This window comes from Hyphomicrobiales bacterium (assembly GCA_002869065.1).
Lineage (GTDB): Bacteria > Pseudomonadota > Alphaproteobacteria > Rhizobiales > Rhodobiaceae > Rhodobium.
Genome location: PKTR01000001.1, coordinates 114,016 through 171,686 on the forward strand (window position 1 = coordinate 114,016; position 57,671 = coordinate 171,686).

Here is a 57,671-nt window from a genome sequence, read left to right on the forward strand (position 1 = left end):
CAAGGATCAGCTCGGCGAGATCGATCGAGACGTCGAACTCGGCACGCTCAATCCGCAGGAGGCGGAAGCCGCACGAAGCGAAGTGGCGCGCCGTCTGCTGCGCGCGTCGCGCGAGGCGGACGAGGGCAGCCCGCGAGGCAGCAGCGGGGGTCGCCGTCTCGCCGTGATTGGGCTGGCGCTCATCGGCGTACCGGTGCTTGCGGGCGGGCTTTACTGGTCGCTTGGCTCGCCGCAGATGCCGGATCAGCCGCTCGCCGGCCGCCTGCAAAACGTGCATGGCGGCAATGATATCGCCGCGCTCGTCAAGCGGATGGAAAACTTCCTCGCGGAAAACCCGGACGACGGCCGTGGTTGGGCCATCGTCGCACCGATCTATCTGCGCATTGGCGCAACCGAAAAGGCCATCACCGCCTTTACCAACGCGCTACGCTTGAACGGCCCGAACGCCGATCTCGAAGCCGGTCTCGGCGAGTCCCACGTCGCCCAGGAAGACGGAACCGTGACCCCCGAGGCCCGCGCAGCGTTCGAACGCGCGGTCAAACTCGATCCGAAGGCCGTTCGTCCGCGCTTTTTCCTCGCCGTTGCGCTCAACCAGCAAGGCAAGCACGCCGAATCCGTTGCTGCCTGGGACGCGTTGCTGAAGGACGCGGATCCGGAGGCGCCGTGGGTGCCGTTTGCCCAACGCCAGCTCGCGTCGGCTCGTCAGGCCGCCGGCATGGCGCCAGTGACGCCGGCAACACCGCCGGCTCAGGCCGCAGCTAAATCGACGGATGGCGCGCGCGGACCGACGCCGAGCGCTGAAGACGTCGCACGTGTTCAGGCGATGGCGCCGGAAGATCGCCAGGCGATGATCCAGAACATGGTCAGCGGACTGGCCGAACGCCTCGAAAGCGATGGTGGTACGGTCGACGAATGGTTGCGTTTGCTCAATGCGTACGGTGTGTTGGGCAAGAAGGACGAAGCAGTGGCCGCGCTCGCCAAGGCGCGCGCCGCATACGCTGACGACGCGGCAGCGCTTGAACGGTTGGCCGCGATCGGCAAACGTCTCGGTTTGCCGGAATAGGTGATGTAATCTGGGGCTGGGGCTCGACACATGACCGTGGGCACCGTCGAACGGGGCTACGGTCGTTAACCGGGAAGAGGGAGCGGTACGGTCCAAAGATCGCCACCGGCTCCGAAACGGAGAAAGAGTAAGAACAATGTCGCGCAAGCAGCGTCGTTTGACCCTGATCGGAATGGCCGGCCTCGTCGTTGCCGTCGCCGTTGGCCTCGTTCTCTTCGCCCTCGAAGACCAGATCGTGTTCTTCCAGAGCCCGACCGATGTCGCGACGAAACAGATCCCGGCCGGACAGCGCATCCGCCTCGGCGGTCTCGTCGAGGAAGGGTCCGTTGTGCGCGGCGAAGGCGAAGTCATCACCTTCAAGATCACCGACACCGCCAACGTCGTCCCGGTCACCTTCAAGGGAATTCTCCCTGATCTGTTCCGCGAGGGGCAGGGCGTCGTCACCGAAGGCGTGATGACGACAGCTGGAACCTTCGAGGCCGACAGCGTGCTCGCCAAGCACGACGAGACCTATATGCCGAAAGAAGTCGCCGACGCGCTTAAGGAACAGGGCGTGTGGCAGGGCAACGAAACCAACTGACGTTGCGAGAAGGGTGGCGCATCCGGCCGGGTGCCGCTATTTCCTTGAACCGGGAATGGCGGCCTGATCCGGTCGCGCCTTAACCGGAATGCACGGGAGGACATCGGACCGATGTTTGTCGAACTTGGCCACTACGCCCTCGTACTTGCCCTGGCGTTGGCGCTGATCCAGTCGATCATTCCGATCTGGGGGGCCGCTACCCGCGACGGGCGGCTGATGGCGATCGCCGGCCCGGTCGCCGGCGTTCAGTTCCTGATGATCGGCGTTGCCTTTGTGGCGCTGACGCAGGCCTACGTCCTGTCGGATTTCTCGCTGCAGAACGTCTGGGCCAACTCCCACTCGACCCAGCCGCTGCTCTACAAATACACCAGCGTATGGGGCAATCACGAAGGCTCCATGCTGCTGTGGGTGCTCATTCTGGCGCTTTTCGGGGCGCTGGTCGCCGCCTTCGGCCACAACATGCCGAAGACATTGAAGGCCAACGTGCTGGCCGTCCAGGCCTGGGTGTGCGTCGCCTTCCTCGCCTTCATCCTGTTCACCTCGAACCCGTTCGAGCGTATCGCGCAGGCGCCCATCGAGGGACGTGACCTCAACCCGATCCTGCAGGATATCGGCCTCGCCATCCATCCGCCGCTTCTCTACATCGGCTATGTCGGCTTCTCGATCGCCTTCTCCTTTGCCGCTGCCGCCCTTCTCGAAGGACGGATCGACGCCGCCTGGGCGCGCTGGGTCCGTCCCTGGGTCCTGATTGCCTGGATTTTCCTCACGCTCGGCATCGCGATGGGCTCCTACTGGGCCTACTACGAGCTCGGCTGGGGCGGTTTTTGGTTCTGGGATCCGGTTGAAAACGCTTCCTTCATGCCGTGGCTTGCCGGCACCGCACTGCTCCATTCGGCAATCGTCATGGAAAAGCGCGACGCGCTGAAGGTCTGGACGATTCTGCTCGCCATTCTGACCTTTTCGCTGTCGCTGCTCGGCACCTTCCTGGTGCGTTCGGGCGTGCTCACCTCGGTGCATTCCTTTGCGACCGACCCGACGCGCGGCGTCTTCATCCTCGGCATTCTCGCGCTTTTCATCGGCGGCGCCTTTGCACTGTTTGCCTGGCGTGCGCCCATGCTGCGGCAGGGCGGCCTGTTCTCGCCGATCAGCCGCGAGGGCGCGCTGGTCTTCAACAATCTGTTCCTGACCGCCTCCTGCGCGGCCGTCCTGTTCGGCACGCTCTATCCGCTCATGCTCGAAGCGACCACCGGCGAAAAGATCTCGGTCGGCGCCCCGTTCTTCGACATGACCTTCGGCTTGCTGATCCTGCCGGTGCTGATCGCCACGCCGTTCGGCCCGCTGCTTGCCTGGAAGCGCGGCGACATCGTCGGCGCGACGCAGCGGCTGTTCGTGGCGTTTGGCCTTGCCATCCTGTCAGCCGCCATCACCGCGTGGCTGGTTGATGGTGGTCCGCTGCTTGCCGTGATCGGCGTCGGCCTTGCCGCCTGGATCATGATCGGCGCCTTTGCCGAAATGGCCAGCCGCATGAAGCTGCTCCGCGTGCCGTTCGGCCAGTCGCTGACGCGTCTTGCCGGCATGCCGCGCACCGTCATTGGCACCGCGCTCGCCCATTTCGGCGTCGGCGTCACCGTTCTCGGCATCGTCGTCACGTCCGCCTGGCAAACCGAGCACATCCTCGTCATGAAGGCCGGCGATACCGCTGACATCGGAGCCTACGAAGTCAAGCTGCTTGGTTCCGAAACCCGCGACGGCCCGAACTTCAAGGAATACGCTGCCCATTTCGAGCTGAGCAAAGGCGGCGAAATGGTCGCCAAGCTCGATCCGTCGAAGCGCGTCTACACCGCGCGCGGCATGCCCACGACCGAGTCGGCGATCTACACCATCGGCTTCTCGCAGGTCTATCTCGCCATCGGCGATCAGCAGGGTGGCGGCGGTCTGGCCGTACGTCTCTACTGGAAACCGTTCGTGACCCTCGTCTGGCTCGGGTCTCTGGTCATGGCGTTCGGCGGCGTGATTTCGATGACGGATCGCCGGCTGCGCATCGGCGCGCCCAAGCGGGCGAAAAAACGCCAGACAGCAGCGGCGGCGGAGTAGAATCATGCGACAGATCCTGTTTGCCGTCTTGATGTGTCTCACCGCATTCGTGGTTCCCGCCCACGCCGTCGAGCCCGACGAGATGCTCGACGACCCCAAGCTCGAGCAACGCGCCCGCGACCTGTCGGCGAAACTGCGCTGCCTCGTCTGCCAGAACCAGTCGATCGACGATTCCAACGCCGATCTCGCCAAGGATTTGCGCGTTCTCGTGCGCGAACGGCTGAAGGAAGGCGACACCGACAGCGAAGTGATTGACTTCCTCGTTGACCGCTACGGTCAGTTCGTGCTGCTGGCGCCGCGCTTCAGCGCCCAGACGGTGCTGCTATATGTCGGCGCCCCGGCGGTTCTGGTGCTTGGCATCATCGCCATCGTCGTTGGCTACCGTCGGCGCAATACGCAAGTGGCAGCCAAGGATACGGCGGCCCTGTCCGACGACGAAGCGGCCGAACTGGCGCGCGTGATGGCTGATAAGGAAGAGAAATAGAGCATCGCGCAGCCAATTGAACCAATTGGCGTCGACAAAGATGCGGCCAAAAAAGCGACGGAGCATTTTGCCGTTTCAACGTGTAGGCAAAATGCTCGGAGGCCCCTCGTCAGGGCCTATGCCACGACGCATCCTTCGCCAGCTCCAACGGACCATCGCCAACGGAGGGTTTCCATGGCGCCTCGCATGCAGTCGCTCAGCTTTCCCGGCAGCCACGGCGCAACCCTTGCCGCCCGTCTCGATCTGCCGGCGGGTCCGGTGCGCGCCTACGCGCTGTTCGCGCACTGCTTCACCTGTTCCAAGGACCTGGCCGCCGCCCGCCGCATCGCCGGTGAGCTGACCCGTCACGGCATTGCCGTGCTGCGCTTCGACTTCACTGGTCTGGGCTCGTCGGAAGGCGAGTTCGCATCGACCGACTTCTCCTCAAATGTGGGTGACCTGCACGCGGCAATCGACTATCTGCGGCAACATTTCGAAGCGCCGAGCCTGCTGATCGGCCATTCGCTCGGCGGCGCGGCGGTGCTGGTTGCCGCCCCCGACGTGCCGGAAGTAAAGGCCGTCGCCGTCATCGGCGCGCCGTCCGACGCCGAGCACGTCATCCAGAATTTCCATTGCCACGTCGAGCGCATCGAGGAAGAGGGCAAGGCCGAGGTAGAACTGGCCGGCCGCACCTTCACCATCCGCAAGGAGTTCCTCGACGATCTGCGCCAGCAGACCGTGCGCGAGCGCATCGGCCACATGCACAAGGCCCTGCTCGTGTTGCATGCGCCGCTCGACAACATCGTCGGCATCGACAACGCGACCGAGATTTTCATCGCTGCTCGACATCCCAAGAGCTTCGTCTCCCTCGACACCGCCGATCACCTGTTGAGCGACGCGGAAGACGGCGCTTACGCGGCCAATGTGATTTCCGCCTGGGCGTCCCGCTTCATCAAGCCCGAGCCGGAGGTCGCCGGCACTGAGCCGCCCGCCGTGCGCGTCGTCGAAACGGGGGAGGGCAAGTTTCAGAACCTCGTCCAGGTCGGCCGCCACCGCCTCTTTGCCGACGAACCGGAAAAGGTCGGCGGCCTCGATACCGGCCCGTCACCCTACGATTATCTGTCCATCGCGCTCGGCGCCTGCACGACGATGACGCTGCGGCTTTACGCCGAGCACAAGGGACTGCCGGTCGAGCGGGTCTCGGTCGATGTGCTGCACGCCAAGGTGCACGCCGAGGATTGCGGCGACTGCGCCGAAAAGGATCGCGAGCGCGGCGGCCGAATCGACCGTTTCGAACGCCGTATCTCGATCGATGGCGACCTCGATGCCGACACCCGCGAACGGATGCGCCAGATTGCAGACCGATGCCCGGTCCACAAGACGCTGACCACGGGGGCGTCGGTCGTCACGGTGCTTGCCGAGGAAGACTGAGTCGCAATCGCGTTCACGGCGTCAGAGAAATGCCAACGGCGCACCCGAAGGGAATCGGATGCGCCGCCGCAGTTGGTGTTGTCCTCTCGAGATCAATCGTCGCTGTCGTGACCGCCGTCGCTGTCGCTGTCGCTGTCGCCGCCGCCATTGCCACCGCCGTTGCCGCCACCATGGCCGCCGCCGTCGCTGTCGTGGCCACCATCGTTTTCCCCGCCGCGACCGCCATCATCACTGCCGCCACGACCACTGTCGTCATTGTCTCCCCGACCGTCGTTGTCGCGGCCGTTGTCATCGTTGGAGCGCTCGCCGCGATCCTCGTTTTGGGCCATGCGGTCGTCGCTGCGGTTCGTCTCGGTGCGCGAACCGTTGTCGTAGCCACTGACGGACACCGGGTTCTCGAGGATATTCGCCGCGGTCGCGCCGGTAACGACGGGAGCGAGCAGGGCGAGAGCGATGGCCGTGGTGGTAAGGAACTTCTGCATTGGTGTTCTCCTTCGGTGCGTTTCCATTTGAACGATGACCGAAGGCGTAAAGGACCCACACTGACGAGGGCCTGAGAGGCCCTATCATAGTTCCGTCAGCTTGCATCAAGTCATTGAAAAGAAATTGGGAAAAAGGAATTTTTGTGCAGTTTCCCGCAGCGCGCGTTGCTCTGCCGGCGATTTTGGCGGCTCGCTCGACCGCAACATTACCAAGATTTAATGCGCCCGACATGCAGCGGTAAGGCGACGCGAACCATATTTCTTCGCAAGTGGAAGCGATGCCCGACCGCTTCCCTGTTTTGACTACGGTCAGACTTCCAGAGGAGATATTCACGCGATGAGTGACAATTTGAACCGCAAATACGGCTGGACCGCCCGCTTGATGCCGCGCACCAAGACGGTGCTGATGGCGAGCGCGCTTGCCATCGGCATGACCGGTGTCATTGCCGGCCAGTCGGTTCTGTTCACCGGCGACAGCGCCCAGGCCGAGCAGATAATTGCCGCGACCGCGCCGGCGAGTTTCGCCGATTTGGTCGAGACGGTCTCTCCCGCCGTCGTATCCATCCGCGTCAAGGCGCAGGCCAAGACCGAACAGTCCTTCTTCGAAGGCATGCCCGACATCCCGCGCGGTCACCCGCTCGAGCGTTTCTTCCGCCGCTTCGGCGAGGAAGGCCCGCGCGGTTTCCAGAATCATCCGCGCCGCAAGCGTCCGTTCACCCAGGCGCAGGGCTCCGGCTTTTTCATCTCTGCCGATGGCTATGCGGTGACCAACAATCACGTCGTCGAAAACGCCGAAGAGGTGACCGTCACCACCAACAGCGGCAAGGAATACACCGCCAAGGTGATCGGCTCCGACGAGAAGACCGACCTCGCGCTGATCAAGGTCGAAGGCAACGGCGACTTCCCGCATGTGAATTTCGCCGATGAGGACATTCGCGTCGGCGACTGGGTCGTTGCCGTCGGCAATCCGTTCGGCCTCGGTGGCACCGTCACCGCCGGCATCGTTTCGGCCCGCGGCCGCGACATCGGCGCCGGCCCGTATGACGACTTCATCCAGCTCGACGCCCCGATCAACCGCGGCAACTCCGGCGGTCCGACCTTCAATCTGAAGGGTAAGGTCGTCGGCGTGAACACCGCGATCTTCTCGCCGTCGGGCGGCTCGGTCGGCATCGGCTTTGCCATTCCCGCTTCGACCGCCAAGCAGATCATCGACGATCTGAAGGACGACGGTAAGGTCGTGCGCGGCTGGCTCGGCGTCCACATTCAGACCGTCACCGACGACATCGCCGAAGGTCTCGGCCTTGACGAGGCAAGCGGCGCGCTGGTCTCCGAACCGCAGGCCGGTGGCCCGGCCCGCAAGGCCGGCATCAAGTCGGGCGACGTCATCGTCTCCGTCGACGGAAAGAAGGTCGACTCGGCCAAGGAACTCGCCCGCCGCATCGCCGGCTACGCCCCTGGCTCCGAAGTCGAGATCGGCCTTCTCCGCGATGGTGGCGATACGACCATCACCGTTACGCTCGGCAAGCTGACCGACGCTGGCAAGGGTGGCACTCCTGCCGAGGAGGTCGATCCGTCCGACCTTGATCAGCTCGGCCTGGTGCTTGCGCCGGCATCGTCCGTCGCCGGCGCCGGCGACGAGGGTGTCGCGGTTACCAATGTCGACCCGTCCGGTCCTGCCGCCGAACGCGGAATCCGCACTGGCGATATCATTCTCGAGGTCGGCGGCAAGCCGGTTTCGACGCCGGACGATGTCCTCGCCGCCCTTGCGGCTTCCGAGAAGAGCGGCCGCAACGCGACCCTCCTTCGGGTGCGCACCGGCGACGCCACGCGCTTCGTCGCGCTTCCGGTTTCGCGCGGTTAACCCGACCCCGAAACCGAAGTACCCAATGACCGGGCCTCTAGCCCCCGACCGGTCAGGGTAGACGGACGGCAGGCCGCCCCCATCCGGCCTGCCGTCTTCGTTTTTTGCTATGGTGGCAATTATGCGAATCCTGGTGATCGAAGACGACCGCGAAGCCTCGGCCTATCTCGTCAAAGCCTTGAAGGAAGCGGGACATATCTGTGAGCAGGCCTTCACTGGCGATGAGGGCTGGCACATGGCGAGCGAGGGCGGTTACGACGTCCTCGTGGTCGACCGGATGTTGCCGGGCCGAGACGGGCTGTCCATCGTCCGCGACCTGCGCGCCAGGAGCGACGATACGCCAGCGCTGATCCTGTCCGCGCTCGGACAGGTCGATGACCGCGTCACTGGGCTGAGAGCCGGCGGTGACGACTATCTCGCCAAACCTTACGCGCTGACCGAGCTGCTCGCCCGCATCGAGGCGCTCGCCCGCCGCCACAAGCCGGGCGAGGGCGAGATGACCTACCGGGTCGGCGATCTCGAACTCGACCGCCTGTCACACACGGTGCGCCGCGCCGGCGACGACATTCCGCTGCAACCGCGCGAGTTCCGCCTGCTCGAGTTCCTCATGAAGAACGCCGGCCAGGTCGTCACCCGCACCATGCTGCTGGAAAACGTCTGGGACTATCATTTCGATCCCCAGACCAACGTTATCGACGTGCACATGTCGCGGCTGCGCGGCAAGATCGACAAGGGTTTCGACACACCGCTCATCCACACGGTGCGCGGCGCAGGGTATGTGATCCGTGACGGCGTTCGGTAAACTGTTCCGCACCACCGCGTTCAAGCTCTCCATCGCCTATCTGGCGGTGTTCTCGGCCTTTGCCGCCTTTCTCATCATCTACATCACCTACAACACCGGCGAGCTTTTGAACCGCAAGCTCCAGGAGAGCATCGATCAGGAGCTGCTGACGATCGCCGAGCAGTACGAACGCGCCGGCATACGCCGCGTGACGCGCATGATCGACCACATGTCGCGTCGTCCCGGCGCCGGGCTCTATCTGCTCACCGACATCGCGGGAAATCCGATCGCCGGCAATGTCGAAAGCCTGCCGACCGCCATGCTCGACGATCTCGGCACCAAGTCGCGCCCGGTGCCATATTCTCGGCTCGATGGCGATGTCGATGATGAGCATTTCGCCATCGCCCGGGTGCTCGTTCTTCCCGGCGGCTGGCGGGTCATGGTCGGTCGCGACGTCGGCGAGCGCGAGGAATTTCGCGAGATCATCGGCCGTGCCTTCCGCATTTCCGTCGGTGTCATGCTGGCGCTCGGTCTGTTGAGCTGGGTATTCGTCAGCCGACGTGTGCTCAAGCGCATCGATTCGATTTCCGACACCAGCCGCCAGATCATGGCCGGCGACCTTTCCGGTCGCTTGCAGATCACCGGCACCGGCGACGAGTTCGACCGGTTGGCCGAGGGCCTCAACGCCATGCTCGCGCGCATCGAGCGGCTGATGGTGGGGCTGAAGGAGGTGTCCGACAATATCGCCCACGATCTGAAGACGCCGCTGACCCGGCTGCGCAACCGGGTCGAGTCGGCGCTGCGTGGCGAGCCGAGCGAACAGAATTACCGTGAGGCGCTGGAGCAGACGATCGAGGAATCCGAGCAACTCATAAAGATCTTCGATGCGCTGCTGAAAATCGCCCGTGTCGAGGCCGATGCCCAGCAGTTGGCGACCGAGCCGCTTGATCTGGGCGCAATCGTCGACGACGTCGCCGAGCTCTACGAGCCTGTCGCTGAAGAGGCCGGTTTCGCGCTTTCGGCCACCGTCGGAAGCGATCTGCCAATGATCCGTGGAAATCGCGAACTGATCGGCCAGGCATTGGCCAATCTCATCGACAACGCCTTGAAATACGGGCAGTCTGCCGCCGACGACGCGCAATCGACCGTTGCGATCGGGCTCATGCGCCAGGGAGATGAGCTCGTGCTGTCCGTTGCCGACAAAGGGGCGGGGATCCCCGAAACCGAACGCGACCGGGTCGCCGAGCGGTTCGTACGGCTTGAGGAAAGCCGCACGCAGCCGGGCTCGGGGCTCGGGCTCAGCCTGGTCAAGGCCGTGGCCCAGATGCATGGCGCCGTTCTTGGTTTTCTCGACAACGGGCCGGGACTTCGGGTCGAGATGCGCTTCAAGGCGACGAACGGGGATGGCGCATGAACACGACTGCCGACAAGGACGCCGGGGACACGGCGCAGGGGCGACCGGACGACCCGCGGCTCTTTACCAGGATCGCGACGCTTCCGCCGCCGTCGGCCAAGGATGACGCCGTCAATCTCCTCACCGACCTGATCGAAAAGGCGCGCAAGAGCGAGGGCGGCGAGGAAGTCGCCCGGCTGATCGAGTCGAAGGCTGAAGTGGCCCGCCTGCTCGGCGGCACCTTCACCAATGCGCCGTTCCTGCGCGACCTTGCCTTCCGCGATCCCGTCACCCTCGGCAAAATTCTGAAGGCCGATCCCACTGACTTCATCGCGCAGCTCTGTGAAGACGCCTATGCGCCCGTCGATGACGAGGCCACGCTGATGACGCAGGTGCGTGTCGTCAAGAACAAGGCGGCGCTGACCATTGCGCTCGCCGATATCGGCGGCGTATGGGGCGTCGACGAGGTCACGCGCGCGCTTTCCGATATCGCCGATGCAACGCTCGGCGCGGCGGTGCGCTTCCTGTTCCGCGATGCCAACCGCCAGGGCAAGCTGACCCGCTTCAACGAGGACGAGCCGGAGAAGGATACCGGCTACATCGTCATCGCCATGGGTAAGCATGGCGCTCGCGAACTGAACTATTCGAGCGACATCGACCTCATCGTTTTCTTCGATCCCGATCTGGCGCCGATCGATGATCCTTACGAGGCGCAGCCTTTCTTCGTGCGCATCACCAAGCGGCTGGTGAAGATCATGCAGGAGCGCACCGGCGACGGTTACGTGTTCCGTACCGATCTGCGCCTGCGGCCCGATCCGGGCGCAACGCCGATTGCTGTATCGGTGCCTGCCGCGCTGACCTATTACGAGTCGCTCGGTCAGAACTGGGAGCGCGCGGCGCTGATCAAGGCGCGCGCCTGTGCCGGCGATATCGCGGCCGGCGAAGCCTTCCTGAAGGAAGTCGCGCCCTTCATCTGGCGCAAGTTCCTCGACTTCGCGGCGATCTCCGACATTCAGTCGATCAAGCGTCAGATTCACGCCCACAAGGGCTTTGCGGCGATCGGCGTTGCCGGTCACAATGTGAAGCTCGGCCATGGCGGCATCCGCGAGGTCGAGTTCTTCGTCCAGACGCAGCAGTTGATCGCCGGCGGGCGCGAGCCCGACCTGCGCGGCCGCCGCACCCTCGACATGCTCGACATGCTCGTCACCCACGGCTGGATCACCGGCGAGGCGCGCGATGAGCTCGCCGAGAGCTACCGCTATCTGCGCGGCATTGAACACCGCATTCAGATGGTCAACGACGAGCAGACCCAAACGCTACCGGAAAACGAAGACGCACTCATGCGGGTTGCCCGGCTTGCAGGCTATGCCGACTACGACGGGTTCGCCACGGCGCTGAAAAGCCGTTTGATGGCCGTCCGGTCCCACTACGCCGAGCTTTTCGAGGCGGAGCCGGAACTCACCGCAACGCTCGGAAACCTCGTTTTCACGGGCACCGAGGACGACCCCGACACCATCGAGACGCTCGCATCGCTCGGCTTCCGCAAGCCCGAAGATGTGACCAAGGCGGTGCGTGCCTGGCATTTCGGGCGCTATCCGGCTGTTCGATCCGCCCGCGCCCGCGAGCAACTGACCGAACTGACGCCGCTGCTCATTCAGGCGATCAGCGAGGCGGAGAACTCGGACGCCGCGTTCCTCGCCTTTGACCGGCTGGTCGCGGGGCTACCCACCGGGGTGCAGTTCTTTTCCATCCTGCGATCCAATCCCGGTCTGCTCGACCTGCTGATCACCATTCTGTCGGCGGCACCGCGGCTCGCCCAGACCATCAGCCGCCGTACGCGGGTGCTTGATGCGCTGCTCGATCCGGCCTTCTTCGGTACGGTCCCCGACGCCGACGAACTTGCTGAACGATTGACGCGCTCGCTCGGTGAGGCGCGCGACTACGAGGACCGCCTCGACCGGGCGCGCATTTTCGGCCAGGAGCAGATGTTCCTGATCGGCGTGCGTATCCTGACCGGAACGCTGTCGGCGAGCCAGGCGGGCGATGCCTACGCCAACCTTGCCCGCGTCATCGTCCGAACACTGCTCGACGAGGCGCGTGCCGAATTCGAGCTGACGCACGGCAAGGTGCCCGGCGCGAAGCTCGCGGTGCTGGCGCTCGGCAAGCTCGGCGGACGCGAGATGACGGCAAGTTCCGATCTCGATCTGATCCTGCTCTACGATTGCGACGACACGGTCACCGCATCGGACGGGCCGCGCGCGATCACGCCGAGCCAGTATTTTATTCGCCTGACCCAGCGTCTCGTCGCGGCCCTTTCCGCCCCGACCGCGGAAGGCACCGTCTATGAGGTCGACTTCCGCCTGCGCCCGTCCGGAAATGCCGGGCCGCTCGCGACCCGCCTCTCGGCCTTCACCCATTACCAGGCGAAGGAAGCGTGGACCTGGGAACACATGGCGCTGACGCGCGCCGAGGTGATCGCCGGCGATGCCGATTTCGTGCCTGCCGTTCAGGAAGTCATCGGGGAAGTGCTATGCCGTGAGCGTGATCTCGAAACCCTGCGCGCCGATGTCAGCCAGATGCGCGGACGGATCGAGAAGGAGAAGGGGACGACAGACCCCTGGGATATCAAGCAGGTCGCCGGCGGCCTCGTCGACATCGAGTTTATCGCACAATATCTGCAGCTTGCGTATGGGCGCAGCCATCCCCAGATATTGAACAGCAACACGGGCGAGATGCTGAACAGAGCTGCCGCCGAGAAACTGCTGGGACCCGAAGAGGTCGACATACTAATCCCGGCGATCCGGCTCTATCACAACATCACCCAGGTCTTGCGGCTCGCGATCGATGGGCCGTTCAACAAGGCCGAAGCGCCAAAAGGGTTGAAGGATGTGCTCGCGCGCGCTGGCGAATTGCCGGACACTGAGCGTCTGGAAGCGCATCTGAAGGAGACACAGGCTGCCGTGCGAAGGATCTTCGAAACGGTGGTCGGTGCGGTCGCGACAGGCGGTGGGCAATAGCCCGGTCGTGACACTCGCGTCGGGGGCAACGATGCGAAGGGAGCAAGATTATGAAGACATTCACAAAGGTCGCACTGCTCGGTGGCGGCATCGCGGTTCTTCTGAGCGGCGCTGCCATGGCATTCGACGGTTATCGCTGCGGCCCGGGAGGTATGGGCCCCGGCTATGGAATGAGCGATTGGGGCGGTCCCGGCATGGGCGCCTCTGGCATGGGCGGTTGGGGCGGTCCGCGAATGGGACGCCATCACCGCTGGCACAAGGGCTGGCATAGGGGCGGCCGGCGTGGCATGGGCCCCGGCGGCATGGCCTATATGTTCGATCGTTTCGATGAGAACGACGACAACGCGGTCAGCCTCGAAGAGTTTCTTGCCGGCACCCCGGGTGCCAAGCGTTTCGCCGCCTTCGATGCCGACAAGGACGGCAAGGTGACGAAGGATGAGATCGACGCGCTGCTCGCCAAACGCATGGCAACGAGGCGCGACCGCATCGTCAGCCGCTTCGACACCGATGGCGACGGCATCATCACCAAGGAAGAGTTCGACAAACCCCGCACCGAGCGCTTCGGCATGCTCGATCGCAACGACGACGGCAAGGTGGAGCGTCAGGAGCTGCCGATGATGGGCGGCCCGCGCGGCGGTTGGGGTGGTCCCGGCATGGGTCGGGGTGGACCTGGCGGCGGCTGGGGCGGACCCGGGGGTGGTTGGGGAGGCCCTGGCATGGGTTGGGGCGGTCCCGGTGGTGGCTGGGGCGGTCCTCCGCCCATGGGCTGGCGTGGCCCCGGCTGGGGTGGTCCTCCGCCGATGGGGTGGGGTGGACCGGGCGCAATGCCTCCGGCAGCCGGCCAGCCTCAACAGGCCCCGCAAGCCCCTGCTCAGTAAGCAGCGAGGCGCGTGAACCTCACGCCTGAAACCAGTAGAGCCGCGCAATCGCGCGGCTCTTTCTTGTTTCTCTCGATGGTGTTGAACCGAAATGCTCAGGCGGCGTCGGATGCATCCTGCTGCCGCGGACCGGCGAGCGGCAGCGTGAAGGAAACGATCGTGCCTTCGCCCTTGGTCGAGCGAATGCGCATCTCGCCCTCATGCAGTTCGACCAGCGAGCGCGAGATCGCAAGACCGAGGCCGGCGCCACGGTGACTTTTGGAGAACTGGTTCTCGACCTGAACGAAAGGCTGGCCGAGGCGGGCGAGATCGGCATCGTCGATGCCGATACCTGTGTCCTCGATTTCAACCGACAGCATGTTGCCGCGCGTCGTGGCGCGCAGCGCGACATAGCCGCCTTCGGGGGTGAACTTCACCGCATTGGACAGCAGGTTGAAAAGGATCTGTTTCATCGCCCGCGGATCCGCCGTCAGCGCGGCGTCGCCGGCTATCTGGCTCTCGATGTCGATTGAGCGGGCCTTGGCCTCGGGCTCCATGATGCGCACGGATTCCGCGACAATCGGCGCGAACTCGATATCTTCCGGTGCGATCGTCAGCCGGCCCGTTTCGATCTTCGACATGTCGAGAATGTCGTTGATGACGGACAGCAGGTGACGCCCGCTTTCGTGGATGTCGACCGCGTATTCCTCGTATTTGACCGAGCCGAGATCGCCGAACATGCCCTGGCGCATGATTTCCGAGAAGCCGATGATGGCGTTGAGCGGCGTGCGCAGCTCATGAGACATGTTGGCGAGGAACTCGGACTTGGTCCGGTTGGCCTCTTCGGCGCGGGTCTTTTCTTCCGAATAGTTCTCGGCGAGCTCGACCAGTTGCTGTGCCTGCACTTCCAGCTTCTGGCGCGAATGGCGCAGATCGGCGACCGTCGCCATGAGCTGGCGTTCGCTCTCCATCAGGTTTTCTTCGTGGTGCTTGATCGGCGTGATGTCGGTGCCGACGGAAACGAATCCGCCGTCCTTGGTGCGCCGTTCGCTGACCTGCAGCCAGCGGCCGCCGTCGAGTTGAGCCTCGTAGGAGCGGGCGCCGCCCCGGTTGGTGCCGTCATCCACCATGCGCGTTGTGATGATCGGTTCCTGCGCCGCCGCCATGATGTCGTCATAGGAGGCGCCGGTCCTCATCAGCGTTTCCGACAGATTGTGGAACTGGCGGTACTTCGAGTTGCTCATCACCAGCCGGTTGTCCGCATCCCACAGCACGAACGCTTCCGAGATCGTCTCGATCGCGTCGCGCAGGCGCAGATCGGCGGTGGCGGTGTTTTCCGCAAGAGTTTTTTGTTCCGTGACGTCGACGGCAATGCCGATCAGGTGCGGCGCGCTGCCGTCGGCCGTTTCGCACAGTTCGGCGCGCGCCTGGATCCACAGCCAGGAGCCATCGGCATGGCGCATGCGGAAGGTGTGGTCGATGCCGCCGCCTTCGCGCAGAAGCATCTCGGCGATGTCGTAGAGATTGCCGTCTTCAGGATGGATCAATGCCTCGACCTCGCCGAAGCCGATCAGATCGCGACGTGGCGGCATACCGAGAATGTCGTACATCGAGGTCGACCAGAACATCCGTCCACGTGCGAGGTCCCAGTCGAGCAGGCCGCAGCGGCCGCGCTGCAGGGCCGCGTCGATGCGGGTCGTCATTTCGGCGTGAATGGCGTCGGCTTCACGCGCGCGTGCGCTTTGCGCGAAATAGGCATAGACGAGGACGATCAGCGTGCCTGCGGTACACACGAACAGCGTCACCGATGCCGACAACAGCGAGCGCCAGCTTGCCAGCGCCGCTTCTTTTGGCTGGGTGATCGCGACCATGCCAAGCTTGCCGTCAAGGTGGTGGACGGTTGCGAATACGGTCTCTTCCGAGGGCAGGGTGAGTTCCATCACGCCGGCGCGCGCGCCGAATGTCGTCAGCGGCTGCGCTGGCCCGAGCAGATCGGACAGTGAGCGGCCCTCAAGCATCGCCTTCATGGGGGCGGTGGCGGTTACGGCGCCGTCCTTGTCGGTGACGAGGATCTGACGATTCCGGCTGGTGGCGCGCGGCGGCAGCACCTCGGCCAGAACGTCCTGCAGGGCGGTCGCCAAACCGGTCTCGGGCAGGGTTGCCTCGCGGCGCTGCATTTCTGCCGACAGGACGGTCGCGATCATCGTCAGATCATCCTGGGCGTCGATGACCATCGCTTCACGATCATAATAGAGGTAGACGCCGCGAACGGTGGCGAGCGTTATGATGAAGAGGACGATAAGAACCGGGATGGAGCGCTGAAATATCGGCTCGGCCAGAAGAAGACGTTCATAGGCCGGCGCTGCAATGAGCTTGATGTGCCCGCCAAGGTCCTTGTGTTCTGCGACGGAGCGAAAGAAGAGTCGCCCAAAACGTCGCGGCGCTTCGGTTGCGCCAGCCATGCCGTGTCCCCCAATATTTAAAATTCGCACTTCACCGTTTCGGGAACGCAGCACATCCGAATCACTGCTATTTGAATCGACTGGAATCGTCTTGTCTACCGGAAATATGCGGAATATTCGCCGGTTTCGGGTTGAGCCCGAGAATGCGTGCAAAATGGCGTGATTCTGCCGTTGCGGAAGCCCGCCGCAGCGGGTTTGGCAAGCGTTATTGCAGGCTGCGGGTGACGATATCCAACACGTCCGGCGAAAGTTCCGGCGCGGTCGCGATCCGCGTCAATTCCTTCTCCGCGGCGGCCTTGCGCGCCGGTTCCAGTGCCCGCCACGAGCGGAACGCCGACAGAAGCCGCGCCGCGACCTGCGGGTTGGTCTTGTCGAGCTTCAGCACCACGTCGGCGACGAAGGCAAAGCCCTTGCCGTCGGAGCGGTTGAACTGGGTCGGGTTGCCGGTCGCGAAGCTGCCGACGAGCGAGCGCACACGGTTCGGATTGGCGAACGAGAAGCGTTCGTGCTCGGTCAATGCCTGCACGCGGGCGAGGGTCTTCGGCGCGGGCGCCATGGCCTGCACGGAAAGCCATTTGTCGTAGACCAGCGCGTCGCCCTCGAAACGGCGGTAGAAGATGTCGAGCGCGGCATCGGCTTCATCCGCTCCGTGCATGACCAACGAAGTCAGCGCTGCCATGCGGTCGGTCATGTTGTCTGCGTCTTCGACGGTCGCCAGCAACATGGGCGCGATAGCCGCTGGATTGGCGATCAGCCGGTAGTCCAGTGCGACATTGCGCAAGCCGCGAACGCCGGCGGCGGTCGCATCCGGGGAATAGGGGCCATCGCTGCCGTTTTCGGCGAGTTGCCCGAACACCTCGACAAGGCCGGTCGCAATATCGCCACGCAGCATCGTGCGCGCCTGTGCGATGGCGTCGGGATCGACATCCTCACCGATCTCGCGCGCGATGTCGTTCTCGCTCGGCATCTGCAGGCAGAGTGCGCGGAAGGCCGGCTCGAGGCTATCGTCACCGGCAATGCTGCCCAACGCATCGATCAGCACCGCATCGGCATGGATCGTCTCGCCGGCGCCGGTCATGGCTGTTGCCGTGACGAGATAGTCCATCGCCAGCGTCTGCATCGCCTGCCAGCGGTTGAACGGATCGCTGTCGTGGCGCGACAGGAAGACGAGGTCGTTGCGGCCCTGATTGCTGAGCAGCTTCACCGGCGCGGAAAAGCCGCGCAGCAGCGAGGCCGCAGGCCGCGCCGCGACACCCTCGAAGGTCACCGTCTGGCGGCCCTCGACGAGATGCAGGACGCCGTCCTTGATCGCCGCCCCCTCGACCGCGTCGAAGGGCAGGTCGGCGCCGTTCGGGCCGACAAGGCCGAAGCGGATCGGAATGTGCATCGCCTTCTTCACCGCCTGACCCGGCGTCGGCAAATGCGCCTGTTCCAGTTCGAGCGTGAAACGCTTCGCCGTTTCGTCATAGCTCGCCGAGGCGGTAACCGCCGGCGTGCCGGACTGCGCGTACCACAGCGCGAACTGGGTGAGGTCGAGGCCGCTTGCCTCGGCAAAGCATGCGAGGAAATCCTCGATGGTGACGGCTTCGCCATCGTGTCGGTCGAAATAGAGATCCATGCCGGCGCGGAAATCGGTGTCGCCGACCACCGTCTTCAGCATGCGCACCACTTCGGCGCCCTTTTCGTAGACGGTCGCGGTATAGAAGTTATTGATTTCATTATAGACGGTCGGTCGCACCGGATGGGCGAGCGGGCCGCCATCCTCGGGGAACTGGTGCGCCTTCAACAGCCGCACATCGCCGATCCGCTTGACCGGCCGCGAGCGCTGGTCGCTGGTGAATTCCTGATCGCGGAACACCGTCAGCCCTTCCTTCAGGCAGAGCTGGAACCAGTCGCGGCAGGTGACCCGGTTGCCCGACCAGTTGTGGAAATACTCGTGCGCGATGATCGCCTCGATATTGGCGTAGTCCTGATCGGTCGCGGTGTCGGGATTGGCGAGGATGTAGCGGTCGTTGAAGACGTTGAGGCCCTTGTTCTCCATCGCCCCCATGTTGAAGTCGCCGACGGCGACGATCATGAAGATGTCGAGGTCGTATTCCCGCCCGAAGGCTTCCTCGTCCCAGCGCATGGAGCGCTTCAGCGCGTCCATCGCATAGCCGCAGCGGTCTTCCTTGCCCTTCTCGACATAGATGCGCAGATCAACGACGCGGCCGTTCATCGTCGTGAAGCTGTCCCGCACCATGGCGAGGTCGCCCGCGACCATGGCGAACAGATAGCTCGGCTTCGGGAACGGGTCGTGCCACAACGCGAAATGGCGCCCGCCATCGAGGTCGCCGGCCTCGATCGGATTGCCGTTGGCCAAGAGCACCGGTGCCTCGGCCTTGTCGGCGGAAATCCGCACCGTATAGACCGACAATACGTCCGGACGGTCGAGGAAATAGGTGATGCGGCGGAAGCCCTCCGCCTCGCACTGGGTGCAGTAATTGCCGCTCGAGCGATAAAGCCCCATCAGCGCGGTGTTTGCTTCGGGCGCGATCCGCGTGACGATTTCGAGTGTGAACGGGCCCGCCGGCGGCGCCTTGATCGTCAGCCGGTCCGGCGTTGCCTCATAGGCGTCCTCGCCGAGCGCAGCACCATCGAGCAAGACCGAAACCAGATCCAGCCCGTCGCCGTCGAGGACGAGCGCCGTGCCCGCCTTGATGCCCGCGCGCCGCTCGAAAACGAGCTTCGCCACCACCGTCGTCTTTGCCGGATCGAGATCGATGTCGAGGTCGACCGTCGCGATCGCGTAAGGTGTCGGCGTGTAGTCTGAAAGGCGGACGGGCTTGGCCGTATCGGTGCGCATTGTTCTTGTTGTCCTGCGGGCTTGGGGAGGCGAGTCATCGCGTCAGGCCCTGTGTACCCTTTGCCGGGAAAGCGGGGAAGGGGGCAGCACCGGTGAACTCGTGCCGCCCGGAAAAGATGCGCATTCAGGCGTCGGGCGCCAGAAGACCGAGGATCCTGACCAGCAATTCACTCTGCCGGCGCGTTCCTGTCTTCGCGTACATCGATTGCAGCCGGTTGCGGACTGTGTTGCGCGAAAGGCCCAAAATGTCGGCGGCGGCGGCGAGTTCGGCCCAGGTCGCGAGCACCTCGGCCAGTCTCTGTTCCGCGTCGGTGAACCCATAAAGGCGACCAAGCACCGGACCGACCGCTTGCGTGCCGTCGAGTGTGCTGCGGACATACATCACTGCCGCGACGCGAGGCGCGGCGAGAACACCGTGCGGGTCGACCGGGAGCACCTGAACGACAAGGGGCGCGCCTCCCGGGACCTGCTTGATGAGCGTTTCCGAGGGGCTGCCGGCGAGCGCGGAACGGATCGCGGCTTGGAGTCCGATGTCCGAATGCCGCTCGATCGCACGCGGCGTGTCGAGTGAGATTTCAATGGCACTACGGCGACCGACCATGGTCCGGGCCGGGCGGTTCATGCCGGTGACCGTTCCGGCAGGCGACAGGGCGATCACGCCCCATGGCAGGTGGTCAGGCAGCCAGGTTTGGACGTCCGATGCGTCGCCGTTCTCGCGCGTGCGCCGACGCAGCCGCCACGCATCGCCAACCGCCGGTGCCAGCCGCTTGAAGGCCTCGATCTTGTCGCTGTCCGGATGCCCGTGATGTTTGGAAAACTCGATCGAAAAGAACAGCGATGTGTCGCCGGCATCGTAGACCCGGGACCCAAGGAAATAGCGTAGTCCCGCCCGACCGTTCAGCCAGTCGTAAAACTCGTGGCGGTCGATGGCGCGCTCGCTGAGGAAGCGGCCCTCATAGGCAATGTGGCCGGGCGCGTGGCGCAGCGAAAACCGCATGCGCGGATTGATGGAATTGATGTGCTCGTTATAGCCGTCGTCGCCCATGATCAGGGTCGGCGTCGCCCAGTCGAGGAGCCGGCCGGTCTTGCGGTTGAGTTCGAAGGCAATGCCCCCGCCGCCGCCGAACCACTGGACTGCGGTTTCGATCGCGGCATCGAAAGATTTTTCACCTGCCGAGGCGGAAATCAAATCCCGATAGATTGGGTCGGGGGAATGCATGGCATCGGCCTCGCGGGTGGCAACCGGGGCAACGAAAATGGTCGCAAGCCAGTACTTTTCTCCCGGTTTTCGAAAAATACAATCGGAAACATTCCGGCCAAAGGACGCGCCGGCTTCGAGAGCGCTGCTCGTCCCCCGGCCAGTCGCTGCCTCAACGTCACCTGTCGCGCTGACGAAAGGGGTACAAACGTACCCTGTGCCGCTATTGCCAATTCCGTGCGGGTGAAATCCAGTTGCTTGGAGGAAATCGCCACGGGGAAGGGCAAGATCATGATTTCATGGGCATTTGAAAAACGTGGGCAGGGTCGGGATCACGCTCGTTCGGTGCGCGCGGCGCTTGCAGCAGTGCTCGGCCTCGGTTTCGCCGTCGGCACCGCGGTTGCAACTGATGCAAGGGCCGAGGGCCGCTACGAACTCGCTGAGGTTCTCGCCGTCAATGCCGACAAGACAAGGCCGGCGCAGTGGGAAAAGAAGGGGGCCGAAATCAACGTCCGCTTCGATCACGCCTTCGGATCCGCGAGCTGTATCGGTCAGTATCACGTCCGCTTCATGTTCGACCGCGATCCCGATGTCATTCCCGATGATGTCCAGTTTTCGGTGCGGATACGCAAGGTGGTTGCCCTCGTGCCGCCATGCGCCGGCGGGATGCGGCCCGCGATGGTCATGGGCGCTAACAACTTCCCGCTGCCGAGGCATCCGCGCGTGCCGCAGGGCTACGAGTACAACGGCAACATCCAGGTGATCGGCGGGACGGCGCTGCAGCTCCAGGAGCGCACCGCATCTGAAACGTCGATGACGGTGCAGGTGAAGACATTTCGTCCCACGCCGTATTCCAAGCTGACCCTTGTCGGCGGCGACGAAAATGCCCTGCACATGATCTATCGCTACGTCGAGGGCGCAAGCGCGCCCGTCGCAAGTAAGCCGGCCGCGACGCCGGCCGAACCGCCGTCGCGCCGGGAAGAGGGCACCGATCGGCCGGGCCTCGACTATCGCGATTTCGATCAGGCGCAGGACGATCCGGGGATCTGTGAAGCCGCGTGCAACGAGGATTCGCAGTGCCTTGCCTGGACCTGGGTCCGCCCTGGTCTGCAAGGGCCGAGCTCCCGCTGCTGGCTGAAATACGACATCCCGCCGGCGGTGAAGTCCGACTGCTGCGTGTCGGGCACGCGCTGACACCACACGCCTGAGATCAGGGAGGGCGTCGATCGTGCGACGCGGGATTTCGATACTTCTGGCAATCGTGATCGCGGGCTTCGTGGTCTACCTGATCAAGCAGGATGCCCGCGACGCCCGTAACAAGCAGGCGATCGAGCGGGCCATGTCGGGCAATCCGGCACGGCCCGCCGCGCCGCCCCGGCCGAAGCTGCAACTGCCGACGCAGTGACTGGGCTGAAAGTGGCTCGGGGAAGGGGGCAGACGGTTGGTCGCAGCCAATGCCGCCCGGGACGAACCGTTTTCGCGGTATAATACGGGGTATCGGGGTCCGGGCCTGCCACCGTGAGCCAAACGACCCGGAACCCGCCGCAATTCGGCTTTGAGCGGGACGAAAAGCCCGGCTCCGATTGCCAATGAAGGTGAATACGGCAGTCCGGAATGCCGCAGCCGCACGATCACGGAAATTGCCGCGACGCGTCCCGCGACAACACGGGAGGCGAATGTGATGCGTGGAACATTCTGGATCTTGGCATCCGCACTGCTGGCCGCGCTGGTCTGGGCGATGCCGCCCGCCGCGTCGGCCAATGGTCCGGCCCCCGAAGTGCCGGACGAAGTCACGGCGCTCGAAGGCACCTACACCGGCTCATGGACCATGTACGGCATCGACGCGGATGGCGTCGTCGCCCCGAACATGGCCTGGACGGACACGATGACGGCGAGCGGCGCGACGGTCGAGGGCGACCGCGCCTTCGTCGTGACCAAGGATGAGATGGTGTTCGAGGGCGGCCATATCCCGCCCTATACGGTTGACGGCAAGGAAGGCTATGTCCTCGCCGCCGACGGCAGCCTTGCGGGCTACTTCATCGAGACCTACGGCCAGACCTACCGCATGGTCGAGCTGGCCGAGAACGTCTGGACCTACACGACACCGGCAGCGGGCGAGGAGCTGGCCCGGCTCGGTTTCCCGCCGGATGCGTCCGGCGTGCATGTGGTGGTCAAGGTGGTGAGCGACGAGGCGGGCGTTGAAACCCACCGCATCACCCGCGTCACCACGGTGAGCTGGAAGGGAGCCGACGGCGCCGAGCGGGTGCTTCAGTTCACCAGCTTGAAGGGTGTCCACAAACGGCAGCAATAGGCGCGGATTGACCGTCTGTGGACGCTGGGCGTGTCGCGCTCAGAAATACCGCAACCACAGATAAAGGTTCGAGATCGCCAGCGTCAAAAGCATGATCGGGAAGGCGACGCGCACGAAGTCCATGAAGTGGATCGGCTGCTTGGCCTTTTCGGCGAAGGCGGCGACGGTCAGATTGGCGCTGGCGCCGAGCAGCGTACCGTTGCCGCCGAGACAGGCGCCGAGCGCCAGTGACCACCACAGCGGCTCGATCGCGTCCGGTCCGCCGAATGTGCCCGCCGTCGACTCGATCAGCGGGATCATCGTCGCCACGAACGGGATGTTGTCGAGAATGGCCGACAGGATGCCCGATGCCCAGAAGATCAGGAACGACGTGGCCATCAGGTCGCCGTCGGTCAGTTCGAGTATCTTGGCCGCGAAGAACTCCAGTAGCCCAACATGCTCGACGCCGGCGACGAGGATGAACAGCCCGCCGAAAAAGAAGATCGTCACCCACTCGACCTCGGCGAGGATGCGGCGCACGCAGTCGCCCTGCTTGTCGCCGCGATGATGGCCGAAGGCGAGCAGCATCAGCAGTGCGGCGCCGGCCAGGGCCGATGTGCCCGGCTGGATGCCGTAGCCGTGGCCAAGCGTGAAGCCGAGCAGGACGAGGGCAAGCACCGACAGCGACTTGATCATCAAGGGCGTGTCGGTGATCGCCTCGTTCTCGCGGAATTTCATTATCCGGTCGCTGGCCGATTGCGGGATCGTGCTCAGTTCCTTGCGGCTCAGCAGATAGATGATGACGATCACGACGGCGAGGCAGATCGCTGCGATCGGCCCCAGATTGAACAGGAACTGGTTGAAGCTGAGGCCCGCCGCCGAACCGATGATGATGTTCGGGGGGTCACCGATCAGCGTCGCCGTGCCGCCGATGTTCGAGGCGAGGATTTCGGCAATGAAAAACGGATAGACCCGGGTCTCCAGCGCCTCGGTGATCAGCAGGGTGATCGGCGCGATCAAAAGAACCGTCGTCACATTGTCGAGGAAGGCGGAGAACACCGCGGTGATCAGCGTAAGCATGATCAGGATGCCGGTCGGCCGCGCCTTGACGCTCTTCGCCGCCTTGATCGCAACATACTGGAACAGACCGCATCTGCTGGTGATGCCGACGATCACCATCATCCCGATCAGCAGGGCGAGCGTGTTGGCGTCGATGCCGGCAACCGCCTGTTGCTGATTGATGATGCCGAACAGCACCATCAGCGCGGCGCCAAGCATGGCGAGGATCGCGCGATTGACCTTCTCACTGATCAGCAGCGCGTAGACGGCGACGAGAATTCCCGTCGCGATCCACAAGGGGTCTACGCCGAGCAGGTCGGGAACCGAGAGCATTGCGCCCCCGTGCGGCAGTGTCTGATCCGTCAAAGCGTTTCGTCGCCTTCGGGGGCATCGCTGAGAACGTGGTCCAGCAGGGAGTTGGGACTCACGGTTCCGACAAAGCGATTGGTCTCGGGATCGACAAGGATCACATGTCGCTTGAATTTGTAAATGAGGAAAATCCCCTCCATCACCGGCGTGTCGGGCGCCGCGATGGGTATGTTGTCGGGATTGGACATGTAGTCCGACACTTTTTCGTTCTTCAGTCGCGCCACCTGCGCGTTGAAGTCTTCTTCCGACAGGCTCATGAAGCACAGGCTGGCGATCTGGCCGCGCGAACTCTCGCCGTCCATGCCTATGGTTGCCGCCTTCGGCAGGATGAGCTTGAGCAGCGTCGGCGCGGTGAAAACGCCGGCATAGGTTCCGTCGGCGTTGACCACGGGCAGGAACCGCGCCTTGCTGCGCTTGATGATGTTGAACGCGGTCGCAACGCTTTCGTCAGGCAGGATCGTGTGCTGGTGATCCGGCTCCACCATGACATCGCGGCATGTCAAACCCATTGCAAACCTCACGCGCTCGGCTTGCGGCGCACGCAGTCGGTCGAGTGCCGAAAGGCGCCGCCGCACGGACGACTGAGCTCAATCCATTCCACTCTTTGGCGCGTTTGGCCAGCCGTTTTACGCAAGCGGCAGCCGGTCGTATGTTTTGCCGGTCGCCGCTTCAAACGCATTGCAGACGGCTGGGATCAGCGTCGGGATGCCGATCTCGCCAACGCCGAACGGTTCGTCGGCGCCGCTGTCGTCCATCAGTGCGATATCGAGCGACGGCATCTCGCTGACGTCGAACATCGGATAGTCGGCGAGGCTCTCCACTTCAGCGCGGCCATCTGCGTAGGACAGACGCTCGGTCAGCGCCATCGACATACCCCACCAGACCGCGCCCTCGATCTGCGCCAGAACGGCATCGCGGTGGACGACGCGCCCGACATCGGCGGCGATCCAAAGGCCGGAGATGCGGTTTTCCCGCACCTCGGCAACGGTCGCGATGGCCGAGCCGCGAAAGCTCATTACGCCGAGACCGAGCGCACGGCCCGGTTCGCCCCAGCGGGCGTTTGCGGCGGCGCGTTCCATCACGGCGACGAGACGCGGCTCGTCGATATGTGCACGGCGCCAGGAAAGCGGGTCCTGGCCCGCCTTGCGCGCCAGCCGCTCGACCGTCGTCTCGACCGCCCATACCGTGTAGCCGGCCGAAACGCTGCGCAGGAAGCCGGGCGCGGGGAGGGATTCCACCCGGGTCCAGCGGATGCGGTCATGGGCGACGCGGTAGGGGTGATAGGCACCGTCGGTCGCGGTGTTGTCCTCGTCACCGTTCGGGCCTTTCAGCGATCCGGGCAAATGGGTCGCGAGCGTGCCGTCGGAGGCAATCGCGTGATCCCAGCCGGCGAGCATGCCGTTGTCGTCGAGATGGGCGCGGATGGACTGCGCCGCCGGCGGGCGGATCTGGCCGCGTTGCAGCTCGTCGAGCATCGGGCGGATGATCTGAACGGGCCGGCCGACAGCCTTGGCGACCAGCGCCGCGTCGCGCACCGCATCGTTCAGCACCCGCCGGCCGAACGCACCGCCGCACGGCGCACCGACGGTCTCGACCGTGAACGGCGCGGTCTTCCAGGTCTTTGCCGCGTAGCGCATGTCGAGGTCGAGCGATTGCGTTGACCCGCTGATCGCGACGCCGAGACCGGCATGGGTTGGCCGTGCGGTCGCGTTGAGCGGCTCCATGATGACGTGCTTCAGCGCCGGCGCCGTGAACCGGGCTTCGAGAGTCGCGGCACCGGACGCGATGCCGCTGTCGCGCAGGGGAACCCAGGCTCGGGTCTCGTCGGCAAGAGCGTCGGCGAGGCGTGCCTCGTCGGACACCGTGCTGAAATCGCCCGGCGCGGACCACTTGATGCTCAAGGCATCGCGGCCCTTCAGCGCCGACCATGTGTCGCGCGCAACGACGGCGACCGCGTCGTCGAGCCGTACGATCTCTTCAACACCGGCGACGGCGCGTGCCGCCGCATCGTCGAGGGTCGCGACGGTACCGCCGAGATGCGGGCTGCGGACAAGCACCGCGACCAGCGTATCGGCCTCGCGCCGGTCGACGCCGTAGCGCTTGGCACCGGTCACCTTGTCAATGAGATCCGACGGCGCAGGGCTCTTGCCAAGCAGGTCAAAAGCCTCCGGATTCTTGAGATCCGCTTCGCTCGCGGCACCCGGCATGACGAGGCTGCCGCCGGCGGCGATTTCGGCAAAATCGGCGCGCGCGCCAGAGGGCTCATGAATGACCGCGTGGCCGCGTGCGACGCAGTCCGCTGGCCCCCAGCCGTGCGCCCGGCAGGCGGTTTCGATGAAGGCGCGGCGAGCTTCGGCTCCCGCCAGCCGCAGCGGCTGATAGTAGCCGCGCGTGGTCTTGGAATCCGCCGTCACCAGATGGCCGTCGAAGATCGGGTTGCCATAGGTCGAGGCGTCACGCGGCGCGGCGATGATGTCGATGCGCGAAAGGTCGGCGCCGGCTTCCTCTGCGACGATCATGGCAAGCGCCAGCGGTGCGCCCTGACCGAGGTCCTGCGCCGGGCAGACGATTTGCAGCTGCCCGTCTTCCAGCAGCGAGACGAAGGCGTTGATCTCGCGTCCCGACAGCGGCGAGGGGACCTGCGTCAGCGCATATCCGCCACCGACCGCGACGGCCACCGTGGCCGCTCCGGCGCTGGCGAGAAAGGCCCGCCGCGACAGGCGGAAACGGGCCGGCTTTTCGGTTTTGCTCGTCCCGGTCATTGGGCTGCCTCCCTGGCGATCTCGGCGGCCCGCCCGACGGCTTTGAGGATGCGCTGACCGGTGCCGCAACGGCACAGATTGCCGGACATGGCGTCGGCGATGGCGTCCGCATCCGGTTCCGGCGCTCCGGAAAGGAACGCGGCGGCCTGCATGATCTGGCCGGACTGGCAGTAGCCGCATTGCGGCACCCGGTGCTCGATCCACGCCTGCTGCACCGGGTGGGAGGCATCGGCAGAGAGCCCCTCGATGGTGGTGACGGAGCTTCCTTCGACCGCGCTTGCCGGCGTGATGCACGACCGCGTCGCCTGACCGTCAACATGAACCGTGCAGGCGCCGCACTGGCCCTCAAGGCATGCATATTTGGTGCCGGTGAGGCCAAGCTTCTCGCGCAGGAGGAAGACGAGCGGCATCTCCGGGTCGTCGAGCGTCACCGAGATATCTTCGCCATTCAGTCTGAAATTCACCTTGGTCATCGCATGGCTCCTTTTCCGTAATTATGTGTACGGTTGTTTTTAGCCGTAATGTTGTGTACGGATGTTGTCAAGCTGGTTCGGGAGAGGTCATGAAGGACGACGCCAAGGCCGAGCGGCATAGCCGGATTGCCGCCGCGGCCTACGAGGTCATCGAGGAAAAGGGCTATCTCGGCACGTCGATGCTGGCGATTGCCCGCCGCGCAAAGGCCTCGAACGAAACGCTCTACAACTGGTACGGCGACAAGGCCGGCCTGTTCCGCGCGCTTATCGACGATAACGCCGAAATCGTCCGCGAGAGGATCGTCGCGAGCCTTGAAGAGGGCGACGATCTCTATTCCGCGCTCGCGGCCTTCGGGCCGGTGCTGCTCGGCATGCTGTTGGGAAAACGCGCTGTTGCGCTCAACCGTGCCGCCGCCGCCGACCCTTCGGGGGAGCTCGGCGGGGCAATCGCGCGCGGTGGCCGCGACGCCGTTGCCCCGCTGCTGGTCGGTCTTTTCGCCCGTCACGGAACGGGCGCTTTGCGCACGGCAGAGGAAGCCGCCGGGACCTATATCGCGCTGCTCGTCGCAGACCGGCAGATCCGGCGGGTGATCGGCGCAATGCCCGAGCCCACAGCAGAGCAATGCGCGGAGTGGTCCACGTCCGCGCTCGCGACGCTCAAGATACTGATGGCCGGGAGCCCTTCCTGAGCGGGCAATCCGCCTCGCTCAGCGCAGTCCCGCGATCCGCACGATCTCGTCGACCATGCTGCTCTGCGGGTCGGCAAGCGGCGCGATCACCGTGAAGTGGTTCGCGTCCTTGATGAGTTCGAGCTTGGTCGAGGCTCCGCCACGGGCCCAGAAATCGACGATCACCCGGCTCTGGCGGATGAACTCTTCGGACTCCGCGCTTCCGACAGCCGCCGTCAGCGATGTGCCGCCGGGGACGCCCATGGCGAGCGGCGACGCCTTGATCGCCTCCGATTGCGTCATGCCCATCGCGTCGTTGATGCTGGTCCCGACCAGCGGCACGAGATCGAACAGGCCGGAGATGGCATAGCCCGCCGGCACCAGCCGGTAGGGCAGGCCCCGCGCCGGCCAGTCGGTCGACATGGTTGCCGCCGTCAGATGTCCGCCCGCCGAGTGGCCATAGAGCAGCAGCGGCTTGCGGAAACTCTCCCACAGGAATGCACACAGCACGCGGATCTGCTCGATGATGTCGCCGATACGAACCTGTGGACAAAGATCGTAATTGGCCACAACGACCGTCATTCCGCGCGCATTCAGCCCGCGCGCCATGTGGCTGAAGAACGACGAATCGAGCGCCTGCCAGTAGCCGCCATGGATGAAAACGGCGAGCGGCGCGTTCGGCGCTACGGCGTCGGGATGAAAAATATCGTAGGTGCAGCGGGTGGCGATGTCGTAGCGCACGCCGGTCTCGCAGCGCGCGGTTTCGCGGTAGGAAGCGGCGTCGCGCGCCCATCCAGCTATGATCTCGGGATGGTCTGGTACGCGCTTTCGGTTGTTGTATTGTGCTTCGTAATCGATGAAAACCATGCCGTGATCCTTGGCGCCGGCTCGTGCGGGGCAGCGTGCGCGATGGTCGAAGAGGGGCTACTCCGTCTTTCCCACGTCGGCGAAGATATTTAGCCTATACAACAATGCTGCGAGAATGGGAGTGATCCAAATGGCGGAAGCCGCGATCGACATGAATGCGAAGACCGCGCCGGCCGGCGGTGGTCGGTTCGTCTGGGAAGATCCGTTCCTGATGGAACAGGACCTGCAGGAAGACGAACGCATGGTGATGGAGGCCGCTCGCGCCTATGCGCAGGAGAAGCTGCAGCCGCGCGTGATCTCCGCCTATCACGACGAACGCTTCGACCGTGAGATCATGACCGAGATGGGCGAGATGGGCCTGCTCGGTTCGACCATCCCCGAAGCCTATGGCGGCGTCGGCGCCAACTACGTGACCTACGGTCTCGTCGCCCGCGAGGTCGAGCGCGTCGATAGCGGCTATCGCTCGGCGATGAGCGTGCAGTCCTCGCTCGTCATGCACCCGATCTATGCCTATGGCTCGGAAGAACAGCGCAACAAGTACCTGCCGAAGCTCGCTTCCGGCGAATGGGTCGGCTGCTTCGGTCTGACCGAACCGGACCATGGCTCGGATCCGGGCGGCATGAAGACCCGCGCCGAAAAGGTCGCCGACGGCTACAAGCTGACTGGCGCCAAGATGTGGATCACCAACGCGCCGATCGCCGACGTCTTCGTCGTATGGGCGAAGTCGGCCGAGCATGACAACGCCATTCGCGGCTTCGTGCTCGAAAAGGGCATGGCTGGCCTGTCGGCGCCGAAGATCGAAGGCAAGCTCAGCCTGCGCGCCTCGATCACCGGCGAGATCGTCATGGATGGCGTGATCGTGCCGGAAGAGAACCTGCTGCCCAACGTCTCCGGCCTCAAGGGCCCGTTCGGCTGCCTCAACCGCGCCCGCTATGGCATCGCCTGGGGGGCGCTCGGCGCCGCCGAATTCTGCTGGCACGCCGCGCGCCAGTACACGCTCGACCGCAAGCAGTTCAATCGCCCGCTTGCCGCCACCCAGCTCGTGCAGAAGAAGCTCGCCGACATGCAGACCGAGATCACGCTCGGGCTGAATGCCGCGCTGCGCGTCGGTCGGCTGATGGACGAGGGCCGCGTCGCGCCGGAAATGATCTCGCTGATCAAGCGCAACAATTGCGGCAATTCGCTCGATATCGCCCGTCAGGCCCGCGACATGCATGGTGGCAACGGCATCTCCGAGGAGTTCCAGGTGATGCGCCACATGTCCAATCTGGAAACGGTCAACACCTATGAGGGCACCCACGACGTGCACGCCCTCATCCTCGGCCGCGCCCAGACCGGCATCCAGGCGTTCTTTTAAGCAAATGGTGTCGGCGCCCCATGCGGGCGCCGCTGCCTGCGCCCGCGTGGGAACATGGTCATGAGCCTCGAAGTCTGGCTTGCATTCGTCGCGACCGTCGCCGTCCTCGTCGCGCTGCCGGGGCCGACGGTGCTGCTTGTCGTCGCCTATGCGCTCGGGCAGGGGCGGCGGGTCGCCTTTGCCATGGTCGCCGGCGTGGCGCTAGGCGACCTTGTCGCCATGACCGTCTCGCTCGCCGGGCTCGGCGCGATCCTTGCCGCGTCGTCGGAACTCTTCACTGCAATGAAATGGCTCGGCGCGGCCTATCTCGTCTTCCTTGGCATCAAGCTGTGGCGCGCCGATCCGCAGGTGCCGCGCGTCGACAGCGACGTGCCGGAAGTGCCGCTGAAGACCGCCTTCGGGCACGCCTTCATGGTCACGGCGCTCAACCCCAAGGGCATCGCCTTCTTCGTTGCCTTCGTGCCGCAATTCGTCAATGCGGGCGCGCCGGTGATGCCGCAGATGGCGATCCTCGTCGCCACCTTCGTCTCCATCGCTATCATCAATTCCACCATCTACGCGCTGCTCGGCGACCATCTGCGCGGCCGCATGACGCGCCCGTCTGTGCTGCGCTGGTTGAACCGGGCCGGCGCCTCGTGCCTTGTTGGTATGGGAGCTGCGACGGCGGCCATGCGTTCGAGCTGAATACGGAAAACGAAAAATGGAACAGGCGGAAAACCGCGCACCGCTCGCCGGCGTCAAGGTCCTGGAACTCGCCCGCATTCTCGCCGGTCCCTGGGCCGGTCAGATCTTCGCCGATCTCGGCGCCGAGGTGATCAAGGTCGAAAGCCCGCACGGCGACGACACCCGCGGTTGGGGCCCGCCCTTCATCGAAGGACTCGACGAGGACAAGCCGACGGCCGCCTATTTCCACTGCTGCAATCGCGGAAAGCAGTCGATCGCCATCGACTTCGGCGATCCGCGCGGCCAGGAGATCATCCGCAAGCTCGCGGCCGAGGCTGATATCCTCATCGAGAATTTCAAGGTCGGCGGGCTGAAGAAGTACGGCCTCGACTACGAGAGCCTGAAGGCGGTCAATCCGGGTCTCGTCTATTGCTCCGTCACCGGCTTTGGTCAGGACGGGCCGTACGCCCAGCGTGCGGGCTACGACTTCATGATCCAGGGCATGGGCGGCATCATGGACCTGACCGGTGCGCCCGATGGCGAGCCAATGAAGGTCGGCGTTGCCTTTGCCGACATCTTCACCGGACTTTACGGCGTCATTGGCGTTCTCGCCGCGCTCCGCCATCGTGATGCTACGGGCGAGGGGCAGCATGTCGACATGAGCCTGCTCGACGCGCAGGTCGGTGTGCTCGCCAATCAGGCGCTCAACTATCTGGCCTCCGGCAAGGCGCCGACCCGCATGGGCAATTCCCACCCCAATATCGTGCCCTATCAGGTGTTCCCGGCAAGCGACGGCCATCTCATCATCGCGGTCGGCAGCGACGCGCAGTTCGTCAAGCTCTGCGCGATCCTCGGCACGGACCCGCTCGCCACCGATCCTGCCTTTGCGACCAACGCCGCGCGGGTCAAGAACCGCGACGCGCTCGTCGAGCAGCTGGCCGAGAAGACGGCGACCTTCACCCGCGACGATCTGTTGGCCAAACTTGCCGCCGCCCATGTGCCGGCGGGGCCGATCAACTCGGTTTCCGACGTGTTCGACGATCCGCAGGTGATCCACCGCGGCATGCGGGTCGATCTGCCGGCTGCTGACGGATCGTCGACGGTGCCGGGCGTGCGCACCCCGATCACCCTTTCGGAAACGCCGCTCTCCTACCGGCATGCCGCGCCCACACTCGGCGCCGACACGAATTCGGTGCTTGAGAGCCTCGGATATGGCGCCGACGAGATCGCCGCGCTGAATGCCGACGGGATCATTGGCAAACGCTGACGGGCTACGGCCGGTAGTGCGTGCTGCCTGGGTGAAAAACGCTCTGAAGACGCTTGCCGTGGAGAATTTCCACCCCATTTGCGGGAAAAGCCTGCCGCCGGTGCGCATTTTGTGCTGTAACAGGGGGCAAGGGCGACAACAGACAAGAATCGGGACGTATTGAGCCCGCCGCCAATTCAGGTGCTCCTTTACGCATGCAGCATCATACAGAGTCGTTGTTTCTCCGTTTCTGGGGCGTTCGTGGGTCGATCCCGGCGCCCGGCAAGGATTTCGTGCGCTATGGCGGCGAAACCACCTGCCTTGAGGTCCGCGCCGGCGAGCGAACGCTGATCGTCGATTGCGGCTCCGGCATCCGCGCCCTTGGCAACAAGCTCGAAGCCGACGGCGTGCGCGAAGTCGACGTGCTGCTCAGCCACACCCATCTCGACCACATCTACGGCCTGCCGTTCTTCCGTCTCGCCTATGATCCGAACTGCTCGGTGCGGTTCTTTGCTGGCCACCTGGAAGACGGGCGGGGCCTTCGAGAGGTGCTCGAGCGCATCATGACGCCGACGCTCTATCCCGTTGCGCTCGAAGAGCTGCTCGGCTCGGCCTTCGAGACGTTCCGAGGCGGCGGACAGCTCACACTCGCTCCCGACCTGACCATCGACACGATGCGCCTGAACCATCCCGGCGGCTGCATCGGCTACCGGATCACGCGCGGCGGCCGCAGCGTCTGCATCATCACCGACCACGAGCACGGCAACGCGATGATCGACGCCGAACTGCACACCTTCGTGCGCGGTGCTGACGTGATGATTTACGACGCCATGTTCGACGACAGCGAATATGCCCGCTACGAGGGCTGGGGCCACTCAACCTGGCAGAAGGGGCTGAAGCTCGCGATCGAGGCCGATGTGCGCACGCCGATCCTGACTCACCACGATCCCTCGCGCACCGACGAGGATCTCGACCGCCTGTCGGAAGAGATTGCGCGTCAGCACCCCGGCGCCATCGTTGCCTGGGAAGGTCTCGAAGTTTCTATCTGAATATCTTGTGCGCGCTCTACTGCTCGATGCAGTTGGCGTCACCCATGCGCTGTGCCTGCTTGCCGTTGACCGTCACATTGGCGCTGCCGGCGGTAAGGCAGGTGCTCTTGCCGGCCTGACCCGACCGCAAATGCGCCACCGGCTCGCCGCCGATCATCACATTCGGCGAGACTTCCACCAGTTCCGGCGGACATCCGGCAAGGTCTGAAACCCGGTAGGCCGGTCGCCCGCCGATCATCACGCTCATCGCGCCGGTTTTCGCGCAGGCCGGAATATCGCCGGCGCGCGCCGGCGTGCTTTGGGCGATCAGGGCGAGGCCGAGCACGGCAGCCGCAAGAGCGATCTTTTCCATTGTGGATTATCCTTTTTGGCGCGACGGCAACTGGCCGGATTGGCGCAGGACGAATCCTATGACCTCGGCGACCGCGCGGTAAAGCGCTTCCGGGATTTCCGTTTCCAATTCCACCGAGGAAAGCGCCTCTGCGAGAAGCGGGTTTTCCTCGATATGGACGCCGTGCTCCTCCGCCGCCTCGACGATGCGGTCGGCAACGGCCCCACGCCCCTTGGCGGTGACGGTCGGCGCACCTTCGCCATCATAGTGCAGGGCGACGGCGACCGAGGGTTTTTCGGTTTCGCTCATGTCGATCTGTCCACCAGTGCGCCGCTGCGCTGTTTCGGCGTCGCCGGCTTGCCGCTCCAGCAACGCACGTCGTCGATGTTGAATTCGGCGCGCGCCAGCCCGTCGCGCAAATCGGAGATCTTTTCGGAAAACAGCGCCGCCGTTTCCGTCCGCTCCGCCCACAGCGTCACGTCGACGGCTTCGCCGCGCATGGTGATCAGCGAATGCACCGGCCCGAGCGGCTCCATGTCGACGGCGAAACGCACCCGCCACACGCGCTCCGCCGGGTCGACGTCCGTGTCCTTGCCGTCGCGCTCGATTTGGAACTGCGCGATCGCGGTTTCCCGGCCAAGCGCCAGCGGCAGTTCGAACGTGTAGGACGGACCGCCGGCAGGCCGCTGCACGGAGGTGTCGGCATCGTCGGACAGCGATGCGAACTGGGCGAGCCGCAGCCGGGAGAGGGCGGCTTCGCTCTGCTGATGCAGCATGCGGCCGGTGTCCGCGGCCTTGGCGCCGGACGCGGCTGTGTCGATTGTCGGCGTCGCTGGTTTCTGCCCTTCCGGAAGGGCGCCGCGCTTCGGCGCTGCTGGTTTCTTGGCGGCTGCCGTGCCCGCAAGCGCCGCCTGCGAAAGTGCATCGTCGCCGTCGCCAACCCAGCTTTGCAGCAGGTTGCGCAGCATCAAGAGCGCGGCCTTCATGTCCGGCGAGGAGGTCGGTGTTTGTGCTCCGCTTGCCGTCGGCATCAGCCCAGACTGAGCAAGTGCCGCCTGCGCGGTCTCCGTGCCGCCACCCTTGGCGAGATTGGCTTCGAGGAAAAGGCCGGACTGCGAAATCGCCTTTTGCACGCTTGCTGCATCGACATTGCCGTCGGCGGAAAAACGCAGGCCCAACAATTGCGCCGCTGCCTGCAGGATCGCATTCGGCATCGCCTGCGCGAGCTGCGTGCCGGGCAGAGCGGAGAGATTGGCAAACAGAGGCGCCATGCTGTCCTGCCGGGTGACCGCGGTGCGGATCGCCTGGCTGAGCGCGGTGGCGGGGGTTTGTGCAGGAGTGGGGTTTGTCGTGCCCGCTGCGGCTTGCGCCGTCGTCTGAGTGGCAGAGGGGGCGGAAGTTGAAGAAGATGATGCAGTCGCTGGCGCGCCGCCCGATGCCGCAGCAGCCAGAGACGCTGACGATGAGGCGAGCGTTGCTGCCGAGCCCGGTGCGCCTGTTGCGGCGGCCGTGGCTGCTGTGCCTGTGGGCGTAGCTGCAGAGGCGTTTGCCGTGACTGCCGGCCCTTGCGCAGGTGCTGTCGACCCACCCGGCGCTGGCGTTGTCTGCGCCGTCGCACCGGCTGGCGCGGGCGATCCGCCCTGAGCGCTGTTGGCTGCGGTGGCTGTCTGCGAAGCGGATGATGCGGGCAGGGGAGCGGTTTGCCCCGAGAGAGCGGGTGTCGAAGCTGTCTGGCCCGCAGCACCCGGAGCTGTCGTCGTCTGACCCGTCACCGTTTGACCGGACGTCGCCGGGGATGCCGCGCCTTGCGGGCCCGCGGATTGACCGGCCGGTGCGGGCGGCGTTGACGTAAGCGGTGCCGAGCCTGTCGAGGCCGCCGGCGAGGCCGTTGCCGGTTGAGCCTGTGTGCCTGCCGGCTGAGCTTGCCCTGATGTCGGCGCGACTGCCGTCTGCCCGGCTGCGCCGCCACTCGCGGCGGGCGGTGCACTGCCGCTGACGGACTGTGCCGCGCCTGTGTTCGAAGCTCCGGCAGGAAGGGGAGTCGAAGCGGTTCCGCCCTGCGTGCTGACCGGGCCGCTCTGTGTTGCCGGGGCGCCCGCGCCTGCCGTCGAACCAGCGCTCGCCGCCGCTGCATTCGGCGTACCCGCAGGAGTTCCCTGCGCCGTCGATGTCTGTGTCTGCGCGGCCGTCAGCGCTGCGGGCGAAACGGACCCGCGGGGAGCTGAGGCGGTTGGCGCGCCGCCGCCACCCGGCGAGGTGGAGAGGACGGACGAAGCGATCTGTCCTGCCGCTGTCTGCCCGGATGTGGTCGGCAACGGCTGCCCGGTCGCCGGCTGTCCGGTCGAAAGCGGTGCCGAGCCCGTACCGGCCGGTGTTGAACCTGATGTCGGACTGCCGGCCGTTCCCGCCAATGTCGGCAGGCGGGTTTCGGCGGCGATCGTGCGGGCGAGGTTGGCTGCCTCCTTCGAGGCGTTGTCGGGCAGTTGCACGTTCAACAGAAGCTTTGGTTCCGCGCCGCCCTTTTCAACCTCGAGCCGAACATTGGTGCCTACCGGCAGTGGCGTCGAGGGGCGGACCTGCACCGTGCCCTCGCGGGTGGCGAGCTTCACCGTGCCGTCGCGCGCCACGTCGACGACCTTTCCCTGCAGAACCTGTCCGGTACGCAGCGTCGCGTCGCCCGAAAGCGACGCGCTCGTCATCTGCGCCTGTGCCGTAATGCCGTTCACCGTTCTGCCTCGCTGGCTGCTCGCGGCGATTTTAGGCAGCGAATGGTAACCGAACGTTTACCCGTTGGCGCCTATGCGCGCGCCGCTCGACGGGGCCGGCAACAGGGCTTGACGCCGTCGCCGCGTGCTGCGACACCCGTTTCAGCCCGGTCCGACAAACCGGAAATCGAAACAAGCAGCTGCGTTCGAACCAGGGCGCTGCGCACAAGACAAACAGCCGGCAGGCGGAGGAAACGATGAAACTGGATTCGACGATCAGCGCAGTGGTCACCGGCGGTGCTTCGGGGCTTGGCGAAGCAACCGCGCGCATGCTCGCCGCCGAAGGCGTCAAGGTCGCCATCTTCGACATGAGCGACGACCGCGGCCGCGCCGTTGCCGAGGATATCGGCGGCATCTTCGTCCATGTCGACGTGTCCTCGACCGAGAGCGTCGAGGCCGGTTTTGCCGCCGCCCGCGCCGCCCATGGCCAGGAGCGCATCCTGATCAACTGCGCCGGCATCGCCCCGCCGGCCAAGACCGTTTCGCGCGGCGCGCCGCACTCGCTCGACCTGTTCCAGAAGGTCGTCGACGTCAATCTGGTAGGCAGCTTCCGCTGCGCCGCCATTTCCGCCGCCGGCATGATCGCGACCGATCCGGTCACCGAGGATGGCGAGCGCGGCGTTGTCGTCTCCACCGCCTCTGTTGCGGCTTTCGAAGGCCAGGTCGGCCAGGTCGCCTATGCGGCCTCGAAGGGCGGTATCGTCGCCATGACCCTGCCGATCGCGCGCGACCTGATGACCTATGGCGTGCGCGTGAACACCATCGCGCCGGGCATCTTCGAGACCCCGATGCTCCTCGGCCTGTCGCAGGAAGTGCAGGATTCGCTCGGCAAGCAGGTGCCGTTCCCGTCGCGCCTCGGCAAGCCGTCGGAATACGCCTCGCTGGTTCGCCAGATCTGCGAGAACCCGGTGCTCAACGGCGAAACCATCCGCCTCGACGGTGCCATCCGCATGGGCCCGCGCTAAGCGCAGCGCTGGACTACCGTTCCCGGTCGCAAAAGCTGATCTGAAAAGTCGGCGGGTCGCTCTTCAATAGAGCGACCGTGCCGCCGGCTGAGCGCAGCAGCGCGGCGACGATGGCAAGGCCGAGCCCGGTGCCGCCATCCTGACGTCGCGTGGTGACGAAGGGCTCGAACAGCGTGTCCGCCACCGCCGGCCCGATCGGCGCACCGTCATTGGCAATCTCCAGAACACCATCCGCGAGGAGCTTCAGGCTCAGATTCGTCGCGCCGTGCTTCACGGCGTTGTCGGCGAGGTGATGGAGGGCAAGGGCGCCGGTCTCCCGTGTGAGCGGCAGCATCTGACCCGCCGGTCCTTTGCTCGAAATCGCGAGACCCGGGAAGGCCTCGGCAACGTCGGTCGTGAGGTCGGTGAGCGACACCGTCCCGCTGCCCGATCCCATATCGGCGCGGGCGAGATCGCGCAGCCGGCTGCCGAAGGTCGACAGATGGTCGACGTCAGCGACGATATTGGACAGGAAGCGTTCGCGCTGGGCCGGCTCCATCGTTTCCCACTCGTCGCGCAGCAGCTCCGCCGCCCCCTTGATCGAGGTGAGCGGCGATTTCAGCTCATGGGCGAAATGCGCCGACATCGTTTCGAGATAGGCCGAGCGCTTCTGCAGCCGGGCGACCAGCACGGCGAAACTGTCGGCAAGCCGCGCCACCTCGTGCGTGCCATAGGGGCCTTCGGTCGCAAACGGCGCGGGCGCACGGGCGACCTTGTCGGCTTCGTCGGCGAGCTTACCGAGCGGGCGCGACAGGAAACGCCAGAAGACGAAGGCGGTGATGCCGGTTGCGATCAGGACAGCAATAAGGGCGAGCGCGATCTTCCCCCAGTTGGCTTCGAGGCTGGCGACAAGCACGTCCGGCGAGCGCGAAACGGCGACCACCAGCGCCATCGCAAGCGTCGGCAGCACGAGAACCAGCCCGACAAAGCCGGTGACGATAAGGGCGAGCGGCGGCCGCCATTTCAACGGCACGCTCATGACTGCCTGCCCGTGACGCCGGAGCCGGCGCTACACGGCCCGAGCCGGAAACCGAGCCGCGGCACGGTCTCGATGGCATCCCTGCAGCCGGCGGCGGCAAGCTTGGCGCGGAGATTGCGGACATGGCTGTCTACGGTGCGGTCGGACACCGTCGCGACGCCCTCATAGGCGAGTTCGATGATGCGCGTCCGGTCGAACACGAAGCCCGGCCGGGCGAGCAGAACGCGCAGAAAGGCGATCTCCTGCGCGGTGAGGGTCACCGGCGTCCCGGCGCAGGATACCATCGCCCGGTCGAGATCGAGCGCGACGGCGCCATGCGCCAGAACGCCTTTTGCCGGTTCCGTGCTCGGAGATCGGCGCCGCAGAATTGCCGCGACCCGCGCGGTCAGTTCGCGCGGGCTGAACGGCTTCGTCACATAGTCGTCGGCGCCCATTTCCAGCCCGAGAACGCGGTCGATTTCCTCGTCGCGCGCGGACAGAAACAGGATCGGCAGATCGGCGAACCGCGCCTCCGCCCGCAGCGTCCGGCAGACCTCGAGGCCGTCTCTCCCAGGCAGGCCGACATCGAGCACCACGAGGTCGGGCCCCGCCGTTTGGGCCAGCGTCAGAGCATCCTCGCCGTTCTGCGCCTGCACCGTGCGATGGCCCGCTCGTTCGAGCGCGAAGGTGACGACCTCGAGGATATGCGGGTCGTCATCGACGACGAGGATCGTTGTCATGGAGTGGCCGGATCCTGGCTCGTGTGCGGGGCTTCATCTGCGTTTGCATCATGCTTGCGGAGTGTTTCCAAGCCGTCAAGGATGCGCGCGCCGCGCCACGACCACGACCGCCAGTCGGATTGCCGCTCGATCAATTTGCCTTCGAGGTTCGCCATGCAGCCCTCGAGCCAGGTGGTCGGCCCGCCGGCGGCGCCGAGTTCGTCGAGATGGGTCGCGATGGGAATGAGCGCATCGCTGCCGAGATGGCAGAGATGGACGGCGTCGACGCGCCACATGGCGAAGGCCCCCGGCGGGATCACCTCGGCATAGTGGGCGCGGGCGATGTTCCGCGCGCCGATGAAGCCGTTCACATTGGTGACGCCACAGCCGAACGCGGTGATCGCGATGGCGATCAGGCTTTGCCGGATGAGCCAGCCATTGGTCTTGCCGCGAGACAGACGCCAGATGACCAGAACGAGGCCGGCGCCGATCAGCCCGATGCCGACGAAGGTGTAGAACCGCAAATGCGTCAGGCCATAGGCGTCGACATAGAGGTCGAGGCGCACGGTGGCCGAGGCGAGCAGCAGCAGCGTCTGCGCGATCCAGGCGACGACGAGCACGAGCGTGATGCGCGGCGGGTCGCTCCGTTGCAGCGTGGTCAGAATGATGAGGGCGGCAAGCACGGTGGCGACGAGCAGCGGATAGGCGCCGGCCTTGGCGAATTCCGCGTAGGTCATGCCCTCCGGCAACAGGGTCGAGGCGGGGCCGGTGCCGAGCACGATCGGCCACAGATTGAGCAGATCGGCAATCGTCTGGAGGAGGAACACGGCGTTGAAAAGGGAAAGCCCCGGCGTGGTGCCGCCGGTGATCTCGTAGAGTTGGGAAAAGCGGCGGGCGGCGGCCTCGCCACCCTCCGTCGGCTGGTCTGCCGGGCGGTCGAGGGCAAGCAGCGGCCACACCGCTAGCCCGACCGCGACCCACAGGCCGACGGTCACCGGCTCAGGGATCGCCACCCAGCGCAGCGGATTGAGGAAGTCGAGCGACAGCGCCAGCCAGGGATTGGCCGGCACGAACAGCGCAAGAAACGCTGCCGTAAGCACCAGCGGCAGCGACCATTGGCGGAACGCGGTCCGCCAGCGCGACTGCGTGCCGATCCCGCGGCCGGAATCGCGCAGGCTGCGGGCAATGCCGAGCGGCGCGCGCAACGGCCCGAGCAGATAGGTGTCGGCGAAGGTGAGCCCGAGGCGGATGTCGTCATGCGACGGCCATCCCGCCCGTCCGAGCGCGTAGAGGCCGAGAAGGACGAGCGCGAGCGCGATGGAGACCGGCTCGGCGGCCTCCACGACGAGCGCGATAGCCGCGAGACTCGCCGCGCCGCGGACATAGGCGTTGCCGGCGCCGAGCCGCCATGTGGTGAGGACGAAGAGGCCGAGAAAGAAGAGCCCGAGACCGAGCCCGACCGCATGGTTGAACACAAGAAGCTGCGCCGTGACGAGGATGCCGAAGAGCAACGCCAGCCGCAGGGCCGCGCGCGCTGGCGGCTCGGCGGACACGGCGGGTTTGGCGGTCTCGCCCGGTTCAGAGGCGGCTTGCGTCGGGTCGAGCGGGGAAGGGGAGGATGTTGGATCGGTCATGATCGCGCTGTCCTTGGCAGGGTGCGGCAAGCGGCGGACGCGGGCCGGACCGGCCTTCGTCTGAGAGCCACCAGCCGTCATTGGCGAGGCGTTCGGGCAGAGCGATGCTCGGCCCGGCGGGACGGGAAAGCGGGAACGGGATGATCCGGGCGCTCTGTCGCCCAAACGGGTAGGGCTGCGCATCAGGGGCGAGGCGCGAAGGGCTCAGGTCCGGTCGTGTCGTGTGCTTTTCCCTGCCCGCGACCCTGCCGGGTCGAAATGGACATCACGCGGCGCAATCGTGCAGGCAATCGGGATTTGTGTGCAGGTTCTGTGCAGGAGGGGAGATTGAAAGGGGTGCTCAATTTCGCCACTTTCTGCTCGGTGGGATAGTGCAAGTGTTGTCGAAAGAACAATCCAAATATATCGTAGTCGCGACTCTTGATTCGCGATAAAGTTGTGGCAATCCCCCTATGAGAAATGACAGGCCAGCTAAATTTGCGGTTTTCGCGGAAAATTTCCGCGGAATGCCAAATGGATGGCATAATATATTGGCGTGCAATTTCCTCGTTGGAGAAAACAGCACTGGCAAAACAAGTTTTATGCAACTGATTGAAATAATTGATTCTCGGCAGCATCAATTGTTGTTTGAAATTTGTGGAATTGTTGAAGGAATTAATACTGCATTTGATGTTTGTTCGCGGCATGATGTAAAGAATGAGGTTACTGTTGGATTTTTGACGAAAGAGGTCGGCGAAGAAAAGGCGCATGGAAAAGACGGTGTCTTTGGTCGACTGGTAACCTATAAGGTTATTCGAGGTGAACTTGCAGTAAAAAAGGTAACGATAGTATCGGGTAGAAGAATCATTACGCTAAAGAGAGAGCCCAAAGGGGTGTATTTTAAGCTGGGTTCTTTTTTTTATGACGACGGCGAGGCGCATGCGGAAAATGGAGATAGGCTACTCCGCGCTCATATTAGAAAGGGGCGCAGATTTAAAATTGCAAAAGAAGTGAAGTGGCCAGACATCGCCTCTAATGTTGTTTGGTTTGCAGTGTTCACCTCTATAGCCACGAGTAGTGATGAGGAGCGCGGTACTGCTTTCATGGATTTGAATCCGCCGCTTCATTGCCTGCAATATGCTCCGCTTCGCGCAAAAACACGACGTCTCTATCATAGCTCTAAGGGTGATTTCAGCCCTACTGGCGAACACGTTCCCTATATTTTGAGGGGTGTTGGGGGCGAAAATAGTGATCTGCGAGATGTGGTTGTCAAATTTGGAAAAGAAAGCGGTTTATTCGACGATATTAAGGTTGTATCTGTAAAGACATCACTGAAAGATAAGCCATTTGCCCTTCAGATTAAAAAAGGGGGAGGCTATTTTTATGTCGATGAGTTGGGCTTCGGGGTGGGGCAAGTTCTTCCAATCATCGCGGACATTGCATTCTCGGCAAAAACATACACATTGCTGATACAGCAGCCCGAGTTGCATTTGCACCCCAAAGCTCAAGCCTCGCTCGGTGAGGTCTTCCTTAAAGCTACGGAAGAAGGGGGGACTTTCATTGTGGAGACTCACAGTGACTTTATTGTTGATCGCTTTCGTTTGCGATTAAAACAATCAAAGGCTGTAGTGGCGGCGCAAATTATCTATTTCGAAAATGATGAAAAAAATGGGAATCTTTGTCATGAGATATTGCTCGACAAAGAGGGGGAGCTGGTCGGCGTTCCTGATGGGTATAGGCAGTTCTTTTTAAACGAGAGCTTGGATCAGTTCGAGAATATGTGATGCTAGAATTCATTCTCGATGTGAATGTTGATTGTAAACCCAAGAGTGAAGGGTATCCAAAATATTTGTTTGATGATTTGAGGTCGGCAAAAAGAGTCCGGCTCGTTCTCGGTGGGACAAAATATCGTGATGAAGTCAAGAAAAAGAAGGGTATGGTGGAGCTTTTTTCTGAGTTTTATCGTAGTGGAAAAGTGCGAGCTTGTGACGATGCAAGTGTAAATAAGAAAGAGGCTGAAATTAATAAGAAGATTGTTGAGAAATTACGGGTTTGTCCGTCGGAATGTGACGATCAACACATTCTGGCGATGTCACTCGTGAGCAATTGTCGAAATGTGGTTACAAAAGATATGCGAATGGCGGCATGCAGGGATAAAATTCGTGGAAAGGTCGGGCATGAATTCTGCCCTGACATAAGGCTTGTCACGACCGAGAAAATTTATAGGGAGACGACGTGAAAACTCTCCGTTCTCCTGTCGTCTCCCGGTAGCGTGGGAGCCGGGGCCGCGGCCTTTTACGCTATTGCAGGTTTTTTCAACAGCATCGCCAGCGCGTTTTCGAGCATGCGGTAGCCGGCCTCGTCCTCGAGCGTCATGATCGATTCCGGGTGAAACTGCACCGCCGCGATGGGCTCGGACTTGTGCTCGATGGCCATGACGATGCCGTCGTCAGCCGTCAGTATCCTTGCGTGAGAAAATCAGGCAGCCTTGCAATTTTTAGGCGCATATAGTTGTCTCTTAATCCGCTGGTTCACTTCAGGCATTTTGTTCTTCTGCTTGCCTTGTCGGGGGCATCGTCATGATGGGTATTGAACGTCCGAGCGAAACGCGGCTGATCGTCTACGCGTCGAGTGGTCAGCGCTATTTGCTGTTTGCGCTCTCATTGGTCCTTGGCATCGTCGTCGGATTCTCTCTCTTTACCCCTGCAAACGAGGGCCTTTGGGATTTCCTGCTTTCGCACGCAGTGGTGAGCCCGTTGATGCTGGCCGGCTTCGTGCTGGCGTTTTTTGGTTTCTCGCTGATCTATCGCACGGAGATCGACAAGGATGCGGGTGAAGCCTCGAACGAGTTCCTGATGATTGTTTCCCATGCGCGCCAAAACCGGCCGCTCGGCAAGATGGAGAAGATCGTCCTTCGCAGTCGCCCGAGCCTTTTTCGCACGCGGATCGAGGCGCGTGTCGACGGGATGAGCTGGCAGCTTGGTCCCGACTATATCCTTTTTCCCCGGCATTGCCGGCTTGCCCGGGAGATCGCTGATTTTGCTGGCGTGCCGCTCGTCGATCAGCGTGGACGCGGAATCGGACATTCGGTGCAGGCGCACTAAAACGGCGGGAGTATCTCGATAGTGCATTTGAAAACAGAGCGCGGGTTTTGCTTCCCGCACTCCGCGTCATCCCGGCCTTGAGCCGGGATCCATTGTCGATTTCGGAACGGTATGCCGGCCGCTGATCGCGACCGACGCCCTACCTCCCCAACAGCATCGCGAGCGCGTTTTCGAGCATCCGGTAGCCGGCCTCGTCCTCCAGCGTCATGATCGATTCCGGGTGGAACTGAACCGCCGCGATGGGCTCGCTCTTGTGCTCGATGGCCATGACGATGCCGTCGTCGGTCTTTGCCGTCACCGCGATGTCGGCGGGCAGGGTTTCCGGCAGCGCGAACAGCGAGTGATAGCGCCCGACGGTGACCTTCGGCCCCATCCCCTTGAACAGGCCGCTGTTCGGTTCGACGCTGATCGAGGACGGCTTGCCGTGCATCGGCACCGAGAGCTGGCCGAGCGCGCCGCCGAAGGCCTCGGTGATCGCCTGCAGGCCGAGGCAGACGCCGAAGACGGGCAGGTTGCGCGCGCGCGCCTTGGCGATCGTGTCGGCGCAGGCGAAGTCGGTCGGCCGGCCCGGGCCGGGCGACAGCACCACCATATCCGGCTTCACCGTGTCGAAGGCGTCGTCGGCGATCGGCGAGCGCAGCGTGACGACCTTCGCGCCGGTCTGGCGGAAATAGTTGGCGAGCGTGTGGACGAAGGAGTCCTCGTGGTCGACGAGGAGCAGGGTGGCGCCTTCGCCGACCTTGTGGCGCTCGTCGGCGGTTGCGGTCTGTCCGGCCTTGGCCGCATCGCGCACCGCGCCGCGCATGGCGGACGCCTTCAGTTCGGTCTCGGCTTCCTCGTCCTCGGGCACGGAATCGTAGAGCAGCGTCGCGCCGGCACGCACTTCCGCCACGCCGTTCTTGATGCGGATCGTGCGCAGCGTCAGGCCGGTGTTGAGATCGCCGTTGAAATGCACCATGCCGACCGCGCCGCCATACCAGGCGCGCGGGCTCTTCTCGTGGTTCTCGATGAATTCCATCGCCCACATCTTCGGCGCACCGGTCACCGTCACCGCCCAGGTGTGCGACAGGAACGCGTCGAGCGCGTCGAGATCGTCGCGCAGGATGCCCTCGATGTGATCGACGGTGTGGATCAGGCGCGAATACATCTCGATCTGGCGCCGGCCGATGACGCGCACCGAGCCGGGCACGCAGACGCGGCTCTTGTCGTTGCGGTCAACGTCGGAGCACATCGTCAGCTCCGCCTCGTCCTTTCTGGAATTCAGCAGCTTGCGGATCTGCGCCTCGTCCTCGATGGCGTTCTTGCCGCGCTGGATGGTGCCCGAGATCGGGCAGGTCTCGACCCGCTTGCCGCCGGTCACGCGGACATACATTTCCGGCGAGGCGCCGACCAGATACTCCTGCTCACCGAGATTGATGTAGAACGAGTAGGGCGAGGGGTTTACCTCGGTCAGACGGCGCGAAATCGCCGACGGCGGGGTGATGCACTTCTCGTAGAACACCTGACCGGGAACGACCTCGAACAGGTCGCCGCGCTCGAAATAGGGCAGCGCCGTGCGCACCAGTTCGGCGTATTCGCCCGGCGCGTGGTCACCGCGCCCCGGCGTCCCTTCGGCAAAGGCGAAGGGTTCGGTCTTGCCGCCGCGCTCCAGGCCCTCGGTGGAGGTGTCGCCGACCGTGAAGTCGTAGTGGAAGACGGTCGCCCGGCGGCCGTAATGGTCGACCATCAGCACTTCATCGGGCAGATAGAGCACGATGTCGCGCTGGTCTTCGGGGCGCTCAAGCTTCAGCTCGATCGGCTCGAACTGGAAGGCGAGGTCGTAGCCGAAGGCGCCGTAAAGGCCGAGCGGTTCGTCCTCCTCGAAGCCGAACAGCTTGACCAGGTGGCGCACGACGGAGAACACCGTCGGCTGGCGCGAGCGGTCTTCTTCCGAAAACGTGCCTTCCGGCTGCTTGATGGTCAGCATCACGCCGGTCTTTACCGCCGCGAACCGGCTTGCCTCGGGCATGTCGCGCAGCGCGTCTACGATTGCCGGCAGCAGCACCATGCCGCGGTCGTTGAGCGCGACGATCTCGACCTCACGCCCCTTGGTCGAAATGGCCAGCGGCGGATTGACGAAGGCGACGTCCCAGCGGGTATAGCGGCCGGGATATTCGTAGTTGGACGAGAACACCGCACCACGGCATTCGTCGAGGCGTTCGACCCAGCGGGCCGTGGCGCCTTCATACGGGATTTCGCTCGTCGTGCGCGAAATCCCGATGCCGCCATTGGTGGTCAGCTGCTTGTCGGTGGTGGTCATCGATCCTGGCTCCCGTTGTCGTTCCGCCTGCCGGACGCGCCACCGTGAAAACAACGAAGGCCGCCCGGGTGTCCCGCGGCGGCCTTTTCGTCATCTCCTGAGTACGGACGTGTGACGGCCTCCGCGATTATGCGGACCACCACCACCAGCTCGTGCTCAGCGCTGTCTGTTTCATGCCTCTGCCATAGCCGAGCCTCGCCCGCCGCGCAAGAGGGCCGTGCGCCCTTGTGACGAATCGCTATGTTGCGTCGCGAAAAATGCTAGTCTTTGCTTCGATGCGAAGACAGGAATCGGGAGTTCGGAACATGGCCGACGACAAAGCTGCGGCACCTCTCACGATCGATGCAGAGCTGGCCGGCGCCCACGTCGATACGATGGCCGCGATGCTCGGGCTTGAGATCCGGCCGGAATGGCGCGACGCGGTGGTGACGAATTTCGCCACGACGGCGCGTGCGGCGGCCGACATCCTGGCCTTCGATCTCGACGACCATTGCGAGCCGGCGGAGACCTTCAAGCCATGAGTGCTTCCCATATCGATCCTCTTCTCGGCTCCGTCCGCGAAATCGCAAGCGCCGTGCACGAGGGCGAACTGACCGCCCGCGACCTGGCGATCCTGGCGCTCGATGCCGTTGACGCGCTCAACCCGAAGATCAACGCCTTTACCGACGTGCTGGCCGAGCGGGTTCTGGCCGAGGCCGACGCGCTCGACGAACGCTACGACAAGGGCGAGGACCTGCCGCCGCTGTCGGGCGTGCCTTATGGCGCCAAGAACCTGTTCGACATCGCCGGTCTGCCGACGCTGGCCGGCTCCAAGATCAACGCCGACCATCCGCCGGCAGCGCACGATGCGACGCTGATCGCGCGCCTTCAGCAGGCCGGTGGGCTGCTCGTCGGTGCGTTGCACATGGGCGAATACGCCTATGATTTCACCGGCGAAAACGCCCATGACGGCAATTGCCGTAACCCGCACAACACCGCCCACATGACCGGCGGTTCGTCGTCCGGGTCGGGAGCCGCGGTTGCAGCCGCCATGCTGCCCTTTGCGCTTGGCACCGACACTAACGGCTCGATCCGCGTTCCGTCGTCGTTCTGCGGCCTGTTCGGGTTGAAGCCGACCTTTGGGCGGCTGTCGCGTGCCGGCACGTTCCCCCTCGCGCCAAGCCTCGACCATGTCGGCCCGCTCGCCCGCTCGGTCGGCGATCTTGCCTATGTCTACGATGCCTGCCGTGGATACGATCCGCGCGATCCCGCCAATATCGAAATGCCGAGTCCCGCGCTGACGCCGGAGATCGAAAAGGGCATCGACGGGCTGCGCGTCGCGGTCGCCGGCGGCTGGTTCCGCAAGAACGGCTTCCCGGAGGCCTATGCGGCCACCGATCTGGTCGCCAAGGCGCTTGGCGCCGACCAGGAAGTCGAGATCCCGGAAGCCGGTCGGGCCCGCGCCGCGGCTTATGTGATCACCGCCGCCGAGGCCGGCAGTTTCCATCTCGACCGCCTGCGCACGCGCGCCGAGGATTTCGATCCCGACACCCGCGACCGGCTGCTGTCCGGCGCCATGCTGCCGGCGGCCTGGCTCGATCAGGCGCAACGTTTCCGCAGCTGGTATCGCGAAAAGGTCGCGCGACTGTTCGAGGCCGTCGACCTGATCATCGCGCCGGCAACGCCGTGCCACGCGCCGAAGATCGGCCAGAAGACCTTCGTGCTCGATGGCGTGAAGCTGCCGACGCGGCCGAATATCGGCATCTATACCCAGCCGATATCGTTCATCGGTCTTCCGGTCGTCGCCGTGCCGCTGTGGCTGCAGGGCGCGCGCCTGCCGATCGGCGTGCAGATCATCGCCGCCCCCTGGCGCGAGGATCTGGCGCTGAGAGCCGCCCGCGTGCTCGAGGCGAACGGGGTCGCGAAGGCGCCGACGGCACTGATCGCCGGCTGAATTTTCGCCCGCCCGGAATAAAACGCCCGTTGCTGCGTATATGCTGCGGTAACGGGCGTGTGTCGGCATGCGCCCTGAGCATGTGAGAGGGCGATGTCGCGCAAACAATCCCTGCTGATCGCGGAAATTCCGCACCTGCGCCGTTATGCGCGGGCGTTGACGCGCGACGTGGATGCCGCCGACGATCTGGTGCAGGCGTGCCTGGAGCGGGCGCTGTCGCGCTGGCATTTGTGGCAGTCGCATCGCAAGCTCAGAAGCTGGCTGTTCGCCATCCTGCATAATCTGCATATCGACACGGTGCGCCACCGCTCGGCCCGCGCGACGCATCTGGTGCTCGCCGACGAGATCGATCTGCCGTCGAGCGATCCGGGGCCGGACAGCGGGCTTGCCGTCGCCGGCCTGATGGCCGCGATCGAGCGGCTCCCCGCCGATCAGCGCGATGCCGTGCTGATGGTCGGGGTCAACGAGCTTAGCTACGCCGAGGCCGCAGAGGCGCTCGGTATTCCCCTTGGAACTTTGATGTCGCGGCTGCACCGGGGGCGGGGGCGGCTGCGCGAACTTCTCAACATGACCGGTGAAAAGCCGGCGATCCGGCGGGTGAAATGACAATGAACGACAAACCCGAAACCGTTTTGTCCGAGGACGACCTGCACGCCTATGTCGACGGCCAGCTGGACGAAGAACGCCGCGCCGAGGTCGAGGCCTATCTTGCCGCCAATCCGCAGGCCGCCGCCGAAGTCGCCGACTACCGCCGCATCAATGCGGCGCTCGGTGAGGCCTTCGATGGCGTGATGGACGAGCCGATCCCAGCCTCCCATGTCGCCGCCGTCAAGGCGCGCGGCTGGCGTCCGGCGCTGCCGATGGCCGCCGCGCTCGTTGGTCTGCTGATGGGCGGTGGCATCGGCTGGGGCGCGCATGGTTTTGCCGAACGCGATCCGACCAATCTGATTGCCGCCTCGAGCGCTGCCTATGACGTCTTTTCGGTCGAGAAACGCCACCCGGTCGAGGTCGCGGCGACGGAATCGGATCACCTGCAGAAGTGGCTGTCGAACCGCATGGGCATGCCGTTGAGCATTCCGCGTCTGAACGATCTCGGCTTCAGCCTCGTCGGCGGGCGATTGCTGGTCGGCGAGAACGCACCGGCGGCGCTGCTGATGTACGAGAACGGCGAGGGCCGGCGCATGGTGCTCTATGTGCGCAACGATCTGCCGCCCGCGCGGGCCAATGATTTCGCCTATGCACGCTCGAATGAGACCGGCGTCGTCGCCTGGTCGCACGGCAATGTCGGCTTCGGTGTGGCCGGCGGATTCTCCGAAAAGGAACTCGTTCCCGCCGCCCATCTCGTGCGTGCGCAGCTTTCTTTGTAAACACGTTTTTGTGAGGGAATACAGAGAGTTAGAAAACGTAATTCCGGTGTAGTCAAACTTCAACGGAGTTACGGAAATGAACAACTCGCTTCGCATAGCCGCCCTTGCCGCCGTGATGCTTGGAACCACCTCGCAGGCCTTCGCCGGTGTTGGCAGCGACATGGCGCAGGCCCATTTCGAAGCCATCGGCGCCGGTGACGTCGCCGCGATTTCTTCCGCCTACACCGACGCGTCGGTGTTCCAGTGGGTCGGCGGCCCGCTCGACGGCGAGTATCGCGGCAAGGACGCGATCGCCGGTGTCTGGCAGAAATTCACCAAGGCGCAGGGGCCGATCGAAGTGACGGTCGGCGAGGTCGTGGAAAACGCCAATCCGAAGGGCGTCACGGTGACTGCGGACGTGACCTTCAAGGGCAAGGCGACTGTGCCGGTTCGCTACGTGCTGACCTATCGCGGCGATGCTCTGGTCAGCGAAATCTGGCAGATCGACCCGAACCTCGGCAAATACTGAACCGAGAGAAGTTCCTGAAGCAGCAAGCGCGGTCATCCGGGACCTTGGCGGACAATCCGGACGCGAGTGCCCGCGCTGCTTCGGTTCCACCTCTGACCCAGGTGGCAAAACGCCCGCGCTTTGCGGCGCGGGCGTTTTCGTCTTGGATCGGGAAAGCCGTCGCTTAGTCGTGGTGCGCGATTGGCTTGTCGGTGAACACGTAGTCGCGCAGTTCCTTGTCGAAGGTCGGATCCTTGCGGCGGATCCATTCGAGAACCATCGCGGCGTGCTCTTTTTCCTCGTCACGATTGTGCGCGAGAATGGCCTTGAGTTCGTCGTCCTTGCAGGCGTCGACACGCTGGTTGTACCAGTCGACGGCCTCAAGCTCCTCCATCAGGGAAACGATGGCGCGGTGCATGTCGCGCGTCTCGTCGGAAAGCTCCGAAATCGGTTCGTGATAGCCTTCACTCGCCATGGGAAACTCCTTTCGCTGAAAGCGTCTCGGGAAGATGTCCCTCTGTGTCTACCACCCGGGATGGCGGCGGAAAAGGGACGTAGATGGGCGGAACGTCGCGGCCCCGCAGGCGCGACGAAGTTCATAAGGGAAAGCTAGTTCGCGGGGGCGTTTCGGCAATCTCTTGGCTCTAATTGACAATGCAAATCATTCGCAATAAGACTCCAGCGTGACACGGACAGCAGGGGGAAGGCTCATGTGCGAATGTGAGGCGAAGACGGTACCGGGCAGCGCCGATGCTGCTGGCGGCCGGCTCAAACTGTGGGAATTCACCGATCGCGCGCACTGTTCGGTGATCGGAACCTGTCTCTCCGCAGTAGACCTGAGAAAGCTGGCCGCGAAGCTCCGCCTGACCTTTGACGACGATGCCAACGACTATGACGTGCACGCCTATTTCGTGAAGGCCGCAGCCGACGACAGTCAGGAAGCCCGCGCGATCCACAAGCTGCTGGACACCCGTTTTGCCGGCATCCTGCGCATCGTCGCCCGCCTGCGCGGGGATCGGGCGTTGGCGGAGCGTTGGGAAGAGATGAAAGCGAAGGGGCAGATCGCCGGCGCCTTTTGGGCGCTGATGACCCATCGCCACGTTTCAACGGAGATCCGCGCACGCATTTTCGGCGACGTCCACATGCTCTCCCACGAAGTGGGCGCGGCACATGGCCGCCAGGGACGGGAACTTGCCGGCCTGAAGTCGCAGCTCGAAGATCTGGAAAAACGCCGGGCGCGCGTCGAAGCCGGTCTGCGCGCCAGCATCGCCGAGCGCGATGACCGCATCACTGGTCTGGAATCGGCGCTGACTGAAGCCCGCGCCAAAGGTGACAGCGGCAGCGGACCCACGACTGAGCACACCTCACGTCGGCGCCGCCACGACGAGAGCAAGATCCAGCGGGCACTTGAAAGCGCGCGCTACCGGGCACGTGTCGCCGAGGCCGAGATCCGTCTGTTGCGCGATATGCTTGCCCGCGCGCAAGAGGGCGGTCGCACCGCGCCGCGCACCGTTACCGTCGAGAACTCTGCGTCCGGCCGCGATGTCATGGCCGATGCCCGCCGCCTCGACGGCCACAGCTATCTCTATATCGGTGGCCGCGACAACCAGTTCGCCTATCTGCGCGATGTCGCCGGGCTTTTCGGCGTCGAGCTGATCCACCACGATGGCGGGCTGACCGATGCGATCACCCGCATCGACGATGTGCTGCCCTCGGTTGAATGCGTGTTGTGCCCGATCAATTGCGTCAGCCACGATGCCTGCCAGCGCGCAAAGAGCGGCTGCAAGAAGCACGGCAAGACTTTCATGCCGCTGCGTAGTGCGAGCAAGACCTCGCTGCGCGACGCGCTGATTTCGTTGATGGTTGGCCCCGGCGGGCCTGGCGCGGCCGAATAGACCCGGATCGAAACGAGCCTGCGGAACGAGATGTAACCGTCAGCCGAGCGGCCCGGCCTTGTCGGTGCGCTCGAACCCGCGCATGGGGACGCGGCTCAGCCGGTTCGCCGCTTCCGTAGCCTTCTTGAGAAGTCCGATGAAGATCTCCCGTTCCTCCGCCTCAAGGCCGTTGAGCAACAGCTCCTGAGCGTGTTGAAGCACCGGGCCGATGAGTTCGAGCGCCTTTTCTCCATCCGGCGTCAGGAACAGCTCCCGCGCCCGGCGGTCGGTGACGCTGACGCGGCGCGAAAGCAGGTCTTTCTGAACCAGCCGGTTGACCACTCCCCCGACAGTGACGCGATCATACGCGATGGCGCCCGCAAGTCGTGCCTGATCGATGCCGGGGTGGTTCTTGACCGCAACGAGCGCGGCGAACTGAACCGGGGTCAGGTCGTAACCGATCTTGCTGACTTCTTCGAGAAACAGGGACACGGATATCTGATGCATGCGACGGATCAGATGTCCGGGCATCTCTAGGAATTCCAGCATTGTATAGTTCTCTTTTAGGAGTGTTGCCGCATTCTATGCTGGTACGAGGTGAGCAATATCAACCATTCGCGACCAGCCAATTCCAGTGTAGTGCCTTCAAAGAGAGACTTGATAGGATGTTTTTCATACTAAAATAGTTGTGGGTGCAACCTGTCAATAGGTACTACCCGCAGATGAGGCTGGTGTGTAAAGAAGACGCAGGCGTGTATCGTGCGGCAAGACTGTCATCATCTGGTCGTCAAGTGCGTTGGGGGAACTGTCGCGCGGTTCTCGCGACGTGATTTCCAAGGAATGCGTGTGAAAATTCCCCCGGCTGCATCGCAAAGATATTTCAAAAGCGCCGCGTTTTTTCTCTCCGCCATCCAAATATCCGGCAATTAAGGAACGTCTTTTCCGAGCGGCTGGTGCTACCGTAACCTCGTTTGAGACCGCGCCGTTGTCGATTGGAACCCCGGGGCAGAACCGGGGCGTTGCGACGCCGGTAAAGAGGAAACGGGAGGGGCACCATGGACGCCGCGAACATGGAGCTGCTGCGAGCCATCGAGAAGCAGATTCTCTGGCTCTCATGCTGGACGATTCACAACGCCAACCACCTGCGCGAGAAGGGCGAGGTCAAGGTCGGCGGTCATCAGGCGTCGTCGGCCTCGATGGTGTCGATCATGACGGCACTCTATTTCCATGCGCTGCGGCCGCAGGACCGCGTTGCCGTCAAGCCGCACGCCTCGCCGGCGTTCCACGCCATCCAGTACCTGATGGGTAACCAGACGCGCGAGAAGCTGGAGAACTTCCGCAGCTATGGCGGCGCGCAGTCCTATCCGAGCCGCACCAAGGATATTGACGACGTCGACTTCTCGACCGGCTCGGTCGGCCTTGGCGTCGCGGTCACGGCCTTTGCCTCGCTGATGCAGGACTACCTCGCCGCCAAGCCGTGGACGGCTGAGCGTCGGGAAGGGCGGATGGTGGCGCTCGTCGGCGACGCCGAGCTCGACGAAGGCAACATCTACGAATGCCTGCAGGAAGGCTGGAAGCACGATCTACGCAACACCTGGTGGGTGATCGACTACAATCGCCAGAGCCTCGACGGCGTCATCCGCGAGAGCCTGTGGAAGCGCATCGAAGGCACGTTCCGCGCGTTTGGCTGGGATGTGGTGATCCTGAAATACGGCGCGCTGCAAAAGGCCGCCTTTGCCGAACCGGGCGGCGACCGGTTGAAGGAGTGGATCGATACCTGCCCGAACCAGCTCTATTCCGCGCTCGCCTATCAGGGGGCGGCGGCCTGGCGCAAACGCCTCGAGGACGAGATGGGCGATCAGGGGCCGGTCAGCGCGCTGATCGCCAGGCGCTCGGATGAGGAACTGGCCGCGCTGATGAACAATCTCGGCGGCCATTGCGTGGAAACGCTGGTCGAGGCCTTCGACGCCATCGACCACGACCGCCCGACCGTGTTCCTGGCCTATACGATCAAGGGCGCGGGAACGCCGCTCGCCGGCCACAAGGACAATCACGCCGGCCTCATGACCCCGGCGCAAATGGCGTCCTTCCAGACAGCGATGGGCGTTGCCGCCGGAACGGAATGGGAGCCGTTCTCGACGATTGCTGACGCCGAGCCGGTCAAGAAGTTCCTCGGACGTGTGCCGTTCTTCAGCGAAGGCACGCGCCACTTCAAGGCGGACAAGGTGGCGACGCCCGGTCCGGTGTTCCTCGACGACCGCGAACTCTCGACCCAGGCCGGCTTTGGCAAGATCCTCGACGCGCTGGCCAAGGCAAAGGGGCCGATTGCCGACCGCATCCTGACGTCCGCGCCGGATGTGACGGTGTCGACCAATCTCGGACCCTGGGTCAATCGCCGGGGCCTGTTCGCGCGCAATCCGCTCGCCGACACCTTCCGCGACGAGCGGGTGCCGTCGGCGCAGAAATGGCAGTTTTCCCCCGAGGGTCAGCACATCGAGCTCGGCATCGCCGAGATGAACCTGTTCCTGCTGCTCGGCGCGGCGGGGTTGTCGCATTCGCTGTTCGGCGAGCGCATCCTGCCGGTCGGCACGGTCTATGACCCGTTCATTTCCCGCGGTCTCGATGCGCTCAACTACGCCTGCTACCAGGACGCCCGCTTCATGATCGTCGGCACCCCGTCCGGCGTGACGCTGGCGCCGGAGGGTGGTGCGCATCAGTCGGTCGGTGCGCCACTGATCGGCATGAGCCAGGACGGGCTGGCGAGCTTCGAGCCGGCCTTCCTCGATGAACTGTCTATCATCATGGACTGGGCCTTCGACTACATGCAGCGCGATGGCGACGGCGATCCTGACGAGCGCACCTGGTTGCGCGACGAGACCGGCGGCTCGGTCTATCTGCGCCTCACCACCCGTCCGCTGGAGCAGCCGATGCGGCGCGAGAGCGACGCTTTCCGGCAGGGTGTGATCGACGGCGCCTACTGGCTGCGCGAGCCGGGCGCCAATGCCGACGTCGTGCTCGTCTATCAGGGCTGCGTCGCACCGGAAATCATCGCCGCCGCTGGCCGCATCGCCGACAGCCGTCGCGATATCGGTGTGCTCGCCGTCACCTCCGCGGATCGCTTGAACGCCGGCTGGACAGCGGCTCAGCGCGCCCGCAAGCGTGGCAACTCCGGGGCCAAGGCACATATCGAGACGCTGCTCGAGAATTTGCCGCGTCATTGCCAGCTCATCACCGCAATCGATGGTCATCCCGCCACGCTCGCCTGGCTCGGCGGCGTCGCCGGCCACAAGACGATCCCGCTCGGTGTCGAACATTTCGGCCAGACGGGCACGATTGCCGACCTCTACAAGCACTATGGCTTTGACACGAAAAGCATCGTGCGCATGGTCTCGGAACTGACGCCGGGCCGCAGCACCAACGAGTTGCGCCTGCCGGCCTGACCGCTTGGCCCGTTGAACTCCATGGCGGCTATCACCTCAGTGCATAGCCGCCATCGACGGGCGTGCGGCTTTGTGCATTTCATCGCCCTGTCACTTGCTCTAAGAGGGGAAAACACCTCGCAAACAGTTACCGGCCAGGCACCAGCACCAGCCCGGCTGAAAGGCATGCGACATGGCGGATGTGATCGTACTCGGCGCTGGCATGGTCGGCGTTGCGACGGCTCTTCAATTGCAGAAGCGCGGCCTGTCGGTCGCGCTCGTCGACCGAACGGCGCCGGGTCGCGAAACCAGCTACGGCAATGCCGGCATCATCCAGAGCGAGGCGGTCGAGCCCTACGCGCTGCCGCGCAATCTGGCGACCCTGCTGGCGATCGCGCTCGGCCGCTCCAACGACGTCAATTACCATTGGTCGGCGCTGCCGTCCTTTGCCGGGCCGCTGCTGCGCTACTGGTGGCATTCCGCGCCGGCCCGCCATGCCCGCGTCTCGAAAACCTATGCCGAACTGATCGCCATCGCGATTGCCGAGCACGCCCCCTTCATCGATGAGGCTGGCGCGGGCGATCTGATCGCGAAGAAAGGCTTCCGCCAGCTCTACCGGAGCCAGCAGGCGTTCGATGAAGACGTTGCCGACGCCCGCCGTATCCATGAACGCCACGGCGTACCGCTGGCGATCCTCGACCCGGATGAGATGCGCGCGGCCGAGCCCGCCCTAAAGACCGGCGGAGTAGGGGCAATCCACTGGACCGGTACGTGGACGGCCAGCGACCCCGGTGGTCTCGTCGAGGCCTATGCCGACTTGTTCGCGCGTTCGGGCGGAACATTGGCGACTGGCGACGCGACGACGCTCGCCGAACGTTCCGGCGGTGGCTGGCGGGTCGCGACGGATGACGGACCGCTTGAAGCCGAACGCGTCGTTGTCGCGCTCGGGCCGTGGTCGCCGCAACTTCTCGAACGTTTCGGTTACAACATCCCGATGGTGAGGAAGCGCGGCTACCACCGCCACTACCGCCAGCTCGCACCGGTCGATGCCCCGTTCATCGACATGGAATGGGGCTACGTCGTTGCGCCGATGCGGGCCGGCCTGCGCATTACCACCGGTGCCGAGATCGCCGCTCAGGACGCGCCGCAAACCCCCGTCCAACTGGCGCGCTGCGAAAAGGCGCTGGGTGAACTCATCGACCTTGGCGCGCCGGTCGAAAACCGGCCCTGGATGGGTGCGCGGCCCTGCATGCCCGACATGCTGCCCGTCGTCGGTGAGGCGCCGCGCCACAAGGGTCTGTGGATGCATTTCGGCCATGGCCATCAGGGCTTCACGCTCGGCCCGGCGACCGGCCGCATGCTCGCCGAACTGATGACAGGCGAGACGCCGTTTGAGGATGCCACGCTGCTCAGTGCCGCACGCTTCGGCTGACAGCGGCGCACACGTGTCCTTGCGCCTCGACGCGCCGCTCCTCTGCCGATAGGCTGACGGGAAAGGCCGCATGCTGATCGTATGGCCTCGATCAATGCGGGGCCGGTGAAGATCGCGTAGGATGAGAAACACTACTGATGCACGAAATGGCGATCTGCGAGAGTATTCTCGACATTCTCAAGGAGCAGGCCGTCGCGCAGAAGTTCTCGCGTGTCACCCGCGTTTGTCTGGAGATCGGCCCGTTTTCGGGCGTCGAGATCGAGGCGCTGAAATTCGGGTTCGATGTCGTCATCAACGGCTCGCTCGCCGAAGGGGCGGCCCTTGAGATCATCGAGACGCCGGCCACGGCCTGGTGCATGGCCTGCGCCCGTTCGGTGAGCGTGAAGGAACGTTTCGATCCGTGCCCGCATTGCGGCGAGCATCAATTGCAGCTTACCGGCGGCGAGGAACTTCGGATCAAGGAACTGGAGGTCGACTGATGTGCAAGGTTTGCGGATGCGGTGAGGGGGAAGTCCGCATCGAGGGTGCGGCCGTGGACCATGATCATGGTCATCACCATGACCAAGGACACGAGCACCATCACCACCATGAACACGAGCATGGGCATCATCACCATCACGAACATGGCCATGATCATCATCATGGAGACCATGATCACGGCCACGGGCACCAACATCACGAGGATGGACTGCACGATTACGGGCAAGGACCGGCTGGCGGCGTGGTGCCGGGCATGAGCCAGGGCCGGATGATCCAGATCGAGCAGGACATCCTGTCGAAGAACAACGCCTATGCGGCGGCCAATCGCGGCTTCTTCGCCGATCATGGCGTGCTGGCGCTGAACCTCGTCTCGAGCCCTGGATCCGGCAAGACCTCACTGCTGGTCAAGACCATCGAGATGCTGGCCGAGCGCCGCAAATGCTACGTCATCGAGGGCGATCAACAGACCTCGAACGACGCCGACCGCATCCGCGCCACCGGCGCCCCGGCGATCCAGGTTAACACCGGCAAGGGCTGCCACCTCGACGGCCACATG

49 protein-coding genes (2 of these 49 only partly in view) are annotated in these 57,671 nt (G+C 64.2%); 31 read left to right on the forward strand and 18 right to left on the reverse strand.

Annotated elements, in window-relative coordinates; all coding sequences use genetic code 11:
• The 11 genes from ccmI to C0606_00635 form a co-directional block, all read left to right on the forward strand.
• A protein-coding gene (gene ccmI / locus C0606_00585; GenBank protein PLX39075.1) for a c-type cytochrome biogenesis protein CcmI crosses the window boundary here: on the forward strand, nt 1–1,063 show its 3' portion. It extends 119 nt beyond the left edge of the window; only the last 1,063 of its 1,182 coding nucleotides appear in the window; the start codon falls outside the window, past its left edge; it ends in the stop codon at nt 1,061–1,063.
• Between the two features lie 136 nt (nt 1,064–1,199).
• Nucleotides 1,200–1,643, forward strand: coding sequence for a cytochrome c maturation protein CcmE (locus C0606_00590; GenBank protein PLX39076.1), 444 nt, complete (start codon nt 1,200–1,202; stop codon nt 1,641–1,643).
• 111 nt (nt 1,644–1,754) lie between these two features.
• Nucleotides 1,755–3,737 (forward strand): heme lyase NrfEFG subunit NrfE, encoded by a 1,983-nt coding sequence (locus tag C0606_00595; GenBank protein ID PLX39077.1) that lies wholly within the window; start codon nt 1,755–1,757, stop codon nt 3,735–3,737.
• A gap of 4 nt (nt 3,738–3,741) precedes the next feature.
• Nucleotides 3,742–4,221: a cytochrome c-type biogenesis protein CcmH gene (locus C0606_00600; GenBank protein PLX39078.1), complete on the forward strand. Its 480-nt coding sequence runs from the start codon at nt 3,742–3,744 to the stop codon at nt 4,219–4,221.
• Between the two features lie 174 nt (nt 4,222–4,395).
• The gene (locus C0606_00605; GenBank protein PLX39079.1) at nt 4,396–5,631 is read left to right on the forward strand and encodes an osmotically inducible protein C; all 1,236 of its coding nucleotides are present in this window, start codon (nt 4,396–4,398) and stop codon (nt 5,629–5,631) included.
• A 147-nt stretch (nt 5,632–5,778) separates the two neighbouring features.
• On the forward strand, nt 5,779–6,006 hold the full coding sequence (locus C0606_00610) for a hypothetical protein (GenBank protein ID PLX39080.1): 228 nt from the start codon (nt 5,779–5,781) through the stop codon (nt 6,004–6,006).
• Nucleotides 6,007–6,450: 444 nt separating this feature from the next.
• Nucleotides 6,451–7,974, forward strand: coding sequence for a hypothetical protein (locus C0606_00615; protein ID PLX39081.1), 1,524 nt, complete (start codon nt 6,451–6,453; stop codon nt 7,972–7,974).
• A gap of 121 nt (nt 7,975–8,095) precedes the next feature.
• Nucleotides 8,096–8,776 carry a DNA-binding response regulator gene (locus tag C0606_00620; GenBank protein ID PLX39082.1) on the forward strand — a complete coding sequence of 227 codons (681 nt, stop codon included), beginning with the start codon at nt 8,096–8,098 and terminating at the stop codon, nt 8,774–8,776.
• On the forward strand, nt 8,760–10,169 hold the full coding sequence (locus tag C0606_00625; protein ID PLX39083.1) for a two-component sensor histidine kinase: 1,410 nt from the start codon (nt 8,760–8,762) through the stop codon (nt 10,167–10,169). Before C0606_00620 ends, C0606_00625 begins: the two co-directional genes overlap by 17 nt.
• On the forward strand, nt 10,166–13,165 hold the full coding sequence (locus C0606_00630; protein ID PLX39084.1) for a bifunctional [glutamate--ammonia ligase]-adenylyl-L-tyrosine phosphorylase/[glutamate--ammonia-ligase] adenylyltransferase: 3,000 nt from the start codon (nt 10,166–10,168) through the stop codon (nt 13,163–13,165). Before C0606_00625 ends, C0606_00630 begins: the two co-directional genes overlap by 4 nt.
• Nucleotides 13,166–13,215: 50 nt before the next feature.
• On the forward strand, nt 13,216–14,043 hold the full coding sequence (locus C0606_00635) for a hypothetical protein (GenBank protein PLX39085.1): 828 nt from the start codon (nt 13,216–13,218) through the stop codon (nt 14,041–14,043).
• Between the two features lie 95 nt (nt 14,044–14,138).
• Here C0606_00635 and C0606_00640 read toward each other — a convergent pair whose 3' ends face one another.
• From C0606_00640 to C0606_00650, 3 genes are all read right to left on the reverse strand, one after another.
• Nucleotides 14,139–16,484 carry a PAS domain-containing sensor histidine kinase gene (locus tag C0606_00640; GenBank protein ID PLX39086.1) on the reverse strand — a complete coding sequence of 782 codons (2,346 nt, stop codon included), beginning with the start codon at nt 16,482–16,484 and terminating at the stop codon, nt 14,139–14,141.
• A gap of 205 nt (nt 16,485–16,689) precedes the next feature.
• Complete coding sequence (locus C0606_00645; GenBank protein ID PLX39087.1) at nt 16,690–19,329, reverse strand: aminopeptidase N; 2,640 nt, start codon at nt 19,327–19,329, stop codon at nt 16,690–16,692.
• A 124-nt stretch (nt 19,330–19,453) separates the two neighbouring features.
• Complete coding sequence (locus C0606_00650) at nt 19,454–20,548, reverse strand: hypothetical protein (protein PLX39088.1); 1,095 nt, start codon at nt 20,546–20,548, stop codon at nt 19,454–19,456.
• Here C0606_00650 and C0606_00655 point away from each other — a divergent pair.
• The gene (locus C0606_00655) at nt 20,543–21,721 is read left to right on the forward strand and encodes a hypothetical protein (GenBank protein PLX39089.1); all 1,179 of its coding nucleotides are present in this window, start codon (nt 20,543–20,545) and stop codon (nt 21,719–21,721) included. The genes C0606_00650 and C0606_00655 overlap by 6 nt on opposite strands.
• A gap of 487 nt (nt 21,722–22,208) precedes the next feature.
• Nucleotides 22,209–22,838, forward strand: a complete 630-nt coding sequence (locus C0606_00660; GenBank protein PLX39090.1) for a hypothetical protein — start codon at nt 22,209–22,211, stop codon at nt 22,836–22,838.
• 39 nt (nt 22,839–22,877) lie between these two features.
• On the opposite strand, the gene C0606_00665 is transcribed toward C0606_00660, so the two are convergent.
• The 4 genes from C0606_00665 to C0606_00680 all read right to left on the reverse strand — a co-directional run bounded on the left by C0606_00665 (nt 22,878) and on the right by C0606_00680 (nt 27,480).
• The gene (locus C0606_00665) at nt 22,878–24,209 is read right to left on the reverse strand and encodes a hypothetical protein (protein ID PLX39091.1); all 1,332 of its coding nucleotides are present in this window, start codon (nt 24,207–24,209) and stop codon (nt 22,878–22,880) included.
• 29 nt (nt 24,210–24,238) lie between these two features.
• Complete coding sequence (locus C0606_00670; protein ID PLX39092.1) at nt 24,239–24,754, reverse strand: hypothetical protein; 516 nt, start codon at nt 24,752–24,754, stop codon at nt 24,239–24,241.
• 117 nt (nt 24,755–24,871) lie between these two features.
• The gene (locus tag C0606_00675; protein PLX39093.1) at nt 24,872–27,007 is read right to left on the reverse strand and encodes a hypothetical protein; all 2,136 of its coding nucleotides are present in this window, start codon (nt 27,005–27,007) and stop codon (nt 24,872–24,874) included.
• Nucleotides 27,004–27,480, reverse strand: a complete 477-nt coding sequence (locus C0606_00680; protein PLX39094.1) for a (2Fe-2S)-binding protein — start codon at nt 27,478–27,480, stop codon at nt 27,004–27,006. Before C0606_00680 ends, C0606_00675 begins: the two co-directional genes overlap by 4 nt.
• A gap of 89 nt (nt 27,481–27,569) precedes the next feature.
• Here C0606_00680 and C0606_00685 point away from each other — a divergent pair, with 89 nt between their 5' ends.
• Entirely contained in the window at nt 27,570–28,169 is a 600-nt protein-coding gene (locus tag C0606_00685) for a TetR/AcrR family transcriptional regulator (GenBank protein PLX39095.1), read from the forward strand.
• A gap of 18 nt (nt 28,170–28,187) precedes the next feature.
• On the opposite strand, the gene C0606_00690 is transcribed toward C0606_00685, so the two are convergent.
• On the reverse strand, nt 28,188–29,015 hold the full coding sequence (locus C0606_00690; protein ID PLX39096.1) for an alpha/beta hydrolase: 828 nt from the start codon (nt 29,013–29,015) through the stop codon (nt 28,188–28,190).
• A gap of 151 nt (nt 29,016–29,166) precedes the next feature.
• On the opposite strand from C0606_00690, the gene C0606_00695 reads away from it, so the two are divergent.
• From C0606_00695 to C0606_00710, 4 genes are all read left to right on the forward strand, one after another.
• Entirely contained in the window at nt 29,167–30,372 is a 1,206-nt protein-coding gene (locus C0606_00695) for an acyl-CoA dehydrogenase (protein PLX39630.1), read from the forward strand.
• 60 nt (nt 30,373–30,432) lie between these two features.
• Nucleotides 30,433–31,056, forward strand: a complete 624-nt coding sequence (locus C0606_00700; GenBank protein PLX39097.1) for a lysine transporter LysE — start codon at nt 30,433–30,435, stop codon at nt 31,054–31,056.
• 16 nt (nt 31,057–31,072) lie between these two features.
• Nucleotides 31,073–32,302: a CoA transferase gene (locus C0606_00705; protein PLX39098.1), complete on the forward strand. Its 1,230-nt coding sequence runs from the start codon at nt 31,073–31,075 to the stop codon at nt 32,300–32,302.
• A 194-nt stretch (nt 32,303–32,496) separates the two neighbouring features.
• A complete protein-coding gene (locus tag C0606_00710) occupies nt 32,497–33,330 on the forward strand; it encodes an MBL fold metallo-hydrolase (protein ID PLX39099.1) in 834 nt (277 codons plus the stop codon).
• Between the two features lie 16 nt (nt 33,331–33,346).
• Here C0606_00710 and C0606_00715 read toward each other — a convergent pair whose 3' ends face one another.
• The 3 genes from C0606_00715 to C0606_00725 are packed head-to-tail and all read right to left on the reverse strand — an operon-like array spanning nt 33,347 to nt 36,360.
• Nucleotides 33,347–33,682 carry a hypothetical protein gene (locus C0606_00715; GenBank protein ID PLX39100.1) on the reverse strand — a complete coding sequence of 112 codons (336 nt, stop codon included), beginning with the start codon at nt 33,680–33,682 and terminating at the stop codon, nt 33,347–33,349.
• A 6-nt stretch (nt 33,683–33,688) separates the two neighbouring features.
• Nucleotides 33,689–33,976 (reverse strand): type III secretion protein, encoded by a 288-nt coding sequence (locus C0606_00720; GenBank protein PLX39631.1) that lies wholly within the window; start codon nt 33,974–33,976, stop codon nt 33,689–33,691.
• Entirely contained in the window at nt 33,967–36,360 is a 2,394-nt protein-coding gene (locus C0606_00725) for a hypothetical protein (protein ID PLX39101.1), read from the reverse strand. The genes C0606_00720 and C0606_00725 overlap by 10 nt, the downstream gene beginning before the upstream one ends.
• Before the next feature lie 263 nt (nt 36,361–36,623).
• On the opposite strand from C0606_00725, the gene C0606_00730 reads away from it, so the two are divergent.
• A complete protein-coding gene (locus tag C0606_00730) occupies nt 36,624–37,391 on the forward strand; it encodes a 3-hydroxyacyl-CoA dehydrogenase (protein ID PLX39102.1) in 768 nt (255 codons plus the stop codon).
• Nucleotides 37,392–37,404: 13 nt separating this feature from the next.
• On the opposite strand, the gene C0606_00735 is transcribed toward C0606_00730, so the two are convergent.
• The 3 genes from C0606_00735 to C0606_00745 are packed head-to-tail and all read right to left on the reverse strand — an operon-like array spanning nt 37,405 to nt 40,924.
• Nucleotides 37,405–38,409 (reverse strand): two-component sensor histidine kinase, encoded by a 1,005-nt coding sequence (locus C0606_00735; protein ID PLX39103.1) that lies wholly within the window; start codon nt 38,407–38,409, stop codon nt 37,405–37,407.
• Entirely contained in the window at nt 38,406–39,128 is a 723-nt protein-coding gene (locus C0606_00740) for a two-component system response regulator CreB (GenBank protein ID PLX39104.1), read from the reverse strand. The genes C0606_00735 and C0606_00740 overlap by 4 nt, the downstream gene beginning before the upstream one ends.
• The gene (locus C0606_00745) at nt 39,125–40,924 is read right to left on the reverse strand and encodes a hypothetical protein (GenBank protein PLX39105.1); all 1,800 of its coding nucleotides are present in this window, start codon (nt 40,922–40,924) and stop codon (nt 39,125–39,127) included. Before C0606_00745 ends, C0606_00740 begins: the two co-directional genes overlap by 4 nt.
• A gap of 269 nt (nt 40,925–41,193) precedes the next feature.
• Here C0606_00745 and C0606_00750 point away from each other — a divergent pair, with 269 nt between their 5' ends.
• Entirely contained in the window at nt 41,194–42,504 is a 1,311-nt protein-coding gene (locus C0606_00750; protein PLX39106.1) for a hypothetical protein, read from the forward strand.
• A 511-nt stretch (nt 42,505–43,015) separates the two neighbouring features.
• Here the strand turns inward: C0606_00750 and C0606_00755 are convergent.
• A complete protein-coding gene (locus C0606_00755; protein ID PLX39107.1) occupies nt 43,016–43,156 on the reverse strand; it encodes a hypothetical protein in 141 nt (46 codons plus the stop codon).
• Between the two features lie 143 nt (nt 43,157–43,299).
• Here C0606_00755 and C0606_00760 point away from each other — a divergent pair, with 143 nt between their 5' ends.
• A complete protein-coding gene (locus tag C0606_00760) occupies nt 43,300–43,824 on the forward strand; it encodes a hypothetical protein (GenBank protein PLX39108.1) in 525 nt (174 codons plus the stop codon).
• Between the two features lie 139 nt (nt 43,825–43,963).
• Here the strand turns inward: C0606_00760 and C0606_00765 are convergent, their stop codons facing one another.
• Nucleotides 43,964–46,123 (reverse strand): anthranilate synthase component I, encoded by a 2,160-nt coding sequence (locus tag C0606_00765; GenBank protein ID PLX39109.1) that lies wholly within the window; start codon nt 46,121–46,123, stop codon nt 43,964–43,966.
• A 257-nt stretch (nt 46,124–46,380) separates the two neighbouring features.
• Here C0606_00765 and C0606_00770 point away from each other — a divergent pair, with 257 nt between their 5' ends.
• The 5 genes from C0606_00770 (at nt 46,381) to C0606_00790 (ending at nt 49,931) form a co-directional block, all read left to right on the forward strand.
• On the forward strand, nt 46,381–46,644 hold the full coding sequence (locus C0606_00770; GenBank protein PLX39110.1) for a DUF4089 domain-containing protein: 264 nt from the start codon (nt 46,381–46,383) through the stop codon (nt 46,642–46,644).
• Nucleotides 46,641–48,056, forward strand: a complete 1,416-nt coding sequence (locus C0606_00775) for an Asp-tRNA(Asn)/Glu-tRNA(Gln) amidotransferase GatCAB subunit A (protein ID PLX39111.1) — start codon at nt 46,641–46,643, stop codon at nt 48,054–48,056. Before C0606_00770 ends, C0606_00775 begins: the two co-directional genes overlap by 4 nt.
• A gap of 93 nt (nt 48,057–48,149) precedes the next feature.
• Nucleotides 48,150–48,662 (forward strand): RNA polymerase subunit sigma-24, encoded by a 513-nt coding sequence (locus tag C0606_00780; protein PLX39112.1) that lies wholly within the window; start codon nt 48,150–48,152, stop codon nt 48,660–48,662.
• Between the two features lie 2 nt (nt 48,663–48,664).
• A complete protein-coding gene (locus C0606_00785) occupies nt 48,665–49,423 on the forward strand; it encodes a hypothetical protein (protein PLX39113.1) in 759 nt (252 codons plus the stop codon).
• 76 nt (nt 49,424–49,499) lie between these two features.
• A complete protein-coding gene (locus C0606_00790; GenBank protein ID PLX39114.1) occupies nt 49,500–49,931 on the forward strand; it encodes a hypothetical protein in 432 nt (143 codons plus the stop codon).
• 163 nt (nt 49,932–50,094) lie between these two features.
• On the opposite strand, the gene C0606_00795 is transcribed toward C0606_00790, so the two are convergent.
• Nucleotides 50,095–50,385 (reverse strand): ferritin, encoded by a 291-nt coding sequence (locus C0606_00795; GenBank protein ID PLX39115.1) that lies wholly within the window; start codon nt 50,383–50,385, stop codon nt 50,095–50,097.
• A gap of 235 nt (nt 50,386–50,620) precedes the next feature.
• Here C0606_00795 and C0606_00800 point away from each other — a divergent pair, with 235 nt between their 5' ends.
• Nucleotides 50,621–51,805 (forward strand): hypothetical protein, encoded by a 1,185-nt coding sequence (locus C0606_00800; GenBank protein PLX39116.1) that lies wholly within the window; start codon nt 50,621–50,623, stop codon nt 51,803–51,805.
• Nucleotides 51,806–51,844: 39 nt separating this feature from the next.
• On the opposite strand, the gene C0606_00805 is transcribed toward C0606_00800, so the two are convergent.
• Nucleotides 51,845–52,333, reverse strand: coding sequence for a transcriptional regulator (locus tag C0606_00805; protein ID PLX39117.1), 489 nt, complete (start codon nt 52,331–52,333; stop codon nt 51,845–51,847).
• Nucleotides 52,334–52,839: 506 nt separating this feature from the next.
• Between C0606_00805 and C0606_00810 the strand changes: the two genes are divergently transcribed.
• The 4 genes from C0606_00810 to hypB form a co-directional block, all read left to right on the forward strand.
• Nucleotides 52,840–55,224, forward strand: coding sequence for a transketolase (locus tag C0606_00810; GenBank protein ID PLX39118.1), 2,385 nt, complete (start codon nt 52,840–52,842; stop codon nt 55,222–55,224).
• Nucleotides 55,225–55,396: 172 nt separating this feature from the next.
• Nucleotides 55,397–56,635, forward strand: a complete 1,239-nt coding sequence (locus C0606_00815) for an amino acid dehydrogenase (GenBank protein PLX39119.1) — start codon at nt 55,397–55,399, stop codon at nt 56,633–56,635.
• 137 nt (nt 56,636–56,772) lie between these two features.
• On the forward strand, nt 56,773–57,114 hold the full coding sequence (gene hypA / locus C0606_00820; GenBank protein ID PLX39120.1) for a hydrogenase maturation nickel metallochaperone HypA: 342 nt from the start codon (nt 56,773–56,775) through the stop codon (nt 57,112–57,114).
• Nucleotides 57,114–57,671 carry the 5' portion of a hydrogenase accessory protein HypB gene (hypB, locus tag C0606_00825; protein ID PLX39121.1) on the forward strand. The gene runs 393 nt beyond the window's last position, so 558 of the gene's 951 nt are visible here — the first part of the coding sequence; the start codon lies at nt 57,114–57,116; the stop codon falls past the right edge of the window. The genes hypA and hypB overlap by 1 nt, the downstream gene beginning before the upstream one ends.

What these genes read in the sequence shown, in the direction of transcription:
- C0606_00590 (PLX39076.1), top strand. Translation starts at nt 1,200, where the DNA reads ATGTCGCGCAAGCAGCGTCGTTTGACCCTGATCGGAATGGCCGGCCTC.
- C0606_00595 (PLX39077.1), top strand. Translation starts at nt 1,755, where the DNA reads ATGTTTGTCGAACTTGGCCACTACGCCCTCGTACTTGCCCTGGCGTTG.
- C0606_00600 (PLX39078.1), top strand. Translation starts at nt 3,742, where the DNA reads ATGCGACAGATCCTGTTTGCCGTCTTGATGTGTCTCACCGCATTCGTG.
- C0606_00605 (PLX39079.1), top strand. Translation starts at nt 4,396, where the DNA reads ATGGCGCCTCGCATGCAGTCGCTCAGCTTTCCCGGCAGCCACGGCGCA.
- C0606_00615 (PLX39081.1), top strand. Translation starts at nt 6,451, where the DNA reads ATGAGTGACAATTTGAACCGCAAATACGGCTGGACCGCCCGCTTGATG.
- C0606_00620 (PLX39082.1), top strand. Translation starts at nt 8,096, where the DNA reads ATGCGAATCCTGGTGATCGAAGACGACCGCGAAGCCTCGGCCTATCTC.
- C0606_00630 (PLX39084.1), top strand. Translation starts at nt 10,166, where the DNA reads ATGAACACGACTGCCGACAAGGACGCCGGGGACACGGCGCAGGGGCGA.
- C0606_00635 (PLX39085.1), top strand. Translation starts at nt 13,216, where the DNA reads ATGAAGACATTCACAAAGGTCGCACTGCTCGGTGGCGGCATCGCGGTT.
- C0606_00640 (PLX39086.1), bottom strand. Translation starts at nt 16,484, where the DNA reads ATGGCTGGCGCAACCGAAGCGCCGCGACGTTTTGGGCGACTCTTCTTT.
- C0606_00645 (PLX39087.1), bottom strand. Translation starts at nt 19,329, where the DNA reads ATGCGCACCGATACGGCCAAGCCCGTCCGCCTTTCAGACTACACGCCG.
- C0606_00655 (PLX39089.1), top strand. Translation starts at nt 20,543, where the DNA reads ATGCATGGCATCGGCCTCGCGGGTGGCAACCGGGGCAACGAAAATGGT.
- C0606_00650 (PLX39088.1), bottom strand. Translation starts at nt 20,548, where the DNA reads ATGCATTCCCCCGACCCAATCTATCGGGATTTGATTTCCGCCTCGGCA.
- C0606_00660 (PLX39090.1), top strand. Translation starts at nt 22,209, where the DNA reads ATGCGTGGAACATTCTGGATCTTGGCATCCGCACTGCTGGCCGCGCTG.
- C0606_00665 (PLX39091.1), bottom strand. Translation starts at nt 24,209, where the DNA reads ATGCTCTCGGTTCCCGACCTGCTCGGCGTAGACCCCTTGTGGATCGCG.
- C0606_00670 (PLX39092.1), bottom strand. Translation starts at nt 24,754, where the DNA reads ATGGGTTTGACATGCCGCGATGTCATGGTGGAGCCGGATCACCAGCAC.
- C0606_00675 (PLX39093.1), bottom strand. Translation starts at nt 27,007, where the DNA reads ATGACCGGGACGAGCAAAACCGAAAAGCCGGCCCGTTTCCGCCTGTCG.
- C0606_00680 (PLX39094.1), bottom strand. Translation starts at nt 27,480, where the DNA reads ATGACCAAGGTGAATTTCAGACTGAATGGCGAAGATATCTCGGTGACG.
- C0606_00685 (PLX39095.1), top strand. Translation starts at nt 27,570, where the DNA reads ATGAAGGACGACGCCAAGGCCGAGCGGCATAGCCGGATTGCCGCCGCG.
- C0606_00690 (PLX39096.1), bottom strand. Translation starts at nt 29,015, where the DNA reads ATGGTTTTCATCGATTACGAAGCACAATACAACAACCGAAAGCGCGTA.
- C0606_00695 (PLX39630.1), top strand. Translation starts at nt 29,167, where the DNA reads ATGAATGCGAAGACCGCGCCGGCCGGCGGTGGTCGGTTCGTCTGGGAA.
- C0606_00700 (PLX39097.1), top strand. Translation starts at nt 30,433, where the DNA reads ATGAGCCTCGAAGTCTGGCTTGCATTCGTCGCGACCGTCGCCGTCCTC.
- C0606_00705 (PLX39098.1), top strand. Translation starts at nt 31,073, where the DNA reads ATGGAACAGGCGGAAAACCGCGCACCGCTCGCCGGCGTCAAGGTCCTG.
- C0606_00710 (PLX39099.1), top strand. Translation starts at nt 32,497, where the DNA reads ATGCAGCATCATACAGAGTCGTTGTTTCTCCGTTTCTGGGGCGTTCGT.
- C0606_00715 (PLX39100.1), bottom strand. Translation starts at nt 33,682, where the DNA reads ATGGAAAAGATCGCTCTTGCGGCTGCCGTGCTCGGCCTCGCCCTGATC.
- C0606_00725 (PLX39101.1), bottom strand. Translation starts at nt 36,360, where the DNA reads ATGACGAGCGCGTCGCTTTCGGGCGACGCGACGCTGCGTACCGGACAG.
- C0606_00730 (PLX39102.1), top strand. Translation starts at nt 36,624, where the DNA reads ATGAAACTGGATTCGACGATCAGCGCAGTGGTCACCGGCGGTGCTTCG.
- C0606_00735 (PLX39103.1), bottom strand. Translation starts at nt 38,409, where the DNA reads ATGAGCGTGCCGTTGAAATGGCGGCCGCCGCTCGCCCTTATCGTCACC.
- C0606_00740 (PLX39104.1), bottom strand. Translation starts at nt 39,128, where the DNA reads ATGACAACGATCCTCGTCGTCGATGACGACCCGCATATCCTCGAGGTC.
- C0606_00745 (PLX39105.1), bottom strand. Translation starts at nt 40,924, where the DNA reads ATGCGCAGCCCTACCCGTTTGGGCGACAGAGCGCCCGGATCATCCCGT.
- C0606_00750 (PLX39106.1), top strand. Translation starts at nt 41,194, where the DNA reads ATGAGAAATGACAGGCCAGCTAAATTTGCGGTTTTCGCGGAAAATTTC.
- C0606_00755 (PLX39107.1), bottom strand. Translation starts at nt 43,156, where the DNA reads ATGGCCATCGAGCACAAGTCCGAGCCCATCGCGGCGGTGCAGTTTCAC.
- C0606_00760 (PLX39108.1), top strand. Translation starts at nt 43,300, where the DNA reads ATGATGGGTATTGAACGTCCGAGCGAAACGCGGCTGATCGTCTACGCG.
- C0606_00765 (PLX39109.1), bottom strand. Translation starts at nt 46,123, where the DNA reads ATGACCACCACCGACAAGCAGCTGACCACCAATGGCGGCATCGGGATT.
- C0606_00770 (PLX39110.1), top strand. Translation starts at nt 46,381, where the DNA reads ATGCTAGTCTTTGCTTCGATGCGAAGACAGGAATCGGGAGTTCGGAAC.
- C0606_00775 (PLX39111.1), top strand. Translation starts at nt 46,641, where the DNA reads ATGAGTGCTTCCCATATCGATCCTCTTCTCGGCTCCGTCCGCGAAATC.
- C0606_00780 (PLX39112.1), top strand. Translation starts at nt 48,150, where the DNA reads ATGTCGCGCAAACAATCCCTGCTGATCGCGGAAATTCCGCACCTGCGC.
- C0606_00785 (PLX39113.1), top strand. Translation starts at nt 48,665, where the DNA reads ATGAACGACAAACCCGAAACCGTTTTGTCCGAGGACGACCTGCACGCC.
- C0606_00790 (PLX39114.1), top strand. Translation starts at nt 49,500, where the DNA reads ATGAACAACTCGCTTCGCATAGCCGCCCTTGCCGCCGTGATGCTTGGA.
- C0606_00795 (PLX39115.1), bottom strand. Translation starts at nt 50,385, where the DNA reads ATGGCGAGTGAAGGCTATCACGAACCGATTTCGGAGCTTTCCGACGAG.
- C0606_00800 (PLX39116.1), top strand. Translation starts at nt 50,621, where the DNA reads ATGTGCGAATGTGAGGCGAAGACGGTACCGGGCAGCGCCGATGCTGCT.
- C0606_00805 (PLX39117.1), bottom strand. Translation starts at nt 52,333, where the DNA reads ATGCTGGAATTCCTAGAGATGCCCGGACATCTGATCCGTCGCATGCAT.
- C0606_00810 (PLX39118.1), top strand. Translation starts at nt 52,840, where the DNA reads ATGGACGCCGCGAACATGGAGCTGCTGCGAGCCATCGAGAAGCAGATT.
- C0606_00815 (PLX39119.1), top strand. Translation starts at nt 55,397, where the DNA reads ATGGCGGATGTGATCGTACTCGGCGCTGGCATGGTCGGCGTTGCGACG.
- hypA (PLX39120.1), top strand. Translation starts at nt 56,773, where the DNA reads ATGCACGAAATGGCGATCTGCGAGAGTATTCTCGACATTCTCAAGGAG.